This is a genomic window from Komagataeibacter ossonobensis, assembly GCF_057359305.1.
The window spans coordinates 1-57671 of record NZ_JBXAYQ010000021.1 but is presented as its reverse complement, the minus strand read 5'-3'; the positions used below and the strand labels follow the sequence as shown (position 1 = coordinate 57671).

Annotated in this window: 45 protein-coding genes and 5 pseudogenes (1 of these 50 running past the window's edge); 29 read left to right on the top strand and 21 right to left on the bottom strand. The window is 58.7% G+C overall.

What is annotated here, in order from left to right; translation table 11 throughout:
• The 4 genes in view from AC1RQ9_RS12190 to AC1RQ9_RS12175 are tightly spaced (at most 16 nt apart) and all read left to right on the top strand, a layout consistent with a single transcriptional unit that may run on beyond the window.
• On the top strand, nt 1-1020 hold the 3' portion of the coding sequence (locus tag AC1RQ9_RS12190) for an MSMEG_0565 family glycosyltransferase (protein ID WP_485987157.1). The gene continues 159 nt to the left of window position 1, outside the view; the window shows 1020 of its 1179 coding nt (coding positions 160-1179); its start codon lies beyond the left edge, outside the window; it ends in the stop codon at nt 1018-1020.
• Complete coding sequence (locus tag AC1RQ9_RS12185) at nt 1008-1295, top strand: MSMEG_0570 family nitrogen starvation response protein (RefSeq protein ID WP_019091908.1); 288 nt, start codon at nt 1008-1010, stop codon at nt 1293-1295. Before AC1RQ9_RS12190 ends, AC1RQ9_RS12185 begins: the two co-directional genes overlap by 13 nt.
• A gap of 16 nt (nt 1296-1311) precedes the next feature.
• Nucleotides 1312-2559 (top strand): MSMEG_0569 family flavin-dependent oxidoreductase, encoded by a 1248-nt coding sequence (locus tag AC1RQ9_RS12180; RefSeq protein ID WP_485987155.1) that lies wholly within the window; start codon nt 1312-1314, stop codon nt 2557-2559.
• Between the two features lie 14 nt (nt 2560-2573).
• Nucleotides 2574-4346, top strand: a complete 1773-nt coding sequence (locus AC1RQ9_RS12175; RefSeq protein ID WP_485987154.1) for an AMP-binding protein — start codon at nt 2574-2576, stop codon at nt 4344-4346.
• A gap of 145 nt (nt 4347-4491) precedes the next feature.
• Here the strand turns inward: AC1RQ9_RS12175 and AC1RQ9_RS12170 are convergent, their stop codons facing one another.
• Nucleotides 4492-5862, bottom strand: a complete 1371-nt coding sequence (locus AC1RQ9_RS12170) for an NAD-dependent succinate-semialdehyde dehydrogenase (RefSeq protein ID WP_485987152.1) — start codon at nt 5860-5862, stop codon at nt 4492-4494.
• 16 nt (nt 5863-5878) lie between these two features.
• Entirely contained in the window at nt 5879-7003 is a 1125-nt protein-coding gene (locus AC1RQ9_RS12165) for an alkene reductase (protein ID WP_485987150.1), read from the bottom strand.
• Between the two features lie 115 nt (nt 7004-7118).
• Here AC1RQ9_RS12165 and AC1RQ9_RS12160 point away from each other — a divergent pair, with 115 nt between their 5' ends.
• Nucleotides 7119-7481: a winged helix-turn-helix transcriptional regulator gene (locus AC1RQ9_RS12160; protein WP_010515879.1), complete on the top strand. Its 363-nt coding sequence runs from the start codon at nt 7119-7121 to the stop codon at nt 7479-7481.
• Nucleotides 7482-7752: 271 nt separating this feature from the next.
• On the opposite strand, the gene AC1RQ9_RS12155 is transcribed toward AC1RQ9_RS12160, so the two are convergent.
• Nucleotides 7753-8604 (bottom strand): alpha/beta hydrolase, encoded by an 852-nt coding sequence (locus AC1RQ9_RS12155; RefSeq protein WP_256138251.1) that lies wholly within the window; start codon nt 8602-8604, stop codon nt 7753-7755.
• Nucleotides 8605-8738: 134 nt separating this feature from the next.
• The gene (locus tag AC1RQ9_RS12150) at nt 8739-9500 is read right to left on the bottom strand and encodes an SDR family NAD(P)-dependent oxidoreductase (RefSeq protein WP_485987148.1); all 762 of its coding nucleotides are present in this window, start codon (nt 9498-9500) and stop codon (nt 8739-8741) included.
• Nucleotides 9501-9601: 101 nt separating this feature from the next.
• Between AC1RQ9_RS12150 and AC1RQ9_RS12145 the strand changes: the two genes are divergently transcribed.
• Nucleotides 9602-10534: a LysR family transcriptional regulator gene (locus AC1RQ9_RS12145; RefSeq protein WP_485987147.1), complete on the top strand. Its 933-nt coding sequence runs from the start codon at nt 9602-9604 to the stop codon at nt 10532-10534.
• Here AC1RQ9_RS12145 and AC1RQ9_RS12140 read toward each other — a convergent pair.
• On the bottom strand, nt 10510-11451 hold the full coding sequence (locus tag AC1RQ9_RS12140) for an AEC family transporter (protein WP_010515885.1): 942 nt from the start codon (nt 11449-11451) through the stop codon (nt 10510-10512). The genes AC1RQ9_RS12145 and AC1RQ9_RS12140 overlap by 25 nt on opposite strands.
• 81 nt (nt 11452-11532) lie before the next feature.
• On the opposite strand from AC1RQ9_RS12140, the gene AC1RQ9_RS12135 reads away from it, so the two are divergent.
• Complete coding sequence (locus AC1RQ9_RS12135) at nt 11533-12438, top strand: LysR family transcriptional regulator (protein ID WP_485987161.1); 906 nt, start codon at nt 11533-11535, stop codon at nt 12436-12438.
• 58 nt (nt 12439-12496) lie between these two features.
• Here AC1RQ9_RS12135 and AC1RQ9_RS12130 read toward each other — a convergent pair whose 3' ends face one another.
• Nucleotides 12497-13126, bottom strand: coding sequence for a LysE family translocator (locus AC1RQ9_RS12130; RefSeq protein WP_485987146.1), 630 nt, complete (start codon nt 13124-13126; stop codon nt 12497-12499).
• 205 nt (nt 13127-13331) lie between these two features.
• On the opposite strand from AC1RQ9_RS12130, the gene AC1RQ9_RS12125 reads away from it, so the two are divergent.
• Nucleotides 13332-13784 (top strand): Lrp/AsnC family transcriptional regulator, encoded by a 453-nt coding sequence (locus AC1RQ9_RS12125; RefSeq protein ID WP_485987145.1) that lies wholly within the window; start codon nt 13332-13334, stop codon nt 13782-13784.
• 131 nt (nt 13785-13915) lie between these two features.
• Here the strand turns inward: AC1RQ9_RS12125 and AC1RQ9_RS12120 are convergent, their stop codons facing one another.
• Nucleotides 13916-14818 (bottom strand): LysR family transcriptional regulator, encoded by a 903-nt coding sequence (locus AC1RQ9_RS12120; protein ID WP_485987144.1) that lies wholly within the window; start codon nt 14816-14818, stop codon nt 13916-13918.
• Between the two features lie 203 nt (nt 14819-15021).
• Here AC1RQ9_RS12120 and mdaB point away from each other — a divergent pair, with 203 nt between their 5' ends.
• The 3 genes and pseudogenes from mdaB to AC1RQ9_RS12105 form a co-directional block, all read left to right on the top strand.
• A complete protein-coding gene (gene mdaB / locus AC1RQ9_RS12115) occupies nt 15022-15633 on the top strand; it encodes an NADPH:quinone oxidoreductase MdaB (protein ID WP_485987142.1) in 612 nt (203 codons plus the stop codon).
• Nucleotides 15634-15680: 47 nt separating this feature from the next.
• Nucleotides 15681-17021, top strand: coding sequence for a PQQ-dependent sugar dehydrogenase (locus AC1RQ9_RS12110; RefSeq protein WP_485987141.1), 1341 nt, complete (start codon nt 15681-15683; stop codon nt 17019-17021).
• Between the two features lie 59 nt (nt 17022-17080).
• Nucleotides 17081-17255 (top strand): annotated as a pseudogene (locus AC1RQ9_RS12105) (YbaK/EbsC family protein); the annotation flags it as partial.
• Between the two features lie 80 nt (nt 17256-17335).
• On the opposite strand, the pseudogene AC1RQ9_RS12100 reads toward AC1RQ9_RS12105, so the two are convergent.
• Nucleotides 17336-17671 (bottom strand): annotated as a pseudogene (locus AC1RQ9_RS12100) (transposase); the annotation flags it as partial.
• 420 nt (nt 17672-18091) lie between these two features.
• Between AC1RQ9_RS12100 and AC1RQ9_RS12095 the strand changes: the two are divergent.
• Nucleotides 18092-18640, top strand: a pseudogene (locus AC1RQ9_RS12095) (transposase); the annotation flags it as partial.
• A 69-nt stretch (nt 18641-18709) separates the two neighbouring features.
• Here AC1RQ9_RS12095 and hutI read toward each other — a convergent pair.
• On the bottom strand, nt 18710-19945 hold the full coding sequence (gene hutI, locus AC1RQ9_RS12090; protein WP_485987140.1) for an imidazolonepropionase: 1236 nt from the start codon (nt 19943-19945) through the stop codon (nt 18710-18712).
• 116 nt (nt 19946-20061) lie between these two features.
• On the opposite strand from hutI, the gene AC1RQ9_RS12085 reads away from it, so the two are divergent.
• The 7 genes from AC1RQ9_RS12085 (at nt 20062) to AC1RQ9_RS12055 (ending at nt 28357) form a co-directional block, all read left to right on the top strand.
• Nucleotides 20062-21432 carry a formimidoylglutamate deiminase gene (locus AC1RQ9_RS12085; protein WP_485987139.1) on the top strand — a complete coding sequence of 457 codons (1371 nt, stop codon included), beginning with the start codon at nt 20062-20064 and terminating at the stop codon, nt 21430-21432.
• A 16-nt stretch (nt 21433-21448) separates the two neighbouring features.
• Nucleotides 21449-22273, top strand: a complete 825-nt coding sequence (hutG, locus tag AC1RQ9_RS12080; RefSeq protein ID WP_485987137.1) for an N-formylglutamate deformylase — start codon at nt 21449-21451, stop codon at nt 22271-22273.
• 31 nt (nt 22274-22304) lie between these two features.
• Nucleotides 22305-23327, top strand: coding sequence for a zinc-dependent alcohol dehydrogenase (locus AC1RQ9_RS12075; RefSeq protein WP_485987135.1), 1023 nt, complete (start codon nt 22305-22307; stop codon nt 23325-23327).
• Nucleotides 23324-24085 carry an SDR family NAD(P)-dependent oxidoreductase gene (locus AC1RQ9_RS12070; RefSeq protein ID WP_485987133.1) on the top strand — a complete coding sequence of 254 codons (762 nt, stop codon included), beginning with the start codon at nt 23324-23326 and terminating at the stop codon, nt 24083-24085. The genes AC1RQ9_RS12075 and AC1RQ9_RS12070 overlap by 4 nt, the downstream gene beginning before the upstream one ends.
• Nucleotides 24086-24258: 173 nt before the next feature.
• Nucleotides 24259-25581: a histidinol dehydrogenase gene (hisD, locus tag AC1RQ9_RS12065; protein ID WP_485987132.1), complete on the top strand. Its 1323-nt coding sequence runs from the start codon at nt 24259-24261 to the stop codon at nt 25579-25581.
• Between the two features lie 29 nt (nt 25582-25610).
• Entirely contained in the window at nt 25611-26894 is a 1284-nt protein-coding gene (locus AC1RQ9_RS12060; protein WP_485987131.1) for a hypothetical protein, read from the top strand.
• Between the two features lie 62 nt (nt 26895-26956).
• On the top strand, nt 26957-28357 hold the full coding sequence (locus AC1RQ9_RS12055) for a purine-cytosine permease family protein (RefSeq protein WP_193731412.1): 1401 nt from the start codon (nt 26957-26959) through the stop codon (nt 28355-28357).
• On the opposite strand, the gene AC1RQ9_RS12050 is transcribed toward AC1RQ9_RS12055, so the two are convergent.
• Nucleotides 28350-29969, bottom strand: coding sequence for an amidohydrolase (locus tag AC1RQ9_RS12050; protein WP_485987130.1), 1620 nt, complete (start codon nt 29967-29969; stop codon nt 28350-28352). The two genes, AC1RQ9_RS12055 and AC1RQ9_RS12050, sit on opposite strands and share 8 nt — an antisense overlap.
• Before the next feature lie 352 nt (nt 29970-30321).
• Between AC1RQ9_RS12050 and argE the strand changes: the two genes are divergently transcribed.
• Nucleotides 30322-31485: an acetylornithine deacetylase gene (gene argE / locus AC1RQ9_RS12045; RefSeq protein WP_485987128.1), complete on the top strand. Its 1164-nt coding sequence runs from the start codon at nt 30322-30324 to the stop codon at nt 31483-31485.
• Between the two features lie 11 nt (nt 31486-31496).
• Here argE and AC1RQ9_RS12040 read toward each other — a convergent pair whose 3' ends face one another.
• Nucleotides 31497-32414 (bottom strand): LysR substrate-binding domain-containing protein, encoded by a 918-nt coding sequence (locus AC1RQ9_RS12040; protein WP_485987127.1) that lies wholly within the window; start codon nt 32412-32414, stop codon nt 31497-31499.
• A 104-nt stretch (nt 32415-32518) separates the two neighbouring features.
• On the opposite strand from AC1RQ9_RS12040, the gene AC1RQ9_RS12035 reads away from it, so the two are divergent.
• The 6 genes from AC1RQ9_RS12035 (at nt 32519) to AC1RQ9_RS12010 (ending at nt 40429) form a co-directional block, all read left to right on the top strand.
• Complete coding sequence (locus AC1RQ9_RS12035) at nt 32519-33196, top strand: DUF1028 domain-containing protein (RefSeq protein ID WP_485987125.1); 678 nt, start codon at nt 32519-32521, stop codon at nt 33194-33196.
• 137 nt (nt 33197-33333) lie between these two features.
• Nucleotides 33334-33870, top strand: a complete 537-nt coding sequence (locus AC1RQ9_RS12030; RefSeq protein WP_485987124.1) for a flavin reductase family protein — start codon at nt 33334-33336, stop codon at nt 33868-33870.
• A 15-nt stretch (nt 33871-33885) separates the two neighbouring features.
• Nucleotides 33886-35355 carry a 4-hydroxyphenylacetate 3-hydroxylase family protein gene (locus tag AC1RQ9_RS12025; RefSeq protein ID WP_019086714.1) on the top strand — a complete coding sequence of 490 codons (1470 nt, stop codon included), beginning with the start codon at nt 33886-33888 and terminating at the stop codon, nt 35353-35355.
• The gene (locus AC1RQ9_RS12020; protein WP_010507340.1) at nt 35355-35774 is read left to right on the top strand and encodes a RidA family protein; all 420 of its coding nucleotides are present in this window, start codon (nt 35355-35357) and stop codon (nt 35772-35774) included. Before AC1RQ9_RS12025 ends, AC1RQ9_RS12020 begins: the two co-directional genes overlap by 1 nt.
• A gap of 426 nt (nt 35775-36200) precedes the next feature.
• Complete coding sequence (locus tag AC1RQ9_RS12015; protein ID WP_485987123.1) at nt 36201-38486, top strand: TonB-dependent receptor; 2286 nt, start codon at nt 36201-36203, stop codon at nt 38484-38486.
• Between the two features lie 326 nt (nt 38487-38812).
• The gene (locus tag AC1RQ9_RS12010; RefSeq protein WP_485987122.1) at nt 38813-40429 is read left to right on the top strand and encodes a GMC family oxidoreductase; all 1617 of its coding nucleotides are present in this window, start codon (nt 38813-38815) and stop codon (nt 40427-40429) included.
• Between the two features lie 35 nt (nt 40430-40464).
• On the opposite strand, the gene AC1RQ9_RS12005 is transcribed toward AC1RQ9_RS12010, so the two are convergent.
• Entirely contained in the window at nt 40465-41865 is a 1401-nt protein-coding gene (locus AC1RQ9_RS12005) for a purine-cytosine permease family protein (RefSeq protein WP_485987121.1), read from the bottom strand.
• Nucleotides 41866-42150: 285 nt separating this feature from the next.
• Between AC1RQ9_RS12005 and hutU the strand changes: the two genes are divergently transcribed.
• The 3 genes from hutU to AC1RQ9_RS11990 all read left to right on the top strand — a co-directional run bounded on the left by hutU (nt 42151) and on the right by AC1RQ9_RS11990 (nt 46640).
• Complete coding sequence (gene hutU, locus AC1RQ9_RS12000) at nt 42151-43848, top strand: urocanate hydratase (protein ID WP_485987120.1); 1698 nt, start codon at nt 42151-42153, stop codon at nt 43846-43848.
• Nucleotides 43849-43852: 4 nt separating this feature from the next.
• Nucleotides 43853-45400, top strand: coding sequence for a histidine ammonia-lyase (gene hutH / locus AC1RQ9_RS11995; RefSeq protein ID WP_485987119.1), 1548 nt, complete (start codon nt 43853-43855; stop codon nt 45398-45400).
• A 97-nt stretch (nt 45401-45497) separates the two neighbouring features.
• Entirely contained in the window at nt 45498-46640 is a 1143-nt protein-coding gene (locus tag AC1RQ9_RS11990) for an alpha-hydroxy acid oxidase (protein WP_485987117.1), read from the top strand.
• Between the two features lie 9 nt (nt 46641-46649).
• On the opposite strand, the gene hutC is transcribed toward AC1RQ9_RS11990, so the two are convergent.
• From hutC to AC1RQ9_RS11945, 9 genes and pseudogenes are all read right to left on the bottom strand, one after another.
• On the bottom strand, nt 46650-47375 hold the full coding sequence (gene hutC, locus AC1RQ9_RS11985) for a histidine utilization repressor (RefSeq protein WP_485987116.1): 726 nt from the start codon (nt 47373-47375) through the stop codon (nt 46650-46652).
• Nucleotides 47376-47459: 84 nt separating this feature from the next.
• Nucleotides 47460-48017, bottom strand: a complete 558-nt coding sequence (locus tag AC1RQ9_RS11980; RefSeq protein WP_485987115.1) for a HutD/Ves family protein — start codon at nt 48015-48017, stop codon at nt 47460-47462.
• Nucleotides 48014-49411, bottom strand: coding sequence for an FAD-binding oxidoreductase (locus AC1RQ9_RS11975; RefSeq protein ID WP_485987114.1), 1398 nt, complete (start codon nt 49409-49411; stop codon nt 48014-48016). The genes AC1RQ9_RS11980 and AC1RQ9_RS11975 overlap by 4 nt, the downstream gene beginning before the upstream one ends.
• The gene (gene hisC, locus AC1RQ9_RS11970; protein ID WP_485987113.1) at nt 49398-50552 is read right to left on the bottom strand and encodes a histidinol-phosphate transaminase; all 1155 of its coding nucleotides are present in this window, start codon (nt 50550-50552) and stop codon (nt 49398-49400) included. The genes AC1RQ9_RS11975 and hisC overlap by 14 nt, the downstream gene beginning before the upstream one ends.
• A gap of 366 nt (nt 50553-50918) precedes the next feature.
• A pseudogene (locus AC1RQ9_RS11965) lies at nt 50919-51790 on the bottom strand (IS3 family transposase); the annotation flags it as partial.
• Nucleotides 51791-51936: 146 nt separating this feature from the next.
• The gene (locus tag AC1RQ9_RS11960; RefSeq protein ID WP_485987112.1) at nt 51937-53961 is read right to left on the bottom strand and encodes a phosphocholine-specific phospholipase C; all 2025 of its coding nucleotides are present in this window, start codon (nt 53959-53961) and stop codon (nt 51937-51939) included.
• A gap of 53 nt (nt 53962-54014) precedes the next feature.
• Complete coding sequence (locus AC1RQ9_RS11955) at nt 54015-56342, bottom strand: TonB-dependent receptor (protein ID WP_485987160.1); 2328 nt, start codon at nt 56340-56342, stop codon at nt 54015-54017.
• Nucleotides 56343-57087: 745 nt separating this feature from the next.
• Nucleotides 57088-57291: pseudogene (locus AC1RQ9_RS11950) on the bottom strand (integrase core domain-containing protein); the annotation flags it as partial.
• Nucleotides 57257-57472, bottom strand: coding sequence for a hypothetical protein (locus tag AC1RQ9_RS11945; RefSeq protein ID WP_485987163.1), 216 nt, complete (start codon nt 57470-57472; stop codon nt 57257-57259). The pseudogene AC1RQ9_RS11950 and the gene AC1RQ9_RS11945, both read right to left, overlap by 35 nt.
• Nucleotides 57473-57671 lie beyond the last annotated feature (199 nt).

Sequence of the window (57671 nt, the reverse complement as noted above, 5' to 3'; positions counted from 1 at the left end):
GCCACCAACTGCATCCCGGCCGTGCCGGAGACCGACCTGGCAATGCTGGTGGAGCGCCGCATTGGCGAGATCAGGGACGCCCTGCGTGGGCAGCATTTTGACGTGCTGCATGCGCAGGACCCGATCAGCGCCAATGCACTGGCCGAACTGGTGGAAGAGGGACGGATACCGGGCTTTGCCCGCACGGTCCACCATCTTGACCATTTCACGCACCCGGTCCTTGCCGCGCGGCAGGAACGGGGGATCAGGGCGGCGGCCGAACTGTTTACCGTCAGCACAATGTGGGAAGAGGTCCTGCGCAACGACCATGGCCGCGAAGCCCCGGTCGTGGGCAACGGGGTTGATCCCGTGCGCTTTTCGCCCGTAGCAACCGCGCACGATGCCGCGTTGCGGGCGCGGTATCATCTGCCTGCCGACCGTCACCTGATCCTGTCCGTGGGCGGGATCGAGCGGCGCAAGAACACGCTGCAATTGCTCGACGCATTTCTGGCCCTTCGCCGCGAGCGGTCTGATGTGCATCTGGTTGTGGTAGGCGGGGCTTCGCTGCTGGATCATTCTGCCTACCGCACCCGGTTCATGGCGCGTCTGCGCGAAAGCGGTACGGCCGATCATGTCACCATCACCGGGCCGGTTGCGGATGAGGACATGCCTTCATTCTACCGGCAGGCGGACGTGCTGGCCTATCCATCCGTAACCGAGGGGTTCGGGCTGTGTCCGCTGGAAGCCCTGGCTTGCGGCACGCCTGTTATTGTGCCGGCAATCACACCTTTCACGGAGCATTTTTCAGCAACGGATGCGCTGTGGTGCCAACCGCCGCATCCCGACACCTTGTTCATGGCGTTGCGCGACGCCCTGCGCGTCGAAAGCCGTGACCATTTCCGGGCCAGCGGCCCCGCAACGGCCCGCCGTTTCGACTGGGGCCGCGTCGCCAGTCGGCACCTCCCCGCATATCGGTGTCTGGCAGCGCGGTCGCGCACCGATGCCCTTGCTTCAGGAGTTCTTTCACCATGCCCGAAATGACCTTTCGTGTGCGCTGGCCCGATGGGAAGGAGACTGACTGTTACTCCCCGTCGCTGGTCATAAGGGACCACTTCACGCCCGGTCAGGATTATCCGGTCCGGGAGTTTCTTGAAAAGGCGGACACCGCCCTGACGGACGCCAGCGAACGGGTTCGCGCCCGCTACGGCTTCCCATGCAGCCGCGCCCTTGGCCAGCTTCAGGCCATAAGGCAGGCCAGTGCGCCTTTTCTGAACCAGTCCGACGCGCAGGTGCGCGTCCTGTCTTTCAGTTATTGAGACGAAAAGAACGACCATGACACAGAACGAGAAAAGCATCCCCGTCATCATCGTGGGCGGTGGACAGGCCGGGCTCTCCATGAGCTGGTATCTCTGCCGCGAGAAGGTGGAGCACATCGTCTTTGAGGCCAGGACCGCCTGCCATTCGTGGGATGATGAGCGCTGGGACAATTTCTGCCTGGTCACACCGAACTGGCAGTGCGAACTCCCCGGTCATCCCTACAAGGGAAAAGACCCGCACGGCTTCATGGTGAAGCAGGAAATTATTGACTACGTGAAGGGCTTTGTCGTCTCCTTCAACCCGCCTTTGCGCGAGCACACAGCCGTTACCTCCATCACTCGCCATGAAGGTGGTGGCTATTGCGTGGTGGCAGGTGGTGAGACCTGGCACGCAAAGCATGTGGTCATCGCATCAGGCGCATATCAGGATGCGGTCATCCCCGGCTATGCCAGCGCGATCGACCCCGCCATCCATCAGGTTCACTCGCAGGATTACCGCAACGCCGCCCAGTTGCCGACAGGGGCTGTGCTGGTCGTGGGCAGCGGCCAGTCCGGCGCGCAGATCGTCGAGGACCTGTTCCTTGAAAAACGCAAGGTCCATCTCTGTGTCGGCTCCGCCCCGCGCGTCTCGCGCTTCTACCGTGGCCGCGACGTTGTGGACTGGCTTGCGGACATGCACTTCTATGACCTGACGGTGGATAATCACCCCCTGCGCGACGGTGCACGTGACAAGACCAATCATTACGTCACGGGCCGAAATGGCGGGCATGACCTTGATCTGCGCCTCTTTGCAAAAAAGGGCGTTGGCCTGCATGGCACGCTGGAGACAATCCGCGATGAAGTGGCGCACTTCGCACCGGATCTTGCGGAAAACCTTGATGATGCGGACAGGACCAATGCCGACATCAAGAAATCCATCGACGCCTATATTGCTCGCGAAGGGATCACGGCTCCGACCGAAGCTCCTTATGTGCCTGTGTGGGAGCCCGATGGCAGTAACACCCCGCTCGACCTGAAGGCTGCCGGGATCACTTCGATCCTCTGGTGCATCGGCTTCCGTCCGAACTATCGCTGGATTGACGTGCCGGTCTTCAACGGGGCCAACAAGCCGGTCTGGCATCGTGGCGTGACCGATGCGCCGGGCTTCTACTTCCTTGGTCTGCCATGGCTGCACACCTGGGGGTCGGGACGGTTTTCCGGTGTCTCGCGCGATGCCGCGTGGCTGGCCAGCCAGATCACCGGCAAAGACGTGCCTGTAGCCTGAACGGAGTAAACGCCATGCTTCCATGGACAACATATGAGGCGATGTATGACGCGGCCATAAGCCAGCCAGAACAATTCTGGCTGGAGGCGGCGCAACGCATCACATGGAAGCAGGCACCTGTGACCGCATGCAGGACGCGGGCGGATGGCTGGCATGACTGGTTTCCTGACGCCACGCTCAACACCTGCCACAATGCCGTGGACCGGCATGTTGAAAACGGGCGCGGCGCACAGGCTGCTTTGATCTGGCATTCCTGCGCCACGAAGGAACGGCAGGTGGTAACCTACCGGGAACTACAGGGCAGGGTGGCCGGGTTTGCCGGCGGCCTGTGCGCGCTGGGGGTGGAGAAAGGCGACCGCGTCCTGATCGCCATGCCGACCATGATCGAAACCGCCATCGCCATGCTGGCCTGTGCCCGGATCGGGGCCGTGCATGTGGTGGTTTTTGCGGGCTACGCCGGGCCTGAACTGGCGCGCCGGATTGATGATGTGGCCCCGAAAGTCATCATCATTGCCAGTTGCAGCTTTCAGGGGCAGACGCCCGTAGCGTCCGCGCCGGCCCTGAACGAGGCACTGGCCAAGGCCACGCACCGCCCACAGGCCTGCGTTGTTGTGCAACGTGCAGCGTGTCCGACAGCCCTTCTGCCAATGCGGGATCATGATTTCCATATGCTGGAACTCTCCGCGCCAGCAGAGCCGGTCATGCTGAGATCTGAAGATCCCCTGTATATTCTTCACACGTCCGGCACGACAGGTCATCCGAAGGGTATTGTGCGTGACAATGGTGGCCACGCTGTAGCCCTCGCCCTGTCCATGGAGCTGATTTATGGCTGCAAACCCGGCGATACCTTCTTCACGACATCGGATCTGGGCTGGGTGGTTGGCCATTCCTACGGCGTCTATGCGCCGCTGCTCAGCGGCTGCACCAGTGTGATTGTGGAAGGCGGCGCATCGGCTTCCGTCATCCGCGCGCTTTGCCATGAGTACGAGGTGAAATGCCTGTTCACCACACCAACACAGATGCGCCTCATGCGGCAGGAAAGCCGCAACCTGTCAGGGGCCATCTTGCCTGCACTGGCCCGCATTTTCGTGGCTGGGGAATATGCGGACCCGACCCTGCTGGAGTGGGCACGGTCGTATTTTCGCAAACCTGTAGTCAATCACTGGTGGCAGACCGAAACGGGGTGGAGTATTACCGCTCATTTCTTTGGCCTGTCTGAGCGTGAGCCGGTCTCGCTCATGAACGACATCGGGCGGCCTGCACCGGGATTTCGCCCGGAAATCGTGCCGTCCATACCCGGTGAACAGTGCGGGGAAATTGTCCTCTCCCTGCCGCTGCCACCCGGCTGCCTGGCTGGCGTATGGAAGGATGGAGCGATCCGTGTTCCTACAGCTTATCTGGACGAGACCGGACAGTATTATCGCACCTTTGACGAAGGCATGATCGAGGCCAGCCGCGCCGTGCATATGCTCGGGCGTTCTGACGATGTCATCAAGGTCGCGGGACGGCGGATTTCGGGCGTGCAGATCGAAAAGATCGTCGCCACCCATCCAGCCGTTCATACGTGTGCCGTGGTCGCAATTCCGGACGAACTGAGAGGGCAGCGACCTGTCGCTTATGTGGTTCCAGATCCCGAAGCGGAATGCGCGCCTTCTTCCGAGGAAATCGTTGCGCGGGTCAACGCAGTCCTCGGGCGCTGGATAGGCCTGAAGGAAGTCCGCTTCGTCAGGCATCTGCCGACCACCGTATCAGGAAAGATCACGCGGAAGCGCCTGCTGGTCTCCTGACGTTGGCAGTATCGTAATGGATTGGACGGTCTTCTCATACCTGAACATGCGGTGTGGTTGGATCAACCGGGTCGGCTCAGGGTTCGGAAATGCTCTTTCTGCCCCGGACTGGATTTTGTTCGGGGCAGAAGACACACATGCCCTATCAGGCGACGCGGATCAGCTTGCGGTTGATGAACTCCTCAATGCCGAGGAAGGACAGTTCGCGGCCAAAGCCCGAATTCTTGATCCCACCAAAGGGCAGTTCGGGGGCCGCAGCCGTGGCCGTGTTGATGAACATCATGCCGGTCTCGACCGCTTCGGCCACCCTTTCTGCCCGGCCAAGATCACGCGAGAACACGGAACCGCCAAGGCCATAGGGGGAATCATTGGCCAGTTCGATGGCCTCATGCTCCGATGCGACCTTATGCACAACGGCAACGGGGCCGAAAATCTCCTGATAGAAGACCGGATTGTCTTTTGACACATTGGTCAGGATGGTCGGTTCCATGAAGAAGCCGCGGCAGTCCATCCGCTTGCCGCCGACCACCAGCGTTGCCCCTGCCTTGACCGCTTCGTCGGTCTGCGCCAGTGCGGTGTCGAGTGCCTTCCTGCTGCTCATCGGGCCATGGGTCGTGCCTTCGGCCAGCGGGTCGCCGATGCGGAACTGTGTGATGGCTTTCTTCAGCCCCGCGAGGAAGGCGTCATAGACCTTCTCATGCACGATCATCCGCTTGGCGGCCGTGCAGACCTGCCCGTTATTGGCGAACCGGCCCCATGTCGCCCATTTGACGGCCAGTTCAAGGTCCGCGTCATCCAGCACGATGAAGGCATCGCTGCCACCAAGTTCCATCGTGTCCTTCTTCAGCGCCGCACCCGCTTCGGCCGCGACCGTCTGGCCCGCGCGTTCGCTACCCGTCAGGGCGACGCCACGAATACGGAAATCCTTGATGAGTTCAGCGGACTGGTCATTGTCGAGGAAGATGTTGGTATAGACGCCCACAGGTGCACCTGCATCGTGGAACAGCTTTTCAAAGGCCAGCGCGCATTGCGGCACGTTGGGCGCATGCTTGGCGATGACCACGTTGCCCGCCATCAGGTTCGGCCCCGCCACGCGGGCAAGCTGGTAATAAGGGAAGTTCCATGGCTCGATGCAGTAGATCAGGCCAAGCGGCTGGTTGATGATCTTTGCATGGCCTTCCTTGACCTTCAGATGCGTGGGGGCAAGGAATTCTGCCGCACCATCGGCATAGAAGGACAGGATATCGGCGGTGATGTCGATTTCTTCCAGCGCGTCAGGCAGCGCCTTACCCATCTCGGTCGCAATCAGGCGCGCATGCGCCACGCGATCGCGGCGCAGCAGGTCGGTGGCCTTTGACATGATGACCTTGCGGGCTGCGATGTCATGCTTTTTCCAGTCGGTCTTCCACACATGGTCCGCGCGATCGACAATCGCCTTCATCTGTTCGGATGTGTGAAGCTCGAACGTGCGTTCCACGGTTTCCGTGGTCGGGTTGAGGGTCTGGTAAAAACTCATTGGTCCGTTTCCCTGTTTATTGATTATGGAAAGGATAGTCGGTGTAGCCATGCGCGCTGCCGCCATACATCGTCGCCGGGTCCAGCAGATTGAGCGGCCAGTTATGTTCCAGCCGCGCGGGCAGGTCCGGATTGGCGATGAACTTCCGGCCAAAGCCGATCATGTCCGCCCATCCATGGCCCAGCACATGCTGTGCCTTGTGCAGGTCGTACCGGCCCGCGCACAGAATGCGGCCGCCAAAGATGTCGCGCACGCTGGCGCGGAAGGCATCCGGCATTTCCGGCGCATTGTCCCAGTCGGCTTCGGCCAGCGAGACATAGGCGATGCCCGCATCCGCCAGTACGCGCACGGCCGCCGTGTAGGTTTGTGCCGGATTGTCCTCCAGCAGGCCGAGATACACGCGCTCTTCCGTGGTTGTGCCAAACAGCGGAGAAAATCGCACGCCCATCCTGTCAGGCGTGACGACGGCGGAAACGGCCTCGACCACTTCGCGCAGGAAGCGCAGGCGGTCGGACAGGCTGCCGCCATAGGCATCGGTGCGGAAATTGGCCCGTTCGGATAGGAACTGGTTGATCAGGTAGCCATTGGCGGCGTGGATTTCCACGCCATCGAAGCCTGCGGACAGCGCGTTACGCGCCGCCTGCGCATACATCTCCACCAGTTCATGGATTTCAGGAATGGAGAGTGTGCGCGGCATGTCAGGCGGCACCAGCTTTCCCGTGCCCGGCCCCGTGGGGATGAACACGTTGACACCTGTTGCAGCCATGGCTGACGGCGCGATCGGCGCCTCATGACCGGGCTGCAATGCGCGGTGGGACACGCGGCCGACATGCCACAACTGCGCAAAGATGGGCCGCCGCTTTGCGTGCACTGCATCAGTGACCAGTTTCCAGCCTGCGACCTGTTCGGGTGAATAGATGCCTGGTGTCCAGGCATAGCCCTGCCCGCGGGGTTCGATCTGCGTGCCTTCGGTAATCAGGAAACCCGCCTGCGTGCGCTGCGCGTAATACTCGGCCATCAGCGCGTTGGGAATGTCGCCAGGCTGGGTGCTGCGGCAGCGTGTCAGCGGTGGCAGGAAGATCCGGTTTTCCAGCGACAGGTCGCCCAGCCGCGCAGGTCCGAATAAAGAAGATGAAGACATGATCAACCCTGTTTACAAATGCAGGCCATCCGTCCGGCCCGCATGTAAACATTGACCCAGCCTGCGGTGCGCGCAAGAACGCACATAAACCGCCACTAGTGTCAGGAATGATACCATGCCCCGCATCCGTCACACCACGCTGGCCTGCAGCCCCGGCTGCACGGTGGAAGCCACGCTCGAACTGTTTGGGGGCAAGTGGAAGGCGCTGATCCTGTATCATCTGTTCGAGGACGGGGTGCTGCGGTTCGGCGAACTGCGCCGCCGGCTGCCCAACGTCACGCAGCGGATGCTGACCAACCAGTTGCGCGAACTCGAGGCCGACGGACTGGTGTCACGCACCGTCTTCCCGGAAGTGCCGCCGCATGTGGAATATGCCCTGACCGATCTGGGAAAGACGCTGAAGCCGGTCATTCAGGCGCTCAAGACCTGGGGAGATCGCTATGCCCATTCTGTCCAGCGGAACAAAGATGGTGATTGAGATTGGCTGAGAATGTTTGCAAAAACCATGGAGACGGCTGGCTTCATTTTCCTCGCGATGGAATAATCCATCATCAGACAGACCGAGATTTCGGGAAATACGATATTTGGTGATTATCTATCGCCGAAGTATTGATCGCCTTCAGGACGTGAGCAGGCAGAGGCTGGACATTGCCGGATTACTCGGTCGCGACCTGGCTGGCTGCCGTCGCAAGAAATGCCTGATGGTGAGGGGGAGACACGCTATTCCAGATTCCGGGAAAAGCGCTCTTCTACTTCAAGGAAGCAGCCCGGATCGTGGCATCCAGCCAAGCACTAATGCGGGTAATGACCTCTGCCTCAATGCCAAAATAGCCGTGTGGCGTAAGCGAACCACAGTTCTTTTCAGAGCGGGTTGCGCCGCCTGCCACCATTAACACGGTGACTTCACGACTGCCTGTCATGGCCGCGCCGATTCGCTTTGCATCCTGTGGCGGGGCAACGTTGCATCGGTCATCGTGATTGGCGACAACGAGAACGGGAGCCTGCACCTTCTCTGGATGGGCGCTGAAAACGGTTTCCCCGCTGCCCCCCATAACGGACACCGATTCAGTCAGCACGACACCGGCAATTTCCCCTGAAGCGGCATGGGCCGCGCCATTGACGGCTGCAATGGCACCCTGGCTTGTACCAAGTAGAAAAACAGGCCCTGAGTCCTGTCTATGCACGAAAGCGATGATATCCTCGACAAGATGGGCATAATGCGCGGCACTACGCTGCCCGCGCAGATTGAGACGACCCACTGTATCGGGAATGAGAACCGCAAACCCCTGTCTGTTCCACGCGCCACGTGTTCGCACGACGAAGTTGTCGCCATGACGGATGCGCCCGTCCTGCCCGAGGCCGATGTCACCAGTTCCGCCCGGAAACATGATGATCGTCGCCAATGGCCGCTCCGGGGAACTGAAAATGGCCCGGACAGACCCGCCTGCACGGAGAGGTATATTCATGACACGTTCATTGATGCCCGGATCTGGAATGTTGCCAGTAATCTCCGGTGCGGTGCGATCACCGGCATATCCCACGCATGGCAGGAGAACGCTGGTGGCCAGCACGATTATCGTGCAGCACAGATATTTCAGCATGGGCCTGTGCTGACTGCTTCTGATCATTTCATCCAATGCCCAGGCCCACTATTGCTCATGGCCCGAAGACCAGACATGGTCTCCGAGCCGCCTCACATATCATTGTGGCGTTCCGTTTGTGGAACGGCCAGCCTTCAGATGGCCTGACCGCCGGAAACTTCGATCCGCTGCGCATTCACCCAGCGATTGTCCTCGGACAGGAGCGCAGCGATCATGGGGCCGATATCGTCAGGAAGGCCAGGACGCCCCAGTGCGGTTGTGTCCGCGATATGGCGGGCAATGTCCGGATTGTCCCGTACCATGCCGCCCGAGAAATCGGTCTGGATGGCACCCGGCGCTACCGTGTTGACGGCAATACGGCGCGGTCCGAGTTCCTTGGCCATGTAGTGCGTCATGACTTCCACCGCGCCCTTCATGGCGGCGTAAGCGATCCAGCCGGGATAGGCGAAGCGCGTCAGGCCGGATGAGATGTTCACGATCCGGCCACCATCCGCAATCAGCGGCAGCAGCGTCTGCGTCAGGAAGAACGGACCTTTGACATGAACCCGATAGGCGGCGTCGAAATCCTCTTCGGTCACCTCGCCGAACAGCCCCTCATGGGACGTGCCGGCCATGTTGACCAGATAATTGAAACGCTCTGCTCCCCATTCGCCCAGCACGCGCCGGACTTCGTCGGCAAAGGCAGGAAAGGCGTGCGTGTCGCCGGTATCGAGTTGCAGGGCCACCGCGCGGGCGCCGCTGCTCTGGACATTCTCAACCACCTCATCGGCTGCGGATCTGTTGGTGCGGTAGGTGAAAATCGACGAGACGCCGCGTCGGGCGAGAGCCTCAACGGTGGCGCGGCCCAGTCCACGGCTGCCGCCGGTGACAATGGCAATGGTGTCTGCTTCAGGCATGGGTATCTCCAACGGGTGAGGAGGCAATTCTGGTCATGACATTGGCCGTTCGATAAGATCGCTCTTTCCGCCAGCATTGTTTTGCGCCATGGAATAATTCCATGGACAGGCTTGCCACACTCGACCTCTTCGTCCGCATTGTTGACCGTGGCAGTTTCACTGCTGCGGCAGCCGATTGCGGCGTCTCCCGCCCGGTTGCGACCGCTGCGATCAAGGCGTTGGAACAAAGGCTCGGCACCCGACTGTTGCAACGCTCCACCCGCCACGTCCGGCCAACCGAGGAGGGGGCTGCCTATTATCGCCGGTGTGTGGCGATCCTCGCGGACCTTGAAGATGCGGACCGTGGCGCGAGTGGTGCTGTAGCCGGCCTGTTGCGCGCTGATGTGATCGGCCGTCTGGCGCGTATGACCCTGCTGCCGGCACTGCCGGACTTCCTTGCGCGCCACCCGGCGCTGACCGTTCATCTTGGCGAGGGTGAGCGGTTTGTCGACCTGGTGCGCGAAGGGGTGGATTGTGTGGTCCGGACCGGAACACTGCCAGACAGCGACATGATCACCCGGCCGCTGGGCTCTATGGAGGAGGTGACGGTTGCCAGCCCGGCCTATCTGGTTCGGCACGGAACACCTGTCTCTCCCGACGATCTTGAAGGCCATCAGATGGTCGGCTTCGTGTCCTCACGCACCGGCCAGCCCCTGCCGCTGGAATTTACGCGTGGAGACGAGGTGATCGAGGTCTCGCTCCCGGCACGCCTGCTGGTTGGGGGTGTTGATACCTATGCCGAAGCGGCCCGGCTCGGCTTTGGCCTCGTGCAGATTCCGCGCTACGGCTTTGAGGATGACCTTGCGAAGGGCACGCTGATCGAAGTCCTCCCCGATTTTCCACCCACGCCAACGCCGGTTTCGGTGCTTTATCCGAGTAACAGGCAGCTTTCTCCACGCGTGCGTGTGTTCGTGGACTGGCTGGTGGAGATTATTGGTTCGAGGTTTCATCAAAACGCCGATGAACGTCCCTACGCGGGCGCAAAGGCGAGATAGAGCGAGATCGTTGCAATCGAGAACACGGTGGAGGCCAGAACGACCCGCCCGGTAAGGGCTGCCTCCCGGTCATAGAATTCCGCCAGCATGAACGAGCCGGTTCCCGTGGGCAGTGCTGCAAGAAGCACGGCAATGTTTGTCATCGCCGGAGGGAGGTGAAGCACAGGCGCTGCGATGATCCATGTAACCAGAGGCTGGGCGATCAGCTTCAGGCCGACAAGAATGGCGGCCGTCGACGGGCGTGCAGACGCGGCGCCGGCAGAATTTCCAGCAAGGAACAGACCGAGGGCGATCAGGGCGCAGGGGGATGCGGCCCCGCCGAGAAGCTTCAGAAAGGCATGAACCGGTCCCGGCAGATGCCCACCGGATACCATGACCAGGCCACCAAGTGCTGGCGCCACCAGCAACGGATTTTTCACCAGCGAGAAGAGCGTTTTCGCGACGATGTCGCGCGGCCGTGCTTCGGTCTGCAACCCGGCCTCGATCAGGACGATCGCTATGACGAACAGCACACAGACCGTCACGATCGTGGCGATCAGCGTTGGTGCCATGCCGGTATCACCGACAAGCGACAGGACAAGCGGGAAACCGACGAACCCCGTATTGGCGTAGCTCGCGTTCAGTCCGTCAATGGCGGCATCGGCAAGATGGTGTCCTGTGGACACCCGCCACCACAGCGTCCCGGCAAACACGATAAAACAGCCGAGCGTGAACGCCGCAATGAATCCCGGCTCCCACAGATCGGTCATTTTTGCGTTTGCCACGATGTCGAACAGCACTGCGGGCAGCGCAAGATAGACCACCAGCCGATTGACCTCGCGCGTGGCATTGGGGCCAAGCGCACCCGATTTACGTGCGATCCATCCGGTGAGGATGAGGGCAAAGATAGGCAGGACGATCAGCAGATTATTCAGCATCAGGGATCTCGGGAATTGAGCAAAGGCGTGACGCTACCGGAGACTATCGATATAATCCAATGCTCATATGGTTCACGATTAATGCTTTCAGGGTATCGGATGGACACGCGGCATATGCGGTATTTCATGGCTCTGGCCGAGACGCTTCATTTCGGTCGGGCGGCTGAGCGGATGAATATGAGCCAGCCGCCGTTCAGTCGTCAGATTGCCATGATCGAGCACACGTTGGGCGTGAAGCTGTTTGAACGAAACTCGCGCAACGTGGCTCTGACCCCGGCCGGAAAACATTTCATGAAAGACTGCCGAAACGTGCTGGGGCGGTTTGAGGAGGCCTGCCGGGATGTCAGGCTGGTCGCCAGCGGCATGAAGGGCGAGATGCGGTTTGGATTCATGATGCATGCCGCCCACAGTGTCGTGCCGCACCTCGTGCAGCTTTATGCGGAGGCAAGGCCGGATGTCCGCCTGGTCCTTGACGAACGCACGCCGACAGAAATCGATGAGATGCTGGTGGCAGGAACACTGGATGCCGCCGTAACATTTGACTGCGGATATGCGCCACACCTGCAGACCGTGCTGCTGGCCAGGGAGCAATTACGCATCATCATGCGTAAGGACCATCCCCTTGCCACGGTCGGCCAGATCGGTCCTGAGGAACTCCGCGTGGAGAAGATCATCGCAGCACCCGCCGCGACGGCACCGGCTCTTCGATCCGCGATCAACAGCTATTTTTCGGCCAGGGGAATTGTCCCGCATGTCGTGCTTGAACCGCGGTTGCAGCACACGATCATCCAGCTTGTTGCAAAAGGGCTGGGCGTAGCCCTTATCCCCGCATCGCTGTGTACCGAACTGGGGGCAGGACTGATATCACGGGCTTTGACAGACGCGCCTCAACTTGACGTTGTCCTTCGCGCGCCGATTACTACGAAAAACCCAGCAGTCTCGACATTCATGGAAATCGGGAAATCGATACAGCGCGCTTCGCTCTAATCCATGGAGCCTGTGCAGAGAGCTAGTTTCCAATATCTTCACTCTCCGTATTCCATCGTCATGAATGAAGTAATTTCATGATGTCTTCCGACGCCAGACCCAGCCCAAGCATAATCATGATCGCTCCGGATATAGAACCCGTCACGATGGATGCTCTGGGGCGGCGGCTTAATATTGTCCGCGCGCCAAATCCGACCATCAGATAGATGGATACACAGTTTATTGTATGAATGATGCCCAAGATCCCGATCTGTAAAAAGATCGGCCACGATGAACCCGGATTTGTAAACTGGGGCAGAAGGGCGAGAAAAAACAGAAGAGCCTTGGGGTTCAGGCCACTGATGGAGAACCCTTTGGTAATCCAGCGCCGCGCACCAGTTTCCCGTTCATGTCCTTCTTTCAGCAGGGGAGGATGACGCAACAGGGAAATACCCAGTTTTATGAGATAGGCCGCACCTGCAAACGTCAGAATGGTGACTGCAAGCGGCATGCTGGCCACAAGCGCACCGACACCACCCGCGACTGTTCCGGTAATGGCGATATATCCCAGGAACAGGCCGAATACCGCGGGAATGACTGCGGCATGATCACGTATTCCAGCGGAAATGACATACGCCCAGTCAGCACCAGGAGTTGCGGCAAGGAGGATGGAGATCGTCCAGAAGGCAAGAAGTGTATGCAAATTCATCGAAGACGCGTCGCTTTAGAAGAAAATCCACAAGGTCCCGCGGCGTTTCATGCTCTCCGATTATGCTCCGGATCGCCACCCCTGCGACGCGAGAGAGGGCAGGATAGCGCGGACCAGCGGACAGGGGGTTGCGTTTATGCCAATTTCGTCGCCGATATCTGGCATATAATTGCGCCAGAATGTTCATGCATGATATAAAATGCCAATGAAACTGGATGCGATTGATCGGCGTATTCTTAACGTTCTCCAGGAAGATGGCCGCTGCCCCAACAATGAGCTTGCGAGGCGCGTCGGGCTTTCTCCCTCGCCATGCCTGCGCCGCGTGCGGCTGCTGGAAGAAAGTGGCGTTATCGAAGGGTATGTCGCCGTTGTGAATCCCGCAAAAGCCGGGTTCGGCGTGACGGCTTTTGTCAGGATATGGCTGACGGGAGAAGACGAGCGGCAGTCCGAGCATTTCGTCGAGGAAATTGGAAAACTTCCGCAGGTGACGGAAGCGCATGTCCTTGCGGGAGATTGTGATTTCCTGTTGCGCGTTGTTGCAGAAGACCTTCCAGGACTGCGACGTTTTCAGAGCGAACACCTTGCGCGGATCAAAGGCGTGCGGAGTATGAAGACTGACATCCCCCTCCTGAAGGTCAAGAACGCAAGCTTTGCATAAGATATCTCACCCATCATGCTGGAGATGATGGAAGCGAAGCGGGCTGACGATTATCAATTATATTGGCGCATGCATGAAAGCATCGCCCAGAGATCAATGCTTCCGTTCTGATCTGACAGAATGCGCGACATTCAGGTACGCAAATACGCCTGAAGGCGCGGAATGACAAAGTCGAGAAACACTCTCACGCGCTGGGGCGTCTGTTTGCTGCCAAGATAGAGCGCATGGATATCTTCTTCGTCCTGCGCGTCCGCATGGGCCAGAACCTCAACGAGACGGCCGGCCTTGATGTCATCGCGCACATGGTAGTCGCCGAGCCGCGCCAGCCCAGCGCCCTGCAACGTCAGGCGTCTGACTGTTTCGCCATTATTGGCGAGCAGGGGGCCCCGGACGATACGATCTGCGATGCGCCCTTTCTCCTGCAGCGGCCAGACAGGGGCAGCACGCCGGAAATTGAAGCCGAGGCATTTGTGGCGGTCCAGATCATTAATGCTTTGCGGCGTGCCGAACCGGCTCAGGTAATCTGGCGATCCGACAATCTTGCGTCGTGCCGTGCCAATACGCCGGGCTGTCAGATTTGAGTCCTGCAGCGGTCCAACCCGGAAGGCGACATCCGTACGATCAAGATAAAGATCCGTCAGTTCATCGGAGAGTGACAGATCAACAACGATATCCGGATAGGCATCCCAGAATTCGGGAAGGAGAGGCTCAAGCGCCAGCGCTCCGAAGGCCACTGAAGCATTGATGCGCACAGTGCCGCCCGGCCGGACCGATCCTGTGGTGAGCGCATGTTCCATATCGTCAAGTTCGGCGATCAGCGCCTGAGCATGCTCGTAGTAAAGCTGCCCTTCCGGCGTGACGGAAAGCCGCCGTGTCGAACGTTCGAGCAGGCGTACGCCAAGGCGTGTCTCAACGCGGGCAATCAGTTTGCTTATCGTCGAGGGCGTTGTCATCGACAGGCGGGCGGCCTCGGAAAAACTGCCGCTTTCCACGACACGCAAAAACATCTGCATTTCGCCAATCCGGTTATCCAACAGTGCCTCTTTGATGAAACAGGTTCACAAGTGCTGTGGAGAAGCGACGGATTATCAAAGCCTGTCAAGTTCATCATGTTCCGTAGGGAGGAACAGATGCCGCTTGCGCCGCTGATGCGTCATCATATTGAAAACTCTTCCGGACGATGGCTCTGAAGCCTGGTCAGGCGTATCCGGGATGCTTTTTGCAGGACACTATTGCGATGAAAAACATTCTCCTTCTGAACGGTGGAAAGGCTTTCGCCCATTCTCATGGTCGTCTGAACGATACGCTGCATGGCGCCGCCCTTGAACTCCTGTCGAACGCAGGTTTCAACACGCGGCAGACAAAGATCGACGCCGGGTATGACATTCAGGCAGAAGTCGAGAATATCCTGTGGGCGGATCTGGTCATCTACCAGATGCCGGGCTGGTGGATGGGCGCGCCGTGGACGGTCAAGAAATATGTTGATGAAGTCTTCACCGCCGGTCATGGCACGCTTTATGCCAATGATGGGCGCAGCCGGTCGCATCCTGAGCGCAAATATGGGTCGGGCGGCCTGCTGCAGGGGAAGCATTACATGCTTTCCCTGACATGGAACGCCCCTGAAGAAGCCTTTGTCGATCCGGCGCAGTTCTTTGAAGGGAAGGGGATTGATGCGGTCTATTTCCCGTTCCACAAGGCCAACCAGTTTCTGGGCATGGCGCCGCTTGCAACGTATCTTGCGTCAAACGTTATGAAGGAACCGGCGGTTGATCGGACCGTCGCGCGCTATCGTGCCCACCTTGCAGACGTTCTTGGCTTTGTCCTGCCAAAGGGTGGCGCTGAATCGTAGCCCGGATCGCAGGGCTTTGCCGGGTAACATGGAACCGAGAGAATAGCATGAAGACATGGATACGTTGGGGCGGTGCCGGAGTGGTCAGCCTGGCAGTGCTGGGTGCAGCGACATGGGAACTCGTCCTGCGTCCGGAAAGCGCATCCCTTCCCGTGACGGCAGGAACAGGCCCGCACCCTGAACTGCCGCAGCCCAACCATACCCTGTTTCCGACTGTCAATGTCGCGACGCCCGTGGGCTGGGCAGACGGGCAGACGCCCACACCCGCTCAGGGGCTGGCGGTTACGGCCTATGCGAAGGGTCTCGACCATCCCCGGTGGCTTTATCGGTTGCCCAATGGCGATATTCTGGTGGCCGAGAGCAATTCGCCCAAAACGGATGTCCAGACACTCAAAAACCGCATTGCAGGGTTTGTGATGGGCAAGGTTGGCGCGGGGGAGACCAGCCCGAACCGGATCATCCTGCTGCGCGACACCAAGGGCGATGGGGCGGCGGATACCCGCACGGTGTTCCTCGACCATCTCTATTCGCCCTTCGGCATGGCGTTAGTGGGGAATGATCTCTACGTTGCCAACGCCAATGCAATCCTTCGCTTTCCATATCATGACGGTGACACGCGGATTGATGCGCTGGGAACCAAGGTTGTGGATCTGCCAGCGGGCTACAACCATCACTGGACGAAAAACCTGCTCGCCAGCCCGGATGGGCGCTTCCTGTATGTGACCGTCGGGTCCAACAGCAATGTAGCCGATAACGGGATGGACGTCGAAGAGGGACGGGCCCGGATCGACCGGCTCGATCTGAGCACGGGAAAGCTGACGCCCTATGCGACGGGGCTGCGCAACCCGAACGGGCTGGCTTTTGAGCCGGAGAGCGGTGCCCTGTGGGTGGTGGTCAACGAGCGCGATGAAATCGGTAGCGACCTCGTCCCCGACTACATTACCTCGGTCAAGGAAGGCGCATTCTATGGCTGGCCTTACAGCTATTATGGCCAGCACGTTGACACACGGGTCTCGCCGCAGCGACCGGACCTTGTGGCGCAGGCGATTGCGCCGGATTACGCGCTTGGCCCGCATACGGCGTCCCTCGGCATGACCTTCTCCCGCGATGCCACCCAGCTTCCGGATGCCTGGCGTCATGGACTGTTCGTCGCACAGCATGGATCGTGGAACCGCCGTCCCAAGAGCGGCTACAAGGTCATCTATGTACCGTTCGCCGATGGGAAGCCGTCCGGGCCGCCGGTTGATGCGCTTACGGGTTTCCTGACACCGGACGAAGCGCATGTGCATGGTCGACCAGTCGGCCTTGCGATTGACAGGTCGGGCGCATTGCTGATGGCAGACGATGTGGGCGGTGCCGTGTGGCGCATGGCTGGAAAGGAGCAGTAGCGGGTGGGGATAAGAGTGCCCCCTGAAGGTCTTTGACATCCTGCTTGATATCAACGACCGGGATGGCATGTGGTTTTGGGCTGCTGCAGCCGATCAGAGTGTTCTGCGACATCTCGCTCCGTGCGTTTGACGAAGTCTGGCCCGCAGCTAGGTGACCGGAACAGTTCCGTATGTCTGATGCCGGAGCAACTGGTGGAACTTGTTGGCGCAGAATGGGTCGATGTCAGCCAGCACTCATGTCGGATTTCGCCTCACTGTCGCCATACAGTGGTTGCTGACGCGATCTTGAAACCGGATATTGCTAGGCTCAGGACTCATAGCCAGAACATGACGGTTGCGGCGGGGCAGATGGCTGAGAAGAAGACGGTCGGGCATCTGTCGTAGCGGGTTGCAACCCGCCGCCAGTCCTTGAGCCTTCCGAACATGATCTCGATGCGATTGCGGCGTTTATATTTTCTCTTGTCGTATCTGACCGGTTTTCCGCGAGATTTCCGTCCTGGAATGCAGGGCCTTATACCTTTCGCTTTCAGAGCGTCCCTGAACCAGTCGGCGTCATACCCGCGATTTCCCAGCATCCATTGTGCTGCAGGAAGACTGTCCAGCAGGGCAGCGGCACCGGTATAATCGCTGATCTGTCCCGCAGTCATGAATGAAAGGGGACAGAGGGAATGGAACTGGATGTTGACCGGGATATGACGGGATATCCGGGGACTGCGTGGGACGAGGACGTTAGAAAAACTGCGGATAAAAAACGGCGCATGAATGTTATCCACAGCGCCGTTTTGATTTTTCGGAATGTCCCGGACTGTCAATCAGAACAGAATGCATGGACATACGGTTTGGACCTGACAGCGGATCGTATATTGCTGCACTCTGAAGGATCTTATTAGCCTCTTAACCGCCTGCATTGGTTTCATCACGATCCCTTTTGGGATCATAGTCTATTTCAGGAACCGCGACACGATGCACGCCATGCGCCCGGATCGCTTGCTTCATTTCTGATATCTGGCCCTCTAGCAGCCTGTCGGGTTGGGGTACCCAGTGAAGGGGTAAGGTTGTAAGGTGGTGAGATGAGCAGCTTCATCCCGTTTGACCGGTCTCAGCCGTATCTTCTGCCGCCTGATCTGAAGGCGTGGCTTCCTGCTGACGATATAGCGCATTTCGTTGTAGCCGCCGTTGAACGGGTTCCGATGAATGCGTTTTCTGTGCCAGTACGCACGGGTGGCAAGGCACAGTACCATCCGCGTCTGATGCTCGCACTTCTGATCGTCAGCTATGCAAACGGGATTTTTTCCTCACGCCGGATCGAGCTGGCGACATATCGCGACATCGGGGTGCGCTTCGTGGCGGCGAACCTGCACCCGGATCATGATACGATTGCTACCTTCCGCCGGACGAACAGGGGCGCCATTGAAGCTGCATTTGCACAGGTCCTGCTTCTGGCGCGCGAGACAGGCCTGCTGCGTCTGGGCGTGGTGTCGATCGACGGCACGAAAATCGATGCTGACGCATCGAAATACCGTTCCCTGCGCTACGACCGGATCAGGACGCTGCGCGAACAGCTGGCTGTGGATATCGCGAAACTGATGGACCAGGCGGAGCGTGCTGACACCACGGATAAAATCGCTAAGCGCAAGCACCGGGGGAAATGCGGCCTTCCACGCAGCGGCATCACGTATCCGGCATTTCTATGTCGCGTCTGGCACGCCGTGGAAAATCCGGGTGATGGGGGTCAGTCCCCCGATCCAGTATGACAGTTCATGCGGACCACTGACGTTCCATATTGCCATGTCCGCCATCATGCCGGTGGCCAGCCTGCCCGTGCTGTCCTGCAGGTTCAGGCCTCGCGCGCCGATACGGGTGACGGCCGCCAGTGTCTCGGCCGGTGTCATGCGGAACAGGGTGCAGGCCATGTTCATTATGGCCGTCAGGCTGGTCGCGGGGGATGTGCCAGGATTGCAGTCGGTCGCCAGTCCCATGGCCACCCCATGCCTGCGGAACAGGGCGACGGGGGGCGCATGTTTTTCACGAATGAAGTAGAACGCGCCGGGCAGCAGCATGGCGATCGTTCCGGCCTGCGCCATGTCCATCACGCCCGCCTCGCTGACATATTCCACATGGTCGGCGGACAGGGCGCGGTACTGCGCGGCCAGGCTGCCGCCACCCGTATCGGATAGCTGGTCGGCATGGATGCGTACGGGCAATTGCAATTCCATGGCCCTGTCAAATAGTCGGCGAACCTGCGCGGGACTGAAGGCAATGTTTTCACAAAAGGCATCGACGCTATCGACCATCCCTTCGGCTGCTGCGCGTGGCAGCACGACATCAATCAGGAAGGAGACGTAATCATCCTGCCTGTCCGCATATTCAGGAGGAAAGGCATGGGCGCCAAGGAATGTTGTATGTACATATACCGGCAGGACCTCGCCCAGCCGTCGGGCGACGCGTAACTGCTTGAGTTCGTCTTCAAGCGTCAGGCCGTAACCGGACTTGACCTCGATGGTGGTGGTGCCCGCGCGGATCATGCGCTGCGCACGTTCCATGGCAAGGGAGAGAAGGGTATCCTCGCTTGCCGCGCGCGTGTTGGTGACCGTGGACAGGATGCCGCCCCCCTGCCGCGCAATTTCCGTATAGGAAACGCCGTTCAGGCGTTTTTCAAACTCCGTGCTGCGGTCGCCCGCATAAATGATGTGGGTATGGGCATCAATCAGGCCCGGCGTCATCCAGTGCCCATGCCCATCAATGACGGTATGGGCCAGCGTATCAGGGGCGGCGGGCAGATCCGCGCGCGCGCCGATCCAGGCAATCCTGCTGCCGCTGGTGGCGATGGCGGCATCGTGAATGCACCCGTACGGATCATCTGACGCGTCAGTGGCGGGCATCATCGTCGCGATATCCAGGTTGATCCAGAGTCTGTCCCACATCGTGCGTTTTCCTTCGTTCCCCATGTTTTTTAGATAAGTATATACAAATAAGTCAAATCTGTTATCAATTCATAACAAAATGCAGGATCACCTGCCTATCAGGCATGAGAGTGAAAATGGTCACGATTTTTGCAAGACAGGCCATGCTGCCCACCGGATGGTGCAGCAATGTGCGGATCGAAGTGGGAAAGGATGGCTGCTTTTCCGCCATTATACCTGATTCCGCTCCCGACCCTTCGGTAATATGCACGGATATTGTCATTCCCCCGCAATACAGCCTGCATTCCCATGCGTTCCAACGCGCCATGGCCGGCCTTGCGGAAGGGCGCAGCAACCCGTCCGATACGTTCTGGACATGGCGCAGGGCCATGTACCGTCTGGCCGACAATGTTACACCGGAACAGATGCAGGATATTGCTACATTCCTGTATATGGAAATGCTGGAACGCGGTTATACGCAGGTTGCCGAATTCCATTACCTGCATCATGGCAGGGGGGGCGTGCCGTATGCCGACCGCGCGGAAATGTCGCTGCGTATCGTGCAGGCCGCGCGAAACGTGGGCATGGGCCTGACGCTGCTGCCGACATTATATGCCCGGTCGGGCTTCGGGGCACAGACGACGTTGTCCCAGCAGCAGCGTTTCGCCAGTACGCTGCAGACCCTGGCGGATATCATAAGCCGGGTGCGCCAGGCAGATGATCATGCAATGTCCCCCATTGTCGGAGTCGGGCTTCATTCCGTCCGCGCCGTGGATATCCGTGAGGTCGGGGCGGCAGTCGATCAGCTGGCGGCTGGCGCGCCGATACATATCCACGTGGCCGAACAGCAGGTCGAAGTGGCGGAATGCCTGCAGGCAACCGGTGCGCGGCCTGTGGAATACCTATTTGATCATGCCGCTGTCGATGCGCGCTGGTGCCTTGTGCACGCCACGCATCTTTCGGCGGCCGAAACGACACTGGTCGCCCGCAGTGGCGCCGTCGCCGGTCTGTGCCCGATTACGGAGGCCAATCTGGGGGACGGGCTTTTTCCCTTTTCGGCTTACGTGGCGCAGGGCGGGCGGTTCGGCATTGGTAGCGACAGCAACATCCTGATCAGCCCTGGCGAGGAACTGCGCCTACTGGAATATGGCGCACGCCTCGATCGGCAGCAGCGTTGTGTCTGTCTGCCGGAAGGGGAGATGGGTTCGGTTGGCGGCTACCTGTACCGTGCGGCATGCGAAGGCGGCCGTCAGGCCTGCGGCCTGCCATCATCGGGGCTGGTTGTGGGGGCGCGGGCCGATCTGTGTGTGCTGGACCCGGAAAAACTGTCCCTGCCGGGACTGCAGGGGGACCGGATCCTCGATTCAGCCATTTTTGCCTGTCCCACGCTGCCTGTGCGTGATGTGATGTGTGCGGGGCAGTGGGTTGTGCAGGACGGTCGTCATGCCGATCATGACGGCATTACCCGTAATTTTCATCGTGCGCTTGCCGCGCTGGCGGCTGAATGAAAGGTTACGATCGATAATGACCAATCTTCCTTCGGGTTCCCCGGTATTCGACTTCCATCCCGGTCATGTGCCTGTCCTGCTGACCCTTCCCCATTCGGGCACGGACCTGCCCCCCGGCATGGCGGCGCGCATGACCCCGTATGGCAGGCAGCTGCCTGATACGGACTGGTATATTGACCAGCTTTATACAGGCCCTGCACGCGAACGCGGCATAGGTGTCATCCGTGCGCGTTATTCGCGTTATGTAGTGGACCTTAATCGTGGCGCGGATGACGCCGTCCTGTATCCGGGACGGCCCAGTACCGGGCTTGTTCCCAATCTGGCATTTGATGGCACGCCGATCTATCAGGCCGGACAGGAACCGGACCAGAACGAGATCCATGACAGGACCACCGCGTTCTGGAAACCTTATCATGATGCAGTTGGTCAGGAACTCGAACGGCTGAAGCAGCAGCATGGCTGGGCGGTGTTATGGGACGGGCATTCCATCCAGACCCATATTCCCCGCCTGTTTGAAGGGCGCCTGCCTGACCTGAATATCGGCACCAACAGCGGCGCATCCTGCGACATGCGGCTTCAGGACCGTATCGAGACCCATGCCAAAAGCCTGTCCGGCTATACCCATGTCGTGAATGGCCGTTTTCGGGGGGGATACACCACCCGGCATTATGGACAGCCGGACCGGGGATTTCATGCCGTGCAGATGGAAATTGCCCAGAGTACCTATCTCCAGCATGAAGACGCGCCATGGCCGCTGGATGAAACGGCCTTCCGCAGGCTTTCCACAACCATGGCAGGATTTCTTGACACCGTTCTGGACTGGACGCCGCAGGTTCGGTGACCAGCAGAATACCACGCTAAAGAGATGGCAGATGCAGGCAGCACGTTTATACGGAATTGGGGATATCCGCATCGAAACCGTTCAGGCACCAACTGCACCGGGTCCGGATCAGGTGCGGATACGGGTCATGGCGGCCGGGATCTGTGGTTCGGACCTGCACAATTTCCGGACAGGGCAGTGGATTACCCGCACCCCCGTCACACCGGGGCATGAGTTTTCCGGTGAAGTCATGGCAGTCGGCCCCGGCGTAACCGGCTTCCGGCCGGGGGATCGCGTGGTGGCGGATTCCCGGGTGGGGTGCGGGCAGTGCCCATCGTGCCGGCAGGGACGGAGCAATCTGTGCGCCAAGCTGGCATTTGTGGGCGAAGTCTGTGATGGCGGGTTTGCACAGGAAGTCGTTCTCCCAGCCCGCCAGTTGCACCGTATTTCCCCCGACATGCCGTTCTGGCTGGCGGCACTGGCGGAACCCCTGTCCGTGGCGGTCCATGCCGTAAACCGACTGGCTCCCGATCCAGGCATGCCTGTCGTGGTCTGTGGCGGCGGAACGATTGGCGGCCTTGCCGCACTGGTGCTGTCTGAACGGCATGATGGCACGGTGTATCTTGTCGAACGCGATCCGAAACGCATGCGCCTGTTACAGAAAACCTGCGGCGTTTCGCCCGTGGCGCTGGATGCGGTCGGCACCGCCGTCAATGGTCAGGCGCCCCGTTTCATGCTGGACACCACGGGATCGGTTGCAGTGGCGGGGCATCTGCTGGATTGTGCCGCGTCGGGGGCGCGACTGGTTCTGGCCGGACTGACCGCGACAAAGCTCAACCTCGACCTGAACCTTATTGTCGAGCGTGAACTGGAGGTGCGCGGCGTCAGCGCCTTTGCCGATGAAATGCCACAGGCCATCGCCCTGTTGCCGGCCCTGCGCGAACGGCTGAAGGCTTTCGTCTCCATGATACAGGGGGTAGGGCAGATACCGGATGTCTATGGGGAACTGCTGGCACAACAGCGTGCAGGACTGAAAACGCTGATCTTTCCCCATTCCATTGCGGAGGAAGCATGATGAAAAACCCCTTCTGTGTGCGTGGGCGCGCCATTGTCGTGACGGGGGGCGGTCGTGGCATTGGCCGGGCAGTGGCGCTGCATCTGGCAGGGCAGGGGGCACGGGTGTTTATCTGTGGCCGTTCTGTCGTCCCCTTGCAGGAAACCTGCGAGATGGCGCAGGGCGATGGCCTGCACATGGACCATTTTACGGTAGATGTGGCCGATACTGATGATATCGAACGGGCTTTTCATGATCTCCACGCACAGGATATCCGGATCGATGCATTGGTAAACAATGCCGGTATGGAAGAACTGCGTCCCGCCATTGATGCGGACGAAGCATTGTGGGACAGGATTGTCGATACCAACCTGCGCGGGGCATTTTTCTGTGCGTTGCATGTAGCGCGCGGGATGCAGGCCGGTGGGGCGATCGTCAACCTGTGTTCACTGGCGTCCGCGGTCGGCATTCCCGGGGCCGTGCCGTATGGTGCGTCAAAATCCGGCCTGCTGGGCGTGACGCGCGGACTGGCCACGGAATGGGGGTCAAAGGGTATTCGGGTCAATGCGGTGGGGCCGGGATATTTCCGCACGGAAATGACGGAGCCCTTTTTTCATGATGAAAAATGGCGTGAGACGATGATGGCGCGCATTCCGCTTGGGCGGTTTGGGGAGCCTGCGGAACTGGGGGGTATCGTGCAGTTCCTGTGCTCGGACGCGGCGGCGTATGTAAACGGCCAGATCCTGTATGTGGATGGTGGTTTCCTGGCGGCTATCTGAAGGTTGTATATATATGTATGATATTATCGTTGCCCATTCGTTTTGGAATTGATATGAATCGGGTGAGCGGGGACCAGGCAGATCTGCAGCGCGCGGCAGGGAACAGACATGGTTTTTTGCCCGGCTATGATTGCCGGTCGCCTATAATGCGTTGCCTGAGTGGAAGCGACCAGATGAACAAGACTGTCAATTTTGTCGATCTGCGGGATGCTGAAAATATTCCCGCCCACCTTCTTGACCGTACGGAAGCCGACCTTGGTCCGTATCTGGAACGGGTCAAGCCGATTATCGAGGCCGTCCGGACCGAAGGTGACGCAGCCCTGCGCCGTTTCGCGCAGGCCTATGACGGCGTGACCATACCCGACATGAGCATCCGCGCCACGGAGGAGGAGTTTGAAACCGCCTTCCGTGCAATGGATCCCGAACTGATCCGTTCAATTGAATATGCAATTGGCAATATCCGCAAATTCCATGAGGCCCAGAAGCCCGAGGACAGCTGGATGATCGAGGTCCAGCCCGGCGTATGGGCAGGGGACCGGAATGTCGCCATTGAATCGGTGGCCTGCTACGTGCCGCGTGGCAAGGGTGCGTTTCCCAGCGTCGTGAACATGACCGCCATTCCGGGCATGGTGGCCGGGGTGCCGCGCCTGGTCATCATCACGCCGCCCGCGCCGGATGGGCGCGTGGATGCGGGGACGCTTGTCGCCGCGCGCCTGATTGGCGTGACCGAAGTCTATAAATGTGGCGGTGCGCAGGGCGTGGCCGCCGTGGCGTATGGCACGGAAACCGTTCCGGCCTGCATGAAGATCGTGGGGCCGGGCAGCCCGTATGTCGTTGCGGCGAAGAAACTGCTTTCCCACGTCATTGATCCCGGCGTGCCCGCAGGCCCGAGTGAGGCGATCATCCTTGCCGATGACAGCGTGGATCCCGAACTGGCGGCGCTGGACCTGATTATTGAATCCGAACATGGGCCGGATTCCTCCGCCTGGCTGGTGACGGACAGCCCGCGCGTGGCAAGGGGCGTGCAGGCGGCGCTGCCCGGTCACTGGCAGCAGATGGACGCCAAACGCGCCGAATTTTCATCCACTGTCCTGTGCGGGGCGTATGGTGGCATCGTTCTGACGCGTGATTTTGATACGGCAGTCGAATTCACCAATGCCTATGCCCCTGAACATCTGGAAATCCTGACATGCGACCCGATGGCTGACCTCGGGCGTATCCGTAACGCGGGCGAGGTGCTGCTGGGGAACCACACACCGGTCAGCCTTGGCAATTACGTCATTGGTCCCAATGCCGTGCTGCCGACCAACCGGGCCGCGCGCACGCATTCACCGCTTTCGGTGCATGATTACATGAAACGGATGTCGTTTGCCCGTGTCTCCGCGCGGGGTTACAGGGAAATGGCGGCCCATACGCACCGTTTTGCATCGTATGAAGGGTTTTCCGGCCATGCGCGTGCGGTGTCTTCCGCCCGCCCACTACCCAAAGGCCAGTAAACCGCCGGTTGTGAACAAAGGCTGTATTCATGAATGACTCAGCATCCGCACAGGCGCTACAGGCCTTTCGTGCGAAAGACGTAGCGCGGACCTGCATCATCCTTTCCGACCTGATACGGGAGGAATTCGGTCTGCAGGTCAGCAATATTACGCTGGGAAATGATGGATACAGCCTGAATTCCGTAAACGGCTTCCTGACCACTCCGACGGGGGAGGAATATTTCTTCAAATTCCATCATGAGGAAAATGAAGAAAGTACCCTTCAGGAATTCTATCGTGGCGAGGTCCTGCGCGACGCTGGCTACCCGATCGACATGCCGGTTTATGTGTCGCGTGCTATCGGCCGGCAGATACTGCTTTATACTAGGCGATCAACGCCACGGCTGGCTGATCTGTGCCGTACATATGACAGGACGGATGCGGATATCGGACCGGTCGTTGCGGCACAACGCGAACTTGACGCGCTGACGGCGCACATTTACCGCAAAACCTTCCACCCGATATCCGAAGCCGAATGCGCAGCCGAGCCCTTTCATCAGCTATTCCACCATCGGCTGACAACCGATGACCGGCAACTTGGGGCGCGGGCGGCGCGTTTTTTCGCATCGGGACGTACATTTGCGTTTCCGGGCGTAAGTATTGCCGATCACGCGTTGCTGGACATGAAGTGGCGCATCAACGGGGTGATGCATGCCGATACGCTGCGTACTGTGCTGGAACGCAGCATGCGACTGCTGTCCCCCTGCATGCTGGCCCGTTCTGGCGGGGTTACGGCGCATGGGGACGCACATAACGCCAATGTATGGTGGGAGGGGGCGGGCAGGAGCCTGACCTTCTTTGATCCCGCTTTTGCCGGACAGAATATTCCGGCCATCATGGCGGAGGTCAAGGCGACTTTCCATAACATCTTCGCCCATGCGGACTGGCTGTATCATCCCCATGACCTGCCTGCTGATATGGCGACCCATGCCAGCGTGACGCCCGACGGAATACTGGATGTCACGCTGGGGTGGGAGATGAATGACCTGCGGCGCGCCTTTCTGGATTCCAAGGCGGTGCTGCTGTGGCGTCCGCTGCTGGAGCATATGCGTGCCACGGGGCACCTGCCTGCCGAATGGCGTGCGACGATCCGGTGTGGCCTGTTCTGCTGTCCGACGCTGGTAATGGATTTGTGCGCCGATGGGGCTGGTGGCCATACGCCGCTTTCATCCCTGACGGGGCTGGCGGTTGCTGTCATGTGCGGCAGCGAGCCCGTGCCACCAGGGCAGGATGTGGTCAGCCGCTTTCTTGATGCAATTGATCCCGGAAATTAGAAATATCATTCCGGAACCAATCTGATAACAGTGATCCCCTGTTATTGAAGGAGTTGCCGTATATGGACATTGACGCACCATTGCGCAATTCGGTTCTGGCCGTTGAGGAAGATACGATTTTCCCCATACCGGCAGACCGGCGCAGGGGAAACACGCGTGGGCTGTGTCTGGTCTGGCTAGGGGCGAACCAGAACATACTCGCGATCCTGACGGGCATGATCTACTGCCAGGTCTGTCACCTTTCGCTGTTCTGGGCGGCGCTTGCCATTCTGGCCGGCAACGGGGTGGGGGGCATGTTCATGGCCCTGCATGCCGCCCAGGGGCCGCATCTGGGCATTCCGCAGATGCAGCAGACACGTGGTCAGTTCGGGGCCTATGGTGCGCTACTGGTCATTGCTGTCGTCATTGTCATGTATGTGGGGTTCACCGCGACATTGCTGGCCATCGGACGTGAACAGGTGCAGCAGGCCCTGGGGGGGGCGCCACATCAGTTACCCGTCTATGTGCTGGCCGCGGCCATCCTGTCGCTGTGTATTGTCGGGCATGGGTGGATTGAACGTTTTGTGGTCGGGTTTACCTATGTGGCGGCCACGGCGTTCTTTGCCCTTGCGGCCTTCTTCCTGTTCTACCTGCATGCCCTGCCGGTCCAGCCGTTGATGGCGATCCCCAGCATGCATGATTTTGTGGCGGCCGTCTCGATCGGGGTGCTGTGGCAGGTGGCGTATGCCCCTTATGTGTCGGATTATTCGCGTTACCTGCCCGCCGATACACCCGAACGCGATGCATTCTGGTCATGCATGACGGGCAGCATCATTGGAACCGCGGTCCCCACCTTTCTGGGGGCCTATATGGGCAGTACCGCATGGGCGGGGAATTTCTATGCCGCGATCCATGCGCATTATACGCTGCCGACTTATGTCCTGCTTGGCATTGTCCTGATTTCGATTGCGGTTTCATGCACGATGCAGATCTATTGCGCAGCCCTGTCCTGCATGACCCTGTTTTATACCATGTGGCCGACATGGCGCCCCACGGCGCGCAGTCGCGGGTTGCTGGCGGGTGGCCTGCTGCTGCTGTCCGTACTGCTGACGATTATGCTGAGTGGCGACATACTGCATATTCTCAACAGTTTCATTGAATTCCTGCTGGCGGTCCTGTCCCCGTGGACGGCAATCAATCTGGTCGATTATTACCTGATCCGGCATGGCGATTATGATATCCGGTCCTTTTTCCGTCATGATGGCGGCATATACGGACGTTTCAACCGTCCTGCCATTTTCTGTTACATCATGGGTATTGTCGTGCAGGTGCCCTTTATTTCAAATGAACTGTATTCCGGCCTGATGGCACGGCAGATGGATGGGGTTGACCTGTCATGGGTGGTGGGAATCCTGCTGCCCGGCCTGGTTTACTGGCTGATATGCCGACAGGCGGATTCCCCCGCACGTCCTGCCGTCAGATAAGATCGTGGACGATACGGCCTGCCGTGACCGTCAGCATGCATTTCAGGTCCGGCAGTCTGTCCGGATCCGTCATGAAGGGATTGCCCGACAGGACGGCGATATCCGCGCGGTAGCCCAGGGCAATACGGCCTTCATACCGTTCCCGTCCGGCAGCCACCGCGGCCTTGCTGGTATAGCTGTCGAATGCTTCGGGAAAGCGGATCGCCTGTGTCGGGATCCATGCTTCCGATGCAGGCGCCCCGATGGGACGGCGCAGGACGGCCTTGCGCAATCCACGCAGGGGATCAAGGGATACAATCGGCCAGTCCGTCCCGAACGCCAGCGTGCTGCCCGCATCCAGCAGCGAGCGCATTGGAAACGCCAGTTGCGCGCGATTGTCCCCCACGCGTTTTTTCCAGACTCCTTCCATGCCCATCCACTCATCCGCAGGCGCGATCATGACGGGTTGCATGCTGGCGATGGTGGATGTGTGGGCAAAACGGGCAATATCATCGGGATAGGGCAGTTCGGCATGTTCCACCCGGATCCGTGGACGTTCCGGGCTGTTGCCTGCGTTTTCCGCCGCGTCCAGCGCCAGACGGATGGCGCCCGGCCCGATGGCGTGGGTCCATATGTCCAGACCGTTTTCCACGCCGGCACGGACCGCATCAATATAGGCCCTGCGGTCCCATAACAGGGTGCCGCGTGCATCAGGCTGGTCCGCATAGCCTTCGGGCATGTAGCCGGTATGGGATTCCAGCACGCCGTCAAGGAAGAACTTGATGCCATCCAGGCGAACCATCGCATTGTCATAGCGTGCGCGCAGGTCAAGCGCTTCGCGCAGGCGCTGTGGCGTCAGGCCGGGATCGGGTTCTATTTCCGTCATCATCCCGATACGGACCGGCAGCGTGCTCGCCGCATCCCGTGCCGACAGCAGCGGCAGGTAGGCTTCGTCATATGCGGCACTCTGCATGCGGGTGATGCCCAGCCGGGATGCCGTATCCAGCACCAGACCCAGCGCGTGATCCATTTCCGGCCCGGTCATGGGTGGGATATGGCTGGTGACAAGGCTGACGGCGTCTTCCTTCAGCCAGCCCGATGGCGTGCCATCGGCGCGGCGCACGATCTCGCCATTTTCCGGGTCGGGGGTATCGCGGGTAATTCCGGCAATTTCCATAGCGCGCGAATTCGCCCATGCCGCATGTGCCATGCCCGATGTCAGGATTACCGGGCGGTCTGGCAGGATGCTGTCAATCATGCGCGCATCGAATTCGCCATCTGGCAGGTCGGGGTAGCCATAGCTCCATTCCAGCCCGCGGATCCATGGCGCGTCGGGATGTGCGGCCGCCCATTGCGCGACCCGTTCCAGCAGGGCCTTCATTGTCCGCACATCTCGCAGCCCGATGGCGGAAAGATAGTCCGCGGCCATGGCGATATGCATGTGGGCATCAATAAAGCCCGGCATCAGGAACATGCCGCCCAGATCACGGATGACGGTTGTCGGGACACATTGCGCCATGATGTCGGATGATGTGCCGATCGCCACGATATGTCCGTCCATGATGCCGACTGCATTGACGGGTGGGGCATGGCCGTGAATGTCAGCATTGATGATGGCAAGGTCGAGGGGCATGGATCTGTTCCTGAGATGGCAATATGGTGTGATTAGAGCATATTGTTTCTTGAATGTAAGGGTATGCTAGCGGCCGCTGCGACACGTCGGTTCACGAACGGACGGCAAAGGGAAAGCCGGGTCTGCGGGCCGGATGATTCAGTGAATGGTATATTGTTTTCAATCGGTTGTCGGTAATGGCCCCGCTGGTTCGGGAATGATGCGGGCAGGGGAAGGGTACCATCGCCAGGCCAGTTGCCTTACATGGATGCAGCGCATCGGAAGTTTCTTCCTTTGGCATAGAAACTTCCGAGCAGGCGATGCCCCCAGACTGCCTTACGATAAGGCGGATGGCCCTGATGATGGAGCGAACATGACGTCCCTGCTGCATGACAGTAACCCGACCGTTGCAGCCCTTGCGCATCTGGTTGCGTGGCCGACCCTGAGCAGGGAAAGCAATCTCGGCCTGATCGAATGGTATGCGCAGCAGTTACGCGCGGCGCATGCCACGGCTACGATCGTGCGGCATGAGGAGACAGATCGTTATGGTCTGTTTGCCACGATCGGACCAGATACCGGACAGGGCATCGTGCTGTCAGGCCACAGTGATGTCGTGCCGGTGCGGGGGCAGGGATGGACATGCGACCCGTTCAGCCTGACGGACCGTGATGGAAAGCTGTTCGCGCGCGGCAGCAGCGACATGAAGGGCTTTCTGGCCTGTATGCTGACGGCGGCACGATACGCGGCGGGTCGGACATTGCGGCATCCCCTGCATTTCGCCATTTCCTGTGACGAGGAAATCGGCTGCGTGGGCGTGCGTTCCCTTCTGGCGTTCCTGCGTGAACGTGGGATCACGGCACAGGGCTGTATCGTGGGGGAGCCAACCGGGCTGCAGGTTGCCGTGGCGCATAAGGGAAAAGTGGCCGCGCGCATTGTATGCCACGGCCGCGCGGCACATTCCGCCAATCCCGTGCTGGGGTGTAACGCCATCCAGATCGCTGCCCGCATGACACAGGAAGTCGCCCGCATCCAGGCAGAAATGATGGACGCTCCGATACAGGACCCGTCATTCGAAGTGCCATTCAACACGGCGCAGGTCGGGCTTATAAACGGCGGGGTCGCGCTGAATATCGTCCCTGACCGGTGCGAAATCCAGTTCGAGATGCGTCTGCTACCCGGACAGTCGGCGGATACATGGCTGGAGCGGTTGCGCGAACGCGCAGTGGGTGTGGCAGCCGATTATCCCGGTGGGGCAATCGACTTCGAAATCATCAATGAATATCCGGGCCTTGTGCCCGAACCTGATACCGCCATCCGCAATATCGCCCTGCAGGCCAGCCAGCATAATGCGGTGACCACCATCGGGTTCGGGACGGAAGCGGGACTGTTCCAGCAGGAACTGACCCTGCCCACCGTAATATGCGGCCCCGGATCAATCGATCGTGCCCATAAGGCGGATGAATACATTACCCGCGACGAACTGGCCGCCGGTGACGCCTTCCTTGCCCGTATTGTTGATACATTGTGCGTGGCGTAAGGCCGTCGGCCCTAGTCGCTGCCTGGAAGTGGCTTTCCCGCAAGCAGTTCACGGCATACCTGCAGGAAGGCCGTCGCCCGCGCCGTCTGCCGTATGTTTGCGATCGTGGCCGTGCCGTACAGCAGCGGCTGGGATGTGTCCTTGAGCGCAAGATAGGCCAGCGGTCTGCCATCCAGCGCCGCCTTGTTGCGGGGACGTGCATTGGCCAGGCTGTAGCCTTCGCCACGCGCGACCAGCGAACGGATGACATCAATGCTCTGGAACCGTCCCATTATGCTGGGCACGATGCCCGCATGGGAAAACAGGGACAGGAAATAATCCCGTGACAGCGGCAGGTCCAGCAACAAGAAGGGTTCATGTTCCAGTTCAGACAGGGCGACATGCCGCCTGCGGGCCAGACGGTGTTGCGCCGATACAAAGACAAAGGGGGGCAGGGCAGCCAGCGGGGAAAAATCCAGATCCTGCGGCATGTTCAGGTCATAGGCCAGCATGGCGCAGATTTCACCATTGCGCAGTTTTTCAATCAGTTCACTGTGATGACCGGCAATAATACGCAGTTGGGCACCGGGGTGGCGGGTTTCGAATTCCTGCAGCAGTTCCGGCACGATCAGGGAATACAGCGTTGTCATGCATCCGACTTCAATCATGCCGCTGACCTGCCCCGACAGGCCAGACGCCGTCATGTCCAGTTCCGTGGCATGAAGCAGCAGGTTACGCGATTCACGCAGGAAGCTATGGCCTTCCTGTGTCAGGGACAGTCCGGCGGCATGATGGCGGATGAACAGGGTAATCCCGAACACGGCCTCAAGCTGGGCGATGGCGGCGGAAATGGATGGCTGGGAGATATGAACCCGCCTGGATGCTGCAGTAATCGACCCCGTTTCGGCAGCCGCGACAAAATATTCGATCTGTTTCAGTGTAAAACGCATGGGGTGGCTCCGGCTGCTGTGTCTGTCACGACGGGACCAGGGACCGCATGGCGGCAGGTGGCGCCGGATCGGATGAAACAGGATAAAAAAGGAAAGGCAGGATCATGACATTTTCCATCGTCGCGCATTGCGCGCGTACCGGGCAGTTCGGGGTGGCGGTCGTATCGTCGTCGCCCGCCGTGGCGGCCCGCTGCGCCTATGCCCGCGCGGGCGTGGGGGCGGTCACGTCGCAGAATGTAACCGACCCGCGACTGGGGCCAATGGCCCTCGACCTGCTGGAACGTGGACTGACACCCGCTGAATGCCAGGTTGTCATGGCCCGCGTCGCAACCCATGCGCAATACCGGCAGATGACCTTTATCGACGGCAGTGGCCGCGGGGCCGCATGGTCGGGCACCGGCACGCTGGGCACCCACGCCGAGGCCTTTGGCAAGGATGTCGTGTCCGCCGGCAACCTTCTGGCCAATGCGGATGTGCCGACCGTGATTGTCGCCGCGTTCGAAAAGGGTGATCCGTCCCTCGAACTGGGGGAGCGGATATTGCTGGCCCTGCAGGCTGGCGCTGATGCGGGTGGCGAAGCCGGACCTGTCTATTCCGCTGGCATGCTGGTGGTTGACCATGAACAGTGGCCGCTTGCGGACCTGCGGGTGGACTGGGGTGAAAATCCGGTCGCGCGCCTGATGGAACTGTGGGCGGTATGGAAACCCCAGATGTATGATTATGTCCAGCGTGCGCTGCATCCCGCCCAGGCCCCTTCATATGGTGTGCCGGGAGATGAGTAGAGCATTGCAATAACCTTTGATCAATCATTATTGCTTCGGTTTTCCTGAGGTCGATCTTCGATATATATTTCTTTGTCGGAATGATGTTCCGTTCGAATATCCCATGGTCATAAGCACTGGTTTTCGGGAGGCGTGCCATGTCCACCCAGACATCGGTATCACAGCATGGGCAGGGATCATCCGAACGTGACCTGTTTGTCGCGGCCATGGGGCATGTTGCTGCCCCCGTGGCCGTGATCACCACGGACGGCCCCGCCGGACGGTTCGGCATTACCGTCAGTTCCGTGACATCCGCATCCGCCGACCCGCCAATGATGATGGCGTGCATCAACCGGCGCAGCCCGGCTTTTGCGGCCATTATCGAAAACGGCTGCTTCGTCATCAACATGCTGTCGCACGACCATGTGGGGGTTGCGGAAAATTTCGCGGGCCGGGCAGGGGCTTTTCCGGCATTCGATTTCGGCTGCGCGGCATGGAAGCTGGGGCAGGCGGGGGGATGGCTGCTGGACGGGGCGCTGGCGTCCTTTGACTGCACCCTTGAACAATCCGTCGATGTCGGGACGCACGGGGTGATTATTGGTGGCGTCCGGCACACCTGTCTGCGGCCCACGATGACGTTGCTGCATTTCCGCCGGGCGTTTCATCGGCCGGAACCCGTTCTTCATAATTCTTGAGCAGGAATATAATTCATGATCCGTACAGGACAGCAGTATCTGGACTCCATCCGTGATGGCAGGCGGATATGGATGAACGGCGAACGGGTAAAGGATGTCACGACGCATCCGATGTTCAGGCCCATCGTGTCCATCCGTGCGCGGATGTACGACATGCAGCATGAAGCGGCTTTCCGTGACCGGCTTGTCTATACGGATGACAAGGGTGATGAATCCCCGCTGGCCCTGCAGTTGCCCCATACGCAGGAAGACTGGAAGGCAAAGCGTATCGCGACCGACACCGTGCTGGATGAAGTGGGGGGCATCGTTACGCGTGTCGGTGACGAGACGATTGGCGAGATGTGGTCACTGTATGACGGTCAGGACATCCTGAACGAGGTCAATCCCCAGTTCGCTGAAAATATCCGCCATCACGTTCACAAGGCGATGTATGCGGACCCGTTTCATGTCTCGGCCAACACGGACCCCAAGGGGGACCGTTCCAAGCGGCCGCAGGATCAGGACCCGGACATGCTGCTGCATGTCGTGCGTGAAACGGATGCGGGCATCATTGTCCGTGGCGCCAAATACGAAACGGCGGCGGCTTATGCCAACCAGGCCTTTACCAAGCCCACCATTGCCAACTGGGGTGATGCCGAACTGTCTGATTACGCAGTCGGGTTCATCTGTGACTTTTCCTCACCCAACCTGAAATTCATCTGTCGCACCGGGTTTGCCGGTCGCGCCCCGATCGAGGATTATCCACTGTCCAACAGATATGACGAGGTCGAAGCCCTTGTCATTTTCGATGACGTGCTGATCCCATGGGAAAACGTACTTTTCTACCGGCATACCAAGGCCGCGACCTTCATCCGTGCGACGCTGCATCGCTACAGTGCCTTCGCCTTCGTGCAGCGTAACCAGAAACTGGCCGACATGATGATCGGCGCCGCCCTGTTCAATGTGCGCCAGACCGGACTGGACCGCCAGCAGGCGGTGCAGGAGAAGCTGGCGACCCTTGCCTGCTACCGTGAAGGGATCAATGCCCACCTGACGGCGTCCATCGCCATGGCGGAAGAAAGCCCCGGTGGCCTGCTCATGCCCAACCAGTCGCTGCTTATGGCCGGGCGTGTGCTTGCGTGTTCCAGGCTGCATGAAATGATGCACCTGACGCGCGAACTGTGTGGCGGACAGATCTGTGTCACGCCGGACGTGGCGACATTCCGGGATCCCGAAACCGCGCCATGGATGGAAAAATTCTATTCCATCAATGAAACATGGCAGGCCGAGGACCGGCGCAAGCTGCTGGCCTATGCCCGTGACATGCTCAATTCCGATTATGCCGGCCATCGTCTGACATTCCAGCTGTTTGCGCAGGCCCCGCCGTTTGCGCATCTGGCTGCGGTCTATCGTAACTTTGACTGGAACGGCGCACTGGAATTCGTGCAGCGTTCAGCCGGGCTGAGCGAAGGTGTGCTGCAGCAGGGCAAGGGAGGGAACAAATAATGACAGGCCAGGTAACACATAAGCGGATCCGCTGTTTCAACACGCGTGATACCTATCCCGAACAGAACCTGGATAATGACCTGTGTCAGGCTGTCGTCGCGGGCCAGACGGTTTATGTGCGCGGCCAGGTGCCGCAGGATCTCGATACGCGTGAAAATGTTGCGGTCGGCGATCCGGTGGGCCAGGCTGAAAAGGTAATGGATAATATCGAACTGCTGCTGAAGGAAGCCGGTTCCGAACTGTCCCATATCTGCAAGGTTACGGTGTACCTGACCGATATCCGTTACCGGGAAGCGACATATCGTGTTCTGGGGCGGCGTATGAAGGGGGTCTTCCCCGTTTTCACGGGGCTGGTTGTCGTGGCGCTGGCCCGCCCGGAATGGCTGATCGAGGTGGATGTTATCGCTGTCATTCCATAAAGTATTTATACATAATGTTTTTTTATCAGGGCTGCTGTTGCTGGCGCGACAGCAGCCCTGAATGTTTGTGGCAAGTATTTCAGCGAATGGTGATATAACAGCCATAATAATTGCTAAAATGCAACATGTCCCGATAAATGTATGGACAGCCAATATGGAGACGTCTGGAATGTAGGAATTCTGTTGCCTTTCCATTACGGGAACATAATAATACAACGATGTTATCTCTGCTTGTACATACATGTGGTTATGCAGCCGGCCCCGGGCCGGAAAAGTCAGTAGACACAGGCATGGCGCGTGTTGCTGGTGCAATCAGATATTTCCTGTCATGATTTTTAAGGGGGCAGTATGCGCAGACGTTCGACTGGCTTGACTGTATGTATGATACTGTCATCAACATTCCTGACTAATGGACTGCGTCTGCACATGGCCCATGCGGCCGATGTCGTGCAAAAAAATCCTGTCAATGCAAAGGCGACAACTGTATCCGGTGGCGCGACGACGGCTGCCAGGGCGGGGGGCACGACAGTCAATACGGGCATCAACGCCACCGGGGCGGGTGAACAGCTGCGTGTCACGCGCACGCGTTCGTATGGGGGCCTGATCCGTAACGAAACGGCGGCGAAATCGGTCAGTACCGTGTCCCATGATTATATTGCCAAGCAGGCGCCCGCGTCCAACCCGCTGGCGCTGGTGGCCATGTCACCGGGTGCGAACGTGTCCATGGGCGACCCGTTTGGCGTCAGTGATGAATCCGATATCAATGTCCGCGGCCTGAACCAGCAGGAAATTGGCTTCACCTTCGAAGGGGCGCCAATGAACGATCCGGATGACTATACCCCCAATTCGTCCGAATGGGTGGATAGCGAGAACATGGATAATGTCCAGCTGCAGCAGGGCGCCCCCAGCATCGAAACCCCCACCACCACGTCATCTGGCGGTACCATGGCCGTCAAGATGCGCGGACCCAAGCATACCCGTGGCGGCGAATTCGATGTCAGTTACGGCACGCACCAGATGAACCGCCAGTTCATCCGGTATGACAGTGGGGATATCGCCAATACCGGTCTGCGGGCATTTGCGTCCTTTTCCGATCTGACCAGTCGCGCCTGGCGTGGTCCCGGGCGGAACAACCGCTGGCATGTGGACTACAAGCTGATCAAGGAATGGGGTGACGGGAATTACATTTCCCTGTCCGGTTCCTACAACAATGAACATACGGCGTGGTACAGCACCCCGACCCTGAGCGACTGGAACAAATACGGGCTGAAGAACAATCCTGATGACATGCAGGGCAAATATACCTTTGGCAGTCCAAATTATTACAAATCCTATGCCACCAGCTGGACCGACTATTTCCTGAGCGCACCGTCACATTTCAAGCTGGCGCGTAACCTGACACTGGATGTAACACCTTATTATTACCATGGCAGCGGGAACTATCCCTTTGGCGTGACAACCGTTTCGACAACCGGGCCGTATTATAACGGAACGATGCCCAATTCTTCACCGCTTGCAGGGAACAATTATTCGGAAGATGGTCAGACCGCGGCAATCCAGAACTGGATTGGCGTGGAAGGCTATACAGGATTCAACTCCACCCTGCATTACAAGGTGGCCAACCATGATCTCGTCTTCGGGTACTGGTATGGCTATACCGACATGCATGTTGATGAACCGCTTAGCGGGCTGGATGCGTCCGGCAATTCAACGGGCTACCTGCGGCAGCAGGATGGCACCACGCTGAATGAATGGTCCTATCACACCATTACCCAGACGAATGCGCTGTATATTGGCGATACCATGCATTTCCTGAACAGGAAGCTGACACTGGATGTTGGCTTCAAGGAAGTCATGGCGGCACGAAATGGCACGCTGAACCAGCCTGGTCCCCAGTACAACGCCAATTATTATTCGGCACAGCCGCTGCCGCGCATGTCCATCAGCTACAAGTTCAACCCGAATATCATGGTATTCGGCAACGTGACGACCAGTTACCGCCTGCCATTGGGTTCCGCTTTCTACAACCAGTATGACAGTCCGTGGGATGGCGGTATGTATCAGACCGCGAACAAGAAACTGCATGATGAATACAGCGTGTCGGAAGAAGTGGGTGCACGGTACCATGACAAGTGGATCACGGCATCGCTGACCCTGTTCAATTACAACTTCTCGCATCACCAGATTAACGAATACATCGGTAACGTGCCGTATTATCAGGATGCGGGCAGCATGACGACGCGCGGTTTCGATGGTGAACTGGCGCTGCATCCATGGCATCACATCACGCCTTACGGGTCGGTTGAATATCTGTATGCCCGTCAGGATTCCAACATTACAATGGATGGCGTGACCTATCACACGGCAGGCAAGATGGCGACTTCCGCGCCACGCTGGATGGCGGCAGCCGGCCTGCAATATGATGATGGTCGTTTCTTTGGCAGTGTGTCGCTGAAATATGTGGACAAGGAATACGGCACGTTCATGAACGATGAACAGATTTCCGGTCACAAGCAGGTTGACATGATGATCGGCGCCCGCGCGCCGGATATCGGCTTCCTCAAGGCGCCTTCACTGCGTCTGAACGTTATAAACCTGGCGGATCATCACTACCTGTCCGGGGTGTATAATACCGGGCCGGTCGCGGGCACCGCGCAGTACTACACGGCGCCGAACTTCGCGTGCCTGGGAACATTCAGCACGGGCTTCTGATCCGGTTGCGTTCCATGAAGGGGTCATGCCTGCGGGCATGGCCCCTTTTTTTGTGGGTCTGGATAGGTTTTGACTATCCATCTGGTACGTTTTTTGTTGTTGTCCTATATGGGATAAACATTACGATTTCGGTTATCTGAAATACATACATGATATCAGAAGCTGTTTGAAAAGTCAGATCAGGAAGCATCCTGCAATCATAAGGAAGTTTCTGCTGAAGCTTTTTTCGAAAAGGCGGAGCCTGGAAACTTTTACTGTTTCTTGTCAATCAATTGTTTTCAGATGGCTTCTTATCATGATTGTGACAAGGCAAGGTATGTAAATCGATGCGGCAGGCGTCCTTTCCTCGTGAATTTGACTATATCATTGTCGGGGGCGGATCCTCGGGGTGCGTGCTGGCCAATCGGTTGAGCGCCGATCCACGTAACCAGGTCTGCCTGATTGAAGAAGGGGGCGGTGATAACACGCCCCGTATCCAGATCCCCGCCGGCACCCTGACCCTGTATAAAAGCCGCAAGCTGGCCTATCAGTTTTTCTCGGTGCCGCAGGCTGATCTGGATAATCGCCGCATTCATGTGCCGCGTGGCCGGGGTCTGGGTGGTTCCAGCATAATGAACAGCATGATCTATATCCGCGGAGACCGGTCGGATTATGATGGCTGGGCAGCACGGGGATGTGCTGGGTGGGACTATGCCTCGGTCCTGAAATATTTCATGAAATCGGAACATGACTGCCTTGGCCATGATCCCCGCTTTCATGGGGCGCAGGGCGAACTGGATGTCACCGCCCCGCGTGAAGCCAATCCCCTGTCACGTCTGTTTATCGAAGCGGCCGAACAGGTCGGACAGAAGGAAAATCCCGATTTCAACGGCAGCGTCCTTGAAGGTGTGGGGATTTACAATGTCACGCAGCGCGATGGAAAACGGTTGAGCGCCTATCGTGCATTTGTGCATCCCGTACGTCACCGGCCCAACCTGCATGTCATGACAGGCATGACGGTCAGATCCCTGATTGTCCGGCAGCACAGGGTACTGGGGGTCAATGTGGTCTATGGCGGGCAACAGTTTGGCCTGTTCGCCCAACGGGAAACCGTACTGTCGGCGGGGGCCATTGGCTCCCCTGTCATCCTTATGGCATCGGGGATCGGGCGGGGAAATGACCTGGTGGGGGCGGGTCTGTCCGTGATCCATGAATTGCCGGGGGTGGGACAGAACCTGCAGGATCATCTGGACGGCCTGGTCACCGTGCGGTCGGATGAGGCGCGCAGCCTTGGCTTTTCATGGAAATCGTTGTCCGCCGTCGTGTCTTCCCCGCATAAGTATGCCCTGTGGCGCAAGGGATGGCTGACAACCAATTATGTCGAAGCAGGCGGCTTCGCCCGCACGCCACTGGCGGATGGCCTGCCGGATGTCCAGTTCCATTTCGTACCCGGCTTCCGCAGCCACCGGGGGCGTCTGTTTGAAATGGGGCATGGGTTTGCCATCCATACCTGCGTGCTGCGTCCGCATAGCCGGGGAGAAATCCGTCTGGGCCAAAATGGGCCGCAGGATATCCAGATTGATTTCCGTTTCCTGCATGATCCCCGTGACGGGACGGTTCTGCGGGAAGGGATCCGTCTGGCGCGCCAGATCATACGCGCCCCGGCCTTTGACGGCATTCGTGGGCGCGAAATGGCGCCTGGCCCCGATGTGGTGACTGACGACGAACTGATGGCTTATATCAGGCGTAGCGCCAGTACGGTCTTCCACCCCGCAGGCACATGCCGGATGGGCATGGACGAAAACGCGGTGGTAACCCCGGACCTGAAATTACGGGGAATGACGGGACTACGGATTGCCGATGCCTCGATCATGCCGACATTGGTCAGCGGCAATACCAATGCGCCCTGTATCATGATTGCTGAGAAAGCTGCCGATATGATCCTGTCAGACCGGCAGCAGTAAACAGGCGGGAAGACCGGAGCGGATCGGGGATGCCCTCAATCCGCTGTGGCGGCAAGGCCGGCCGGGACTGCGCGTGCCTGCCGCCCCGCTGCCCACCAGTACAGGGGCGTGGTGACAACAAGACCGACAATCCATGACAGGTCAACCCCATGCACCAGCCGCGCCATGGGCCCGGTGAACAGGGCATTGGACAGGAAGGGGATCTGGATCAGGATGCCGACAAAATAGCAGATGAAGGCCGGTTTGTTGTAACGACCATAACGTCCGCCCGTCGGGTGGAAAAAGGCTTCGACATCATATTCACCCTGATGGATCAGGTAATAATCCGTCAGGTTGATCGCGGTCCACGGAATCATGACCGACATCAGCAGTTCAAGGAATTCGCTATACAGCGCCATGAAGCTGCGGGCCATGAACACGGCCATAAGCAGTGCGATCGTCAGCAGCCCCGATGTAATGGCAAGGCGCAGCGCCTTCTGGTGCCGGCGCGTGGAGACAAAGGTCTGGATGATTGTCAGGGTGGACAGGGCGCCGCAATAGACATTCATCGCGTTGGCCACGGCAATGCTGAGCGACAGGGCACACAGCACCGGCACGGCCGCGCCATGCAGCATCTGCCCCAGGGTCGCGACAATATTATGGCCACTGGCCAGCAGGCCGATCATGGCCCCCAGCGCCATGGGTAGCACGGATCCCAGCACGGCGCCCCAGAAAGAGGCATGGAACGCCTTGCGCTCCCCATCCGGGCCGGGAGGCAGGTAACGCGATGAATCGGATACATAGGGGGCATAGGCAATCTGCCACAGGGCGGCGGTCGAAATCGTGCCCAGCAGGCCACGCGTGCTGATATGGCCGTGGCTGGCCTGCAGCAGGTCCGTGCCATGTTCCCAACCGACAAGACACAGGCACAGCATGATGGCGACCCCGCACACCCATGTCATGATGCGTGCGGCCGTATGGATCATGCCATAACCGTAAATGGCGGGAATGACGGACAGCGCCTGAATGATCAGGATACCCCCCAGGCGGCTAAGATGCGGCACGATGAACTGCAGCCCTTCGCCACCCAGTACCAGGTTGGACGCGGCAAAGCCCACATACATGATGACGATCAGGGCCGTGATCGGCACGGCGCCGACAATGCCGAACTGGCCACGTGTCTGGACCATCTGCGGCACGCCCAGGCGCGGGCCCTGCGCTGCATGCAGCGCCATGAAGATGGCGCCGATCATGTTGCCGGCAATGATGGCGGCAAGGGCGGGCAGGAAAGGCAGGCCAAAGACACCTGTCGCCAGCGCCCCGGTCACGACCGTCAGCATCATCAGGTTGGAACCGAACCATATCGTAAACAGGTCACGGGGCCGTCCGTGGCGCTGGTCCAGCGGGATACGGTATATGGTTGCGGATTCGATTTTTGTCGGAACCGTCTCTGCCATCAGGAAATATACTCCGTAACGATATGGCGTTCCCTGTCAGGCAGGGGCTCTGTAACCTATCGTAAGTGATGCATAGCGTTTGCTTGCATAACTTATTCTGTCTCAACGAAACAAAAAAATATATGCGATGCTGAAGTTAAGGGCAGTCCGCGCCCTGGCGCACGGTTGCGGCCGCATCTGTCGCCCCAGGAAAACATCATATCATTTCGGGTATGGATTGACAGGGCAAAATCGATATGCGCTAACTATTGATATATACAAGTGCATGCAAGGTGATCCGACGCTATGACCGAGACCTCCCCCCCCTGTAATGATCGCATGGCAAACGACCGCGTGATCCGCGCGCCCCATGGTTCCCGGTTGACAGCGCGTAGCTGGCAGACCGAAGGGGCCTTGCGTATGTTGATGAACAACCTTGACCCCGAAGTGGCCGAAAACCCGTCCGAACTGGTTGTATATGGGGGTATCGGCCGGGCAGCCCGCAACTGGTCCTGTTACGACCGTATCGTTGAATGTCTGCGTGGGCTGGAAGACGACCAGACGCTGCTGGTGCAGTCGGGCAAGCCGGTGGGCATCTTCCGCACCCATGCCGATGCGCCGCGGGTGCTGATCGCCAATTCCAACATCGTGCCGCATTGGGCGAACTGGGACAAATTCAACGAACTCGACCGGCTTGGCCTCATGATGTACGGCCAGATGACGGCTGGGTCATGGATTTACATCGGTTCGCAGGGGATCGTGCAGGGTACGTACGAAACCTTTGTTGAAATGGGCCGCCAGTACTACGGCGGCAACCTGACGGGCCGCTGGATCCTGACGGGTGGCCTTGGTGGCATGAGCGGAGCGCAGCCACTGGCCGCAGTCATGGCGGGTGCGTCCATGCTGGCGGTGGAATGCCAACCCGGCCGTATCCAGAAACGGCTGGAGACCGGCTATCTGGACCGTCGGGTGGATAATCTTGACGAGGCGCTGGAACTGATTGCCGAAGCAAACCGCAGCGGCAAGCCCGTTTCGGTTGGCCTGCTGGGCAACGCGGCTGAAGTATTTCCCGAACTGTTGCGCCGTGGCATCCACCCCGATGCGGTGACGGACCAGACATCGGCGCATGATCCGCTCAATGGCTACCTGCCTGCGGGCTGGACGCTGGAACAGGCGGAAAAAATGCGCATTACCGACCCCGCAGCCGTGGAAAAGGCGGCAAAGGAGTCGATGCGCCTGCATGTGGAAGCCATGGTGGCGTTCCACAAGCTGGGTATCCCGACCTTCGATTACGGTAACAATATCCGCCAGATGGCGTATGAGGCCGGTTGCGCGGACGCCTTTGCGTTCCCCGGTTTCGTGCCGGCCTATATCCGCCCGCTGTTCTGCCGGGGGATCGGCCCGTTCCGCTGGGCCGCGCTGTCCGGTGACCCTGATGACATCTATCGCACGGATCAGAAGGTGAAGGAACTGCTGCCGGACGACCATCACCTGCATAACTGGCTGGATATGGCGCGTGAGAAAATCCAGTTCCAGGGCCTGCCGTCACGTATCTGCTGGGTTGGCCTTGGGGACCGGCACCGTCTTGGCCTCGCATTCAATGAAATGGTGGCCAAAGGCGAACTGAAGGGGCCGATCGTGATCGGTCGTGACCATCTGGACAGTGGTTCCGTCGCCAGCCCCAACCGGGAAACAGAAGCCATGCGGGACGGCAGTGATGCCGTATCGGACTGGCCGCTGCTCAATGCGCTGCTGAATACGGCGTCGGGTGCGACGTGGGTTTCCCTGCATCATGGTGGTGGCGTGGGCATGGGCTTCTCCCAGCATGCCGGGATGGTGATCGTGGCGGATGGGAGCGAGGGCGCAACCCGGCGGCTTGAACGCGTGCTGTGGAATGACCCGGCTACCGGCGTGATGCGCCATGCGGATGCGGGCTACGACATCGCCGTTTCCTGTGCCAATGAAAAAGGGCTCGATCTGCCCATGATTACGCGAAAGAGCTGAAATTATGACAACAACAGACAAGCTGGTGCTGGAACCCGGTCAACTGACACTGGCACAGATGCGCCAGTTCTACCTTGACGGGTCGGATGTCGCGCTGGCGGCGGGAGTGGTGGCGCACCTGCATGAAGCCGCGGCTTCCGTGACCCGGATCGTGGAACGGGGCGAGCCGGTTTACGGCGTCAATACCGGTTTTGGCAAACTGGCCAAGACACGTATCCCCGATGACAAACTGCGTGACCTGCAGCGCAACCTCGTGCTCAGTCACGCCGCAGGGATCGGGGAGCCAATGCCCGCGCGTATCGTGCGCCTGATCATGCTGCTGAAGGCAAACGGCCTGGCCCGCGGTTTTTCGGGTGTCCGGGCGGAAGTGGTCGAACTGCTGGTCACCATGCTTGAACGTGGTGTCGTGCCGGTCATCCCGTACAAGGGATCGGTTGGTGCGTCCGGTGATCTGGCGCCGCTTGCGCATATGAGTGCCGTGATGATCGGGGAAGGCGAAGCCTTTATCAATGGCGAAAGGCATGCCGGGGCTGAAGCAATGCGCCTGGCCGGGCTGTCACCGCTGGAACTGGGGCCGAAGGAAGGCCTGGCACTGCTGAACGGCACGCAGGTTTCCACCGCGCTGGCGCTGGCGGCACTGTTTGACGCCGAACGCCTGCTGCAATGCGCCCTTGCGACTGGCGGCCTGACCCTTGACGCCGCGCGCGGCACAGATGCGCCATTCGACCCACGCCTGCATGAACTGCGTGGCCAGCGTGGCCAGATCGAATGCGCCAGCGTCTATCGGGCGCTTATGCACGGATCCGCCATTCGCGCGTCCCATGTCGAGGAAGACGAGCGCGTGCAGGACCCGTACTGCCTGCGTTGCCAACCGCAGGTCATGGGCGCATGTCTGGACAGCCTGCGCCATGCGGCGGGTATCCTGCTGCTGGAAGCGAATGCGGTTTCTGACAACCCCATTCATTTCGCCGATACGGATGAAATGATTTCCGGCGGCAACTTCCATGCGGAACCCGTGGCGATCGCATCTGACCTCATGGCGATTGCAGTATCGGAAATCGGGGCCATTGCCGAACGGCGCCTTGCCCTGCTGGTCGATGCGCAGATGAGCGGCCTGCCGCCGTTCCTGGTCAATGACAGTGGCCTGAATTCAGGCTTCATGATTGCACAGGTCACGGCTGCGGCCCTTGCGTCGGAAAACAAGACGCTGGCCCATCCCGCCAGTGTGGACAGCCTGCCAACGTCCGCCAATCAGGAAGATCACGTCAGCATGGCGACCTTCGCTGCCCGCCGGGTGACAGATATTGTCGATAATGTCCGTGTTATCCTCGCGGTGGAATATCTGGCGGCGGTTCAGGGCCTGGATTTCCTGGCGCCCCTGTCTTCGTCGAAGTCACTGGTCGCGGCAGCGCAGGTCCTGCGCGCGCATGTTCCGTTCTTTGAACAGGATCGCCTGTTCACGCCCGACATCGAAAAGGCGGCGGAACTGCTGGCGGATGGCAGTCTGGTCACAACCATTGGCCAGCATGTGGCGCTGCCGCAGGTCGGATAGGGCGGACATATCCCTTTCCCGGTCTTTATTATTGTAAAGTAATGGGTTAGGGATATTTCAGGTCATGACGTAACAAGGACGTGGAGAAAGACGGACGATGGAATTTTCAGGCATTGATGACCTGTGTCAGATGGCCAACCGTCGCCTGCCACGCCTGTTTCGTGATTATGTGAACGGGGGCGCGCATGGTGAAGTCACCGTGCGCGCGAACCGACAGGCCTTTCTTGAGTGGAAAATCATTCCGCGCTGCCTGCGCGATGTATCGCAGGTGGATATCGGGTCCACGTGGCTGGGCAGGTTCCGTGGGGCACCGTTCATGCTGGGGCCGGTCGGTTTCGCAGGCATGATGCATGCCGGTGGGGACGTCATGGCGGCGCAGGCTGCGGCGCGGGCAGGTATTCCGTTGGCCGTTTCCACTTTCTCCATAGCTTCCATGGAAAAACTGTCCCGTGTGCCGGGCGTGGACCTGCTGGCGCAGATCTATGTCTTCAGGGATCGCGACCTGACGCGTGACATGCTGCGTCGTGCGCATGCATGCGGAATAGATGGCATTATCCTGACGGTGGATACTGCCATTACGCCCATGCGGGCGCGTGATGTCCGCAACGGGTTCCGGCGCATGACGCGTCCCTCGGTTGCCCAGCTTCTTTCGATGGCTGGCAGGCCAGGATGGAGCCTGCGCATGCTGATGGCAGGAAAAGCCCGCATCGGCAATCTCGCCCCTTATGGCATGGGCCGGAACCTGCTGGAGGAAGCGCGCAATGCTGCCGCTGAAATCGACCCCTCCCTGACATGGCAGGATCTGGCATGGCTCCGTAAGGAATGGGGTGGCAGGCTGATCGTCAAGGGCGTGATGGATGCGGCCGATGCCCGCCTGTGCGTGGACAACGGGGCAGATGCGCTGATTGTCTCCAATCACGGTGGGCGGCAGATGGACCCATCGCCCGCAACACTGTCCGTATTGCCGGAAATTGTGGAAGCCGTCGGGGATCGGTGCGAGGTCGTGCTGGATAGTGGCGTGCGGCAGGGGGGCGACATTGTCACCGCGCTGGCGCTGGGTGCGTCCGGGGTGGCGTTGGGCCGCCCGTGGGCATGGGCGCTGGCGGCTGGCGGACGGAAGGGCATGGACGCCCTGACAACTGGCCTGTCGGGTGAAGTGCGCGATGTCATGGGACTGGCCGGGGTTCGCGATATGGCCGAACTGGTGGCCCAACGGAAGCAGGTTCTGCGTCGGGCCTGACAATTTCCCTTACATATACTGGCGGCCACCCAGACTGTACCGGCTGCCGGGGTAGGTGAAGATGCCTTTCATCACGATCCTGTCCTGCACCCATGTGCGGCGGACCAGTTGCAGACAGGCTTCCGGTGTTTCCAGTTCCAGCAGGTGCTGGAGTTCCTGCGACGGGGTGATGGCGAAAATCACGTGTTCGATTTCATCCGGTCCGGCAATATGGTACAGGTGCCGGTGTGGATGCGCGATGGAAAAATCCTGATTCAGGTAATCCGGCGCAAAGTGTGGTGAAACATAACGCTCTTCCACCTGCAGGGGCGTATCGTCCTCATAATGCACGATTACGGAATGAAATAGCTTGCTGCCCGGACGCTGGTCGAACGACATGGCCAGATCAACATCGGCCCGCGCCGTGTCCAGCGTGATGACGCGGGAGCGGTGGGTATGGCCGCTGGCAATAATGTCATCAGCAATATCATGTAACTGCAGCAGTTCGGCGCGTGGGGCAGGGCGGGCGACGAAGGTGCCGACACCCTGCGCGCGCGTGACCATTCCTTCCGTCATCAGTTCACGCAGGGCGCGATGTACCGTCATGCGCGATACGCCGGTAATTTCCACCAGTTCACTTTCGGATGGCAGGCGCTGGCCCACCTTCCACTCTCCCCGCTTTATGCGTGTCGTGATATACTGCTTGACCTGTTCATAGCGAGTGATTGCCTGAGTTTCAGCAATACCTGTAGCCATATTACAGCACTCAATTCATGGTCTATGGCAGCCTGCGGGGTGCCGGATGGAAAAGAAATGATCAGGCGTCATTTTAACATAGTCTTACATACATGATGAGGCAACGTAACACAACGCGGATTGCTGGTCCTGACCGGGCAAGGGCGCAATATACCGTATCCTGCCATGTATGATTTCGCCTGTCGTAACATGGTGGACCGCATTACTGGCGCAGGTTGCGCGCCACGAACCGCGCACGGGAACAATAACGGCATCCGCTTCTGCATTGGGAAAGAACGTTGTCGTTACCGACCGGATCGCGGCATCGGGGAACCTGTTAGGCGCAAACATGATGTTCAGTACGGAAACTGCACCTTCATCCAACCGGCACGTAAGGGGAAGCATGCCGGAAAACGACAGGACCGCACCCGCACGTTCCAGCCGCATGCATTCGCGTGTGGGCAGGATCAGTTCCAGCCCGGCGCCGGACAGCAGCGCCTGCTGGCGCTGCATGCCGGGATAGGCGGAAAAGGAACATGACCGGTCAATGGTCGCGATACTGACCCGCCAGCCGGGAGATTCCGTAACGGGCCGGGTTATGCCCTGCCCATTTTTCCATGGGCGGGCGGGTAGTCTCCGGACGGAAGATATCCGCAATGTCACGGGCTGACTGCCGCAGGCAGCAGCATGCCGGGATTAAGGATATTGCGCGGGTCCAGCGCCCGCTTGATTGCGTGCATGACCATAATCGTGTCGTTGCCGTGCTGGTTGTGCATGAACATCTGCTTGGCAATACCAATGCCGTGTTCTCCGCTTATGGAACCCCCAAGGTCAAGGGCGCGCTGGATGATCTTGTGATCAAGCGCCTGCGCGCGCGCCCATCCGTCCGGTTCTGGCGGGATCAGGATGACGGTATGGAAATTGCCGTCCCCCACATGGCCGACAATGGGGGCGACCAGACCGGATTCCTCAATGTCCTGCTTGGCCAGTGTAATCATGTCGGTCATGGCGGAAATCGGCACGACCGCGTCGGTAGTCATGCCCTTGTGCCCCTGTCGGTAGGCCATGCAGGCCCAGAAGGCGTCATGACGGGCTTTCCATAACCGGGTGCGTTCCTCCGGGCTGGCGGATGCCCGGAATGACAGCCCGTTATGGTATTCGGTGATTTCGCGCAGCAGGTCCGCCTGTTCCGTGACCGATGCCGGGGATGCATGCAGTTCAAAGAACAGGGTGGGCAGGGGACGATATCCTTCCAGTGATGAATATCTGATGCAGGCATCCATCTGCACGTCGTCCAGCAGTTCCAGCCGCCCGATGGGCAGGCCGGCCTGAATGATGGAGGTGGCCGTGTCTACGGCATCCGCCAGTGTGCTGAACTGGCAGGTCGCCCCCAGAATGGTTTCAGGCAACGGATGCAGGCGGGCCTGGATTTCCGTAATGATGCCCAGCGTGCCTTCCGATCCGATCAGCAGGCCGGTCAGGTCATACCCGGTCGCGGATTTGCGGACATTGCCCCCCGTCTGGATGATTTTGCCATCCGCCATTACGGCGGTCAGGCCCAGCACGTTCTCGCGCATCGTGCCATAGCGTACGGCCCCCGTGCCGGACGCACGGGTGGCGCACATGCCACCCAGCGTTGCTTCCCCACCGGGGTCCACGGCAAAAAACAGCCCGTCGCTGCGCAGCAGGTCATTTAACTGCTGGCGCGTCACCCCGGCCTGTACCCGGCAGCTCAGATCCTGCGGACGGATGTCGGGAATGGCGTTCATCTGCGACAGGTCAAGGCTGACGCCGCCTTTCGTCGCGGTCAGCTGCCCTTCCAGTGATGTTCCCCCGCCAAAGGGAATGACCGGCAGGTACAGGTCATGACAGACAGAAACGATGGCCGCGACTTCTTCCGTCGTCCGGGCGAACACCACCACATCTGGCTGTGCGGCCGGGTCGGGGGACTGCCAGCCTTCGCCATGCGCATGATGCTGCCGGACCGTCGCATTGGTGGAAATCCTGTTCCCCACCAAGGGCTGGATGCGTGCGATGAAGGTCTCAATGGCTGTCATCGGTCTGTCCCGTTTCAATGGAAAGGGCACGGAGAAAACGGTCATTATCCGCGGGCAGGCCAACGCTGACGCGCAGGCATGTTTCGAATCCTTTTTCACGCCAGGGTTTGATGATGACGCCATGTCGCAGCAGACGTTCCGCAAGGGCGGAAGCGTTCTGACCGACGTCAAGGAATATGAAGTTGGTATGCGACGGCACGGGGGCATAACCCTGTCGCGTCAGTTCATTCATGAAGCGTGCGCGTTCCGCCACGGTTGTTGCGACGCTGTCGTGCATGTGCGTCCTGTCGTGCAGGCATGCCAACGCCATGTCCTGTGCCGCCATGTTGGTGTTGAACGGATCACGCACCTTGTTCAGGGTGCCGATGACGCTGGTATCGGATGCCAGCGCGTAGCCAATCCTCAGACCGGCAAGGGCATAGGCCTTGGAAAACGTGCGCAGCACCAGCCATGGCCGTGCCTGCCGGGGCAGGATTTTCGTGGCGTCGGGATAATCCGGGCTGCCAAGGGCGTATTCGTAATAGGCCTCGTCAATGACAATCAGGGTATCTTGCGGGCAGCATGCCACCAGTTCCAGCATGTCGGTTGCGTTCATCATGCAGCCGACCGGGTTGGAGGGATTGGAAAACATGAGGATCTTCAAAGGGGCAGCCTGAACTGCCCGCTTCATCGCCGGCAGGTCGAACTGACCTTCGGCGGTAATGGGAACCGCATCGACCCGTGCGCCCATCATTCCAGGCCATATCACATGCAGCCCGAAGGACGGCAGCACGGTCACGACCCGGTCGCCAGGGGAAAGATAGGCCTCGCAGATCAGGCGTATGATCTGTTCCGATCCATTGCCCAGCATGATGTGGTCCGCTGGCGTCCCCGTTGCCTGTGCCAGCGCATGGCGCAATGTCGATGCGGTTGCATCGGGGTAGCGGAATAGCTGGCGTGTCAGATTCTCCCACTGCTTCAGGGCGGCGGGAGAAGGGCCATAGGGGTTTTCGTTGCTACCCAGTTTTGAAATATGGGATGCATTATATTTCTGGCGTACCTCATCTTCCGACAGGCCTGCGTTATAGACGGGCAGGGCGGCAACTTCGGGACGGGCGGGCACGCATATTGACCGGGTAGGCACGGAAGAAGAAGCTGCCATGGAGATAGCCTTTTTCAATAAATTGCATCTACTTGTATATACATAGCGGTCATAGCGGTTGTTGTAAATATGCAACGAGCATCTGCCATCCCGCTCACCGGGTCAATAACATGTGCGGTACTGTACCCGGACGGGCATGGGCCATGCGCAATGGACAGGTATGGCGAACCCTGTCCATGCACCGGCATCCACGTCGTCTTCCGGGTCGGTATCGTCGTCATGCGCCAGTTCCCCATCATCGTCATCCGCTCCGGATGGTGGGGTAAGCACTTCCGCGAAGGTGGCGTTCAGCGCTGCGACATCGACCTGGAAACGCGCAGCAGGATGCTGGACTTGTGACGGTTTTGTGCCGGTATGTGATCTCTTTTATGCAGCTTTGGCCTCGAAAGCGAGTGGGCTGATACTCCCGAGACAGGAGTGGCGCCGTCGCGGATTATAGAAGCCGTTGATGTATTGAAAGATGGCGGCCATTGCCTGACGCCGTGTTGGCCAACTTTGTCTCCAGAGCATTTCGGCCTTCAGGCTCTTGAAAAAGGTCTCGACCACGGCGTTGTCGTAGCAGTTTCCCTTGCCGGACATGGACGGTGTCATCCTGTATTCCATCAATTTTTTCTGGAAATCATGGGAGCAGTATCGGCTGCCGCGATCAGAATGGAAAATACAGCCTGGTGGTGGATTGCGTAGACGCACCGCTATATCGAGCGCCCTGATAGCAAGGGCCTTTTTCATCCGATCACTGGTGGCCCAACTGATAACGCGGCGGCTGAACAGGTCAATGACAACAGCAAGGTAAAGCCAGCCTTCGCTGGTCCAGATATAACTGATGTCGCCTGCCTATTTCCGATTGGCGGCATCAGTCATGAAGTTGCGGTCCAGAATATTGGCTGCAAAACCAAGGGTATGATGACTATCGGTCGTGACGTTGTGCCTACGCGTACGCACGGGACGAATATCGTTGGCTTTCATTAGTCGCCCCACACGACGCTCACCAACAGCAAGCCTGCTTCTTTGATCTCTATGGTCATCCGCGGACGGCCATAGGTCCGGTTACTCAGAGCAAAATGCTCGCGGATATGCGCCAGAACCTTCAGGTCGGTGCGCTGGCGCTCGCACATGGGCCTGGAAACCCACGCCCGGTAGCCACGCGTCGAGACCTGCAGGACCCGACACAGACGCACGATGGGCCAGCGGTCACGGTGCGTCCCAATAAACGCGAACCTCACGTCTTTTGGCTCGCACCGCGGCTGAGCGCGATCCTGACCGCCTCGCGGCGAACTCTTCTGTCTGCTTCAATGCCATGCTCTCATGCCTCTCTTGTTGAAAGCTTGAAACGCTCAGTCAACCGGCACAGAACTGTCACAAGTCCAGCGGCGGGTCAGGACTGTCATGCCCCGGTCCGGCCCATATGGGGATCCGTACGGCTTGGCCTGCCATTCTCGATATGTCCCGCCAGTTGGATCAGGCGATGGGCGTGATGCGGGTCTTGAATGGTCAGGTCATACCAATGGTCGGATACAGCGATCGGCCATATGGTGTCGGTTGTCACATTGGGGGGCAGTTCAGTTTCGTGCGTGGTATGGGTATAGGCGTCTTCAATCCGGACCGTGCGGGACGCATGGTCATGGTTATGCAGTGACAGTACCGCCACGTCACGGGCGGGGTCGTAACGCAGGGTTACGTCCGGCAAACCTGTGCCCAGAAACTGGCGGAAAAAACCGTTGGGTCCATGGACGGTCACGGGCAGGCTGCCATGGGTTGTGACTGGTAGGGTCATATCGGATCCGGCGCCCAGCGTATAATGGCGTGTCACCTTGCCATCACGGATACGCAGTACCGCCCCCTGGCTACCTTCATTCGCAATATGGAGGTGTCCCGGCGCCATCAGGTCTGCATGCAGTCGGTAGGGCAGGGCGCGGGCCGGGCGTTGGCCGGGTTCCTGCTGCGGCAGGGACTGCCGGGCGGGAATGGTCGGCTTGGGCAGCATGCATGACTGACGTGTTTCCGCCAGATAGGTATCCGTCCGCGGCAGGTGCGCGGTCCATCGGCGATCCGTCTGCGCGAAGTCGAAAACGGAGGTCATGTCCCCGCATACGGCCCGTCGCCATGGGGTGATGTTGGGGGCCTCTACACCAAAGCGCGTTTCAAGAAAGCGCAGGACGGACGTGTGGTCGAATACCTGTGAATTGACCCATCCGCCCTTGCTCCATGGTGAAATCACGATCGCAGGCACGCGCGGCCCCAGTCCTACCGGGACGGTGCGATAGGATTCCCCCATGGTCGCGACCGTACTGCCGCCATGCCGTAGGTCAAGTGCAGGGACCGGCGGAGGGACGTGGTCAAAGAAACCATCATTTTCGTCATAATTCAGGATAAAAACCGTTTTGGCCCAGACATCGGGATGACGCACAAAGACATCCATCAACTGGGAAATCAGGTGTTCACCGTAACCGGGCGGGGCGTTAGGGTGTTCCGACAGGGCGGCTGGTGGCACGATCCACGAAACCTGCGGCAGCCTGCCGTGCGCGACATCATCTTCAAAGGCGGCGACAAGGTAGCGGCCTTCGGCATCATGCATGTTGGTGGCAGTTGATCCCAGCACGATCATGCGGGCGCGCTGGTATTCCCATGACCGGGGATCAAGGTTGCGGAATTGTGCAAAGGACGCCAGCGGGTTATCGCCGAAATTGTCATATTCCTGATAAACGCGCCACGATACGCCCGCCGCCTGCAGTTTTTCGGGATAGGTGGTCCAGCGGAAGGGTTGAAAATCGGCCCGGTCATGCGCCATGTCCGCCGACCAGTTGCCGTCATCGACATTCTGTATGGCCTGCAATCCGTCATTGCCGACCGCCAGTCCGTTCGTGCCGGTGAAGAAGAACAGACGGTTGGGGTTGGTCGGCCCGAAAATGGAGGCATGATAGGCATCACATACCGTAAAGGCATCGGCCAACGCGTAATAATACGGGATTTCCGCACGGGTGAAATGGCCCATGGTCATGGCCGTCTTGTGTGGCACCCATGTATTCCAGTCATTCCATGCCGTCTGTGTGTCCTTCCAGCTATGGTCAAGGCTGGCTAGGCAGGCACTGGAGGTATGTGCAGTGTTGAACAGGAAGGGCATGACATGGCCGCCCTTCCCATCCGGTTGTGCAAAGACGCTGCTGCCATCAGGCAATTTTTCAGCGCGGGGGTCACCATATCCCCGCACGCCCTGCAGGCAGCCGAAGTAATGGTCGAATGACCGGTTTTCCTGCATCAGGATAACTACATGCTCCACATCCTGTATCGTGCCGGTCACCCTGTTAGGGGCGACCGCCAGTGCCCGTTTCAGGTTTTCAGGCAGTGCCGCCCCGATGGCGGCAGCTGCGCTGAATTTCAGGAACTGACGGCGATTGGCGATATCGGACATGGTGTGTGGTCGTCCATAGGCTGATGTAAAGGGCGAAGGCCTGCGTGGTGATATCAGAAAAAGTGTTTGCGCAGGGTGAAGAACACCATGCGTGGTGCGCCAGCCTGCAGGGTCTGGAAGGTTCCACCGGGATCATTGACCTTGAAGCCATTGCTGCCGACTGTGGCGACATAGCGTTTGTCAAACAGGTTGGTAACGTTAATCTGGGCATCAAGACCGCGCAGCGCCCAGTTATGGCTGTGGAAGCGGTAACCCACATTCAGATTGAAGATATCGTTCGGCTTGACCCACTGGTCATTGGTATAGGTATAGGTCCGGCGCCCCTGGTACTGCATGCCGATATTACCCCAGATCGTGCCGTCATCGTAACTGATCTGGACATTGGCCAGGTTGCGCGGCATGGCGACCACGCTCTTGCCCCGGGTATTGTAGGTAATGCCGTTCGAGGTCAGGTTATCATCATAAACGGAGTCATTGTACGAATAGGATGCATAAAGCGACCAGTTATCGGCAAAACGGTAATTGAATGCCGTATCAATGCCGCGGGATGTAACGCCGCCCACATTGCTCAGGACCGACGGGTTGCCTTGAATGCCGGCGCCTTGCGTAATCGAAAGAAGGCGATCCTCGAATTCAATGTAATACCCGGTGATCGATGCCTGGATCCGTTTGTTGTGGAAGCGGTAGCCGATTTCCTCGCTGTATGACATCTCCGGATGGATCTTGTTCTTGATCGCATTATAGCCGGCAGTCGTTGTTGCAAACGGGCTGGTCGCGCCAGTAGTGGAGTTGTCAAACGCCGCCATGTTGCGTGAGAAGTCGGCAAAGATTTCGTTGTTGTGGTTGATACGGTAATTTGCCCCAATCTGGGGCAGGAAGCCGTTGGCCGATGTGATCGAACCCGACGCATAGGGGTTTGCTGTTGGCGTGCCCATGTAATTTCCGTCCAACTGCCGGGCTTCATTGTCCACCACGAGCGACTTGAAGCCATAATTCAGCTTCAGCGCCGGTGTAATCTGCCATGTATCCTGAATATGGAACTGGTAGGTTTTGGTGTTGAACGCGCTCTGCCACTGGGTATCAAACGCATTTCCGCCGAACCAGTGGACGGAACTGCCGGGATACTGGTTGCTGCCAAGCGGATAGAAACGCCGTGCCTGCTCGAAATCGTTGTTTTCAAACCAGAAACCACCTTCGATCGTATGGTGGCCAATATTGTATGACAGACTGGAGATCACGCCTTCACGATGAATGTCATATTCCGTCGTGCGGGTAGAAAGGGGGGACCCGCCAAGGGATGCAGGGGTCGCGGTATAGGGCGTGACCCATACACCTTCGCCCGTATTGGTATGGCCATAAACGCTGACAAAACCCTTCAGATGGTCGGTAAAGTGGAAATCCAGTTTACCGTATCCCAGAATGTCCTGACGCAGGCCGGCGGAATTGTAGTAGGACTGGTCCTGATCGGCGATGCCCGAGGGGAAGGACGTGCCGTTCTGGTACGCGGACGCGATCTGTTTGGCCAGGCCGTAATTGCCTGTAACGTTATCAACGTTATAGCCTTTGGTCGCGATCATATGGTTGGACAGGTCCTGATAATCGTTTTCCGCGCGCTGGCTGTAATCACCAAACAGGGTCAGCTTGACCTTGTCACCCAGTGGCTGGATGAACTTGGCGTTGGCCTGCTGCTGCTGCTGGATGCCATCGCCTTTCCATTTGTTGGCGTCCTGATAATCATAGGATACATAAAGTCGGCCGCCACCGGGCAGGGTGCCGGAATTGATACGGGCGAATGTGCGCCATGTGCCGTATGATCCCACGGTACCCGCTACATCGACACCAAATTTCTTGGTCGGGTCAATAGATGTGAATTCCAGTGCGCCACCAAGGTCATTTGACGCAGCAACCCCGACCGCGCCAGCGCCCTGTGCCAGTGTGGCCGGACCATTGTTTTCCGTCTGCAATGCACGACCGATTGAAAGGCCGTTATCATTACCGTAAGCAAGGTTGCCCAGCGGGATGCCATCCATGGTAAAGCCAAGGCGGCTCTGGTCAAACCCTCGGATGATGATCTGCTGTGACCATTCATACGATCCCAGCGGATCGGATGAGGTGAACATGACCCCCGGCAGCTTGGACAGGGTCTTAAGCGGGCTGGTGCCAGGGGCTACTTCCTGCAGCGCAAGGTGGGACAGCGACTGTGTTTCACGCGCGGCGCCAGCGCCCATGACAATGATCGATTCTGCCTTGGTGGCGGTTACGGAATCCGCGCTGGCGTTTGTCGTAATCTTGCCAGCGGAGATTTTGCCACGATGGTCCGTCTGCTTGGTTGCGGGCTGATTCTGTGCCGCATCGGCTGCATGGGCGTTATGGAAGAACAAAGAACTCATGCATGTTGTGAGGAGAAGAAACGTGTTCTTTTTCATGCAGCGTGATCCCTCATGACAAGGCCCCGATTGATGGTGGTTGAATGACGCGGCACACCCTATGTTTGGGGTTTCATGGTGTCTCGTGATGTTTTTATGAAACTATGATTTCAGTATTATTAAATCTTCATATTCTGCATTTGTAAAAATAACTTAGTGCTTGTGAAGTTATTTTTACGTAGCCTGTTAATTTTTTTATTCTATTTTATAAAAATAATTATTGATAATATTTGAAATTATACATGTATTATGTAAAAAATAATAATGATTTCGTTCTATTATACAATTTAATTATTTATATAATACGTTTGCATATGGGGATGTTATGTTTCTGAAAGCAGGTGTTTCATGATGAACATAGACTGTCCACGTATGATGAATTCAGAATGCGATATCAGATGGATGTGAGGTCTGTTTTGATAACTCAATAATATATAAAGAAAATATTGGAACGATGTGGATACGAATTGACGAGATTGGTCTTGTTTTCAGATATTGATATAAGATGCGGGAATATACTGTTGTTTTTATGACACAGGGGTGGATGTTATCGTAATGACGGCACATGCAGACCATATCCGCAGTGACGCTACTGCCGATATCATCTGCGCATGGCATGCCGCCGCCAGTCCGGCCTGAAACAAGACATGTCGGAGAGAGGGTAATCCTCCCATTTTTAGTGGGGGCGTTGAATGAGAATTCAGGCAGCTGTTTTTAGTTTCTGGGTGGGGGCTAAGCCGCAGTTTTCCATGTTGGGTCTGCCATGGTTATATGTCCAGAGCCATTGTGTCGCGACCTCCTGTAAATCCTGAATGCCTTCAAACAGATACTGCTCCAGTCATTCCTGCCGGACAGTTCTGTTGTAGCGTTCAAAATAGGCGTTCTGCGGCGGATTGCCCGGTTGCGTATCCATAACCTGTTCCAGACAGCGAACCACCCGACAGGCCAGCGCAATGCTGACCCCATGATGCGCCACACACAGCCTGTGCGGCCAGTTCCCGGCACAGGTCAGGAGCCGAGACGCCGCCCTCAGCCTGGCGGATCACACCCATGATCTGGGCGTCAGTAAAGCGATCGCTTTTCATCAGAATCTCCTCATCCTTACGCTGAGAAAATTCTCATTCAAAAGTCACTCTTTTTATGGGGGGATTACCCCTCGCAACCACTCGCGATGACTTTCACGGTGCGTCACGTCAGTGCAAGCCATTCTGATTGATGAAGATGATCCTGCCCGATGCTCGGTGGTCGTATACCGGACCCTACCATGGTTTTTGGGAAAGTAAG

Bases quoted from the DNA above. Each gene is read 5' to 3' on its own strand.
- AC1RQ9_RS12040 (WP_485987127.1), bottom strand. From the start codon at position 32,414: ATGCGTTTTACACTGAAACAGATCGAATATTTTGTCGCGGCTGCCGAA.
- AC1RQ9_RS12110 (WP_485987141.1), top strand. From the start codon at position 15,681: ATGAAGACATGGATACGTTGGGGCGGTGCCGGAGTGGTCAGCCTGGCA.
- AC1RQ9_RS11960 (WP_485987112.1), bottom strand. From the start codon at position 53,961: ATGTCCGATATCGCCAATCGCCGTCAGTTCCTGAAATTCAGCGCAGCT.
- AC1RQ9_RS12150 (WP_485987148.1), bottom strand. From the start codon at position 9,500: ATGCCTGAAGCAGACACCATTGCCATTGTCACCGGCGGCAGCCGTGGA.
- AC1RQ9_RS12025 (WP_019086714.1), top strand. From the start codon at position 33,886: ATGATCCGTACAGGACAGCAGTATCTGGACTCCATCCGTGATGGCAGG.
- AC1RQ9_RS12175 (WP_485987154.1), top strand. From the start codon at position 2,574: ATGCTTCCATGGACAACATATGAGGCGATGTATGACGCGGCCATAAGC.
- AC1RQ9_RS12165 (WP_485987150.1), bottom strand. From the start codon at position 7,003: ATGTCTTCATCTTCTTTATTCGGACCTGCGCGGCTGGGCGACCTGTCG.
- AC1RQ9_RS12010 (WP_485987122.1), top strand. From the start codon at position 38,813: ATGCGGCAGGCGTCCTTTCCTCGTGAATTTGACTATATCATTGTCGGG.
- AC1RQ9_RS11945 (WP_485987163.1), bottom strand. From the start codon at position 57,472: ATGAAAAGCGATCGCTTTACTGACGCCCAGATCATGGGTGTGATCCGC.
- AC1RQ9_RS12060 (WP_485987131.1), top strand. From the start codon at position 25,611: ATGAATGACTCAGCATCCGCACAGGCGCTACAGGCCTTTCGTGCGAAA.
- AC1RQ9_RS12085 (WP_485987139.1), top strand. From the start codon at position 20,062: ATGGTCACGATTTTTGCAAGACAGGCCATGCTGCCCACCGGATGGTGC.
- AC1RQ9_RS12050 (WP_485987130.1), bottom strand. From the start codon at position 29,969: ATGCCCCTCGACCTTGCCATCATCAATGCTGACATTCACGGCCATGCC.
- AC1RQ9_RS12180 (WP_485987155.1), top strand. From the start codon at position 1,312: ATGACACAGAACGAGAAAAGCATCCCCGTCATCATCGTGGGCGGTGGA.
- AC1RQ9_RS12135 (WP_485987161.1), top strand. From the start codon at position 11,533: ATGCTTTCAGGGTATCGGATGGACACGCGGCATATGCGGTATTTCATG.
- hutI (WP_485987140.1), bottom strand. From the start codon at position 19,945: ATGTGGGACAGACTCTGGATCAACCTGGATATCGCGACGATGATGCCC.
- AC1RQ9_RS12035 (WP_485987125.1), top strand. From the start codon at position 32,519: ATGACATTTTCCATCGTCGCGCATTGCGCGCGTACCGGGCAGTTCGGG.
- AC1RQ9_RS12015 (WP_485987123.1), top strand. From the start codon at position 36,201: ATGGCCCATGCGGCCGATGTCGTGCAAAAAAATCCTGTCAATGCAAAG.
- AC1RQ9_RS12160 (WP_010515879.1), top strand. From the start codon at position 7,119: ATGCCCCGCATCCGTCACACCACGCTGGCCTGCAGCCCCGGCTGCACG.
- AC1RQ9_RS12075 (WP_485987135.1), top strand. From the start codon at position 22,305: ATGCAGGCAGCACGTTTATACGGAATTGGGGATATCCGCATCGAAACC.
- AC1RQ9_RS12185 (WP_019091908.1), top strand. From the start codon at position 1,008: ATGCCCGAAATGACCTTTCGTGTGCGCTGGCCCGATGGGAAGGAGACT.
- hisC (WP_485987113.1), bottom strand. From the start codon at position 50,552: ATGGCAGCTTCTTCTTCCGTGCCTACCCGGTCAATATGCGTGCCCGCC.
- AC1RQ9_RS12020 (WP_010507340.1), top strand. From the start codon at position 35,355: ATGACAGGCCAGGTAACACATAAGCGGATCCGCTGTTTCAACACGCGT.
- AC1RQ9_RS12030 (WP_485987124.1), top strand. From the start codon at position 33,334: ATGTCCACCCAGACATCGGTATCACAGCATGGGCAGGGATCATCCGAA.
- hutC (WP_485987116.1), bottom strand. From the start codon at position 47,375: ATGGCTACAGGTATTGCTGAAACTCAGGCAATCACTCGCTATGAACAG.
- AC1RQ9_RS11975 (WP_485987114.1), bottom strand. From the start codon at position 49,411: ATGACAGCCATTGAGACCTTCATCGCACGCATCCAGCCCTTGGTGGGG.
- hisD (WP_485987132.1), top strand. From the start codon at position 24,259: ATGAACAAGACTGTCAATTTTGTCGATCTGCGGGATGCTGAAAATATT.
- AC1RQ9_RS12155 (WP_256138251.1), bottom strand. From the start codon at position 8,604: ATGCTGAAATATCTGTGCTGCACGATAATCGTGCTGGCCACCAGCGTT.
- AC1RQ9_RS12070 (WP_485987133.1), top strand. From the start codon at position 23,324: ATGATGAAAAACCCCTTCTGTGTGCGTGGGCGCGCCATTGTCGTGACG.
- hutG (WP_485987137.1), top strand. From the start codon at position 21,449: ATGACCAATCTTCCTTCGGGTTCCCCGGTATTCGACTTCCATCCCGGT.
- AC1RQ9_RS12005 (WP_485987121.1), bottom strand. From the start codon at position 41,865: ATGGCAGAGACGGTTCCGACAAAAATCGAATCCGCAACCATATACCGT.
- mdaB (WP_485987142.1), top strand. From the start codon at position 15,022: ATGAAAAACATTCTCCTTCTGAACGGTGGAAAGGCTTTCGCCCATTCT.
- AC1RQ9_RS12170 (WP_485987152.1), bottom strand. From the start codon at position 5,862: ATGAGTTTTTACCAGACCCTCAACCCGACCACGGAAACCGTGGAACGC.
- hutU (WP_485987120.1), top strand. From the start codon at position 42,151: ATGACCGAGACCTCCCCCCCCTGTAATGATCGCATGGCAAACGACCGC.
- AC1RQ9_RS12145 (WP_485987147.1), top strand. From the start codon at position 9,602: ATGGACAGGCTTGCCACACTCGACCTCTTCGTCCGCATTGTTGACCGT.
- AC1RQ9_RS12130 (WP_485987146.1), bottom strand. From the start codon at position 13,126: ATGAATTTGCATACACTTCTTGCCTTCTGGACGATCTCCATCCTCCTT.
- hutH (WP_485987119.1), top strand. From the start codon at position 43,853: ATGACAACAACAGACAAGCTGGTGCTGGAACCCGGTCAACTGACACTG.
- AC1RQ9_RS12055 (WP_193731412.1), top strand. From the start codon at position 26,957: ATGGACATTGACGCACCATTGCGCAATTCGGTTCTGGCCGTTGAGGAA.
- AC1RQ9_RS12140 (WP_010515885.1), bottom strand. From the start codon at position 11,451: ATGCTGAATAATCTGCTGATCGTCCTGCCTATCTTTGCCCTCATCCTC.
- argE (WP_485987128.1), top strand. From the start codon at position 30,322: ATGACGTCCCTGCTGCATGACAGTAACCCGACCGTTGCAGCCCTTGCG.
- AC1RQ9_RS12125 (WP_485987145.1), top strand. From the start codon at position 13,332: ATGAAACTGGATGCGATTGATCGGCGTATTCTTAACGTTCTCCAGGAA.
- AC1RQ9_RS11990 (WP_485987117.1), top strand. From the start codon at position 45,498: ATGGAATTTTCAGGCATTGATGACCTGTGTCAGATGGCCAACCGTCGC.